The sequence below is a fragment of the Paraglaciecola sp. genome, assembly GCF_039964565.1.
Lineage (GTDB): Bacteria > Pseudomonadota > Gammaproteobacteria > Enterobacterales > Alteromonadaceae > Paraglaciecola.
Window position 1 is genome coordinate 1 of record NZ_JBDVXF010000019.1, and the last position, 44,420, is coordinate 44,420.

The 44,420-nt window shown below is 40.7% G+C and carries 40 protein-coding genes; 25 read left to right on the plus strand and 15 right to left on the minus strand.

Annotated elements, in window-relative coordinates:
• Positions 1-288 precede the first annotated feature (288 nt).
• Complete coding sequence (locus tag ABJK37_RS08210; protein WP_348351942.1) at positions 289-1,215, minus strand: LysR family transcriptional regulator; 927 nt, start codon at positions 1,213-1,215, stop codon at positions 289-291.
• Between the two features lie 120 nt (positions 1,216-1,335).
• On the opposite strand from ABJK37_RS08210, the gene ABJK37_RS08215 reads away from it, so the two are divergent.
• Entirely contained in the window at positions 1,336-2,034 is a 699-nt protein-coding gene (locus tag ABJK37_RS08215) for a type 1 glutamine amidotransferase domain-containing protein (protein WP_348351944.1), read from the plus strand.
• Between the two features lie 53 nt (positions 2,035-2,087).
• Complete coding sequence (locus tag ABJK37_RS08220; RefSeq protein WP_348351946.1) at positions 2,088-3,245, plus strand: iron-containing alcohol dehydrogenase; 1,158 nt, start codon at positions 2,088-2,090, stop codon at positions 3,243-3,245.
• Between the two features lie 93 nt (positions 3,246-3,338).
• Here the strand turns inward: ABJK37_RS08220 and pulA are convergent, their stop codons facing one another.
• Both pulA and ABJK37_RS08230 read right to left on the minus strand, forming a co-directional pair.
• Positions 3,339-7,403 carry a pullulanase-type alpha-1,6-glucosidase gene (pulA, locus tag ABJK37_RS08225; RefSeq protein ID WP_348351948.1) on the minus strand — a complete coding sequence of 1,355 codons (4,065 nt, stop codon included), beginning with the start codon at positions 7,401-7,403 and terminating at the stop codon, positions 3,339-3,341.
• 1 nt (position 7,404) lies between these two features.
• A complete protein-coding gene (locus ABJK37_RS08230) occupies positions 7,405-8,079 on the minus strand; it encodes a hypothetical protein (protein ID WP_348351950.1) in 675 nt (224 codons plus the stop codon).
• 399 nt (positions 8,080-8,478) lie between these two features.
• Between ABJK37_RS08230 and ABJK37_RS08235 the strand changes: the two genes are divergently transcribed.
• From ABJK37_RS08235 to ABJK37_RS08255, 5 genes are all read left to right on the plus strand, one after another.
• On the plus strand, positions 8,479-9,705 hold the full coding sequence (locus ABJK37_RS08235) for a threonine/serine exporter family protein (protein ID WP_348351952.1): 1,227 nt from the start codon (positions 8,479-8,481) through the stop codon (positions 9,703-9,705).
• A 10-nt stretch (positions 9,706-9,715) separates the two neighbouring features.
• Positions 9,716-10,147, plus strand: coding sequence for a DUF3859 domain-containing protein (locus ABJK37_RS08240; RefSeq protein ID WP_348351954.1), 432 nt, complete (start codon positions 9,716-9,718; stop codon positions 10,145-10,147).
• A 555-nt stretch (positions 10,148-10,702) separates the two neighbouring features.
• Positions 10,703-11,506 carry a MerR family transcriptional regulator gene (locus ABJK37_RS08245; protein WP_348351956.1) on the plus strand — a complete coding sequence of 268 codons (804 nt, stop codon included), beginning with the start codon at positions 10,703-10,705 and terminating at the stop codon, positions 11,504-11,506.
• A gap of 272 nt (positions 11,507-11,778) precedes the next feature.
• On the plus strand, positions 11,779-12,090 hold the full coding sequence (locus ABJK37_RS08250; RefSeq protein ID WP_348351958.1) for a DUF2956 domain-containing protein: 312 nt from the start codon (positions 11,779-11,781) through the stop codon (positions 12,088-12,090).
• Positions 12,091-12,203: 113 nt separating this feature from the next.
• Positions 12,204-12,602 (plus strand): hypothetical protein, encoded by a 399-nt coding sequence (locus ABJK37_RS08255; RefSeq protein WP_348351960.1) that lies wholly within the window; start codon positions 12,204-12,206, stop codon positions 12,600-12,602.
• Between the two features lie 61 nt (positions 12,603-12,663).
• Here ABJK37_RS08255 and ABJK37_RS08260 read toward each other — a convergent pair whose 3' ends face one another.
• A complete protein-coding gene (locus ABJK37_RS08260; protein WP_348351962.1) occupies positions 12,664-13,173 on the minus strand; it encodes a prepilin-type N-terminal cleavage/methylation domain-containing protein in 510 nt (169 codons plus the stop codon).
• A gap of 234 nt (positions 13,174-13,407) precedes the next feature.
• Here ABJK37_RS08260 and ABJK37_RS08265 point away from each other — a divergent pair, with 234 nt between their 5' ends.
• Positions 13,408-14,907, plus strand: a complete 1,500-nt coding sequence (locus tag ABJK37_RS08265) for an Hsp70 family protein (RefSeq protein ID WP_348351964.1) — start codon at positions 13,408-13,410, stop codon at positions 14,905-14,907.
• A gap of 57 nt (positions 14,908-14,964) precedes the next feature.
• Here ABJK37_RS08265 and ABJK37_RS08270 read toward each other — a convergent pair whose 3' ends face one another.
• Positions 14,965-15,759, minus strand: coding sequence for a transporter substrate-binding domain-containing protein (locus ABJK37_RS08270; RefSeq protein ID WP_348351966.1), 795 nt, complete (start codon positions 15,757-15,759; stop codon positions 14,965-14,967).
• Between the two features lie 160 nt (positions 15,760-15,919).
• On the opposite strand from ABJK37_RS08270, the gene ABJK37_RS08275 reads away from it, so the two are divergent.
• The 5 genes from ABJK37_RS08275 to ABJK37_RS08295 all read left to right on the plus strand — a co-directional run bounded on the left by ABJK37_RS08275 (position 15,920) and on the right by ABJK37_RS08295 (position 22,907).
• A complete protein-coding gene (locus ABJK37_RS08275; protein WP_348351968.1) occupies positions 15,920-16,279 on the plus strand; it encodes a DUF2750 domain-containing protein in 360 nt (119 codons plus the stop codon).
• A gap of 145 nt (positions 16,280-16,424) precedes the next feature.
• Entirely contained in the window at positions 16,425-19,124 is a 2,700-nt protein-coding gene (locus ABJK37_RS08280) for a CHASE domain-containing protein (protein ID WP_348351970.1), read from the plus strand.
• Positions 19,125-19,446: 322 nt separating this feature from the next.
• The gene (gene katG, locus ABJK37_RS08285) at positions 19,447-21,723 is read left to right on the plus strand and encodes a catalase/peroxidase HPI (RefSeq protein WP_348351972.1); all 2,277 of its coding nucleotides are present in this window, start codon (positions 19,447-19,449) and stop codon (positions 21,721-21,723) included.
• Positions 21,724-21,898: 175 nt separating this feature from the next.
• Positions 21,899-22,432, plus strand: coding sequence for a hypothetical protein (locus ABJK37_RS08290; RefSeq protein WP_348351974.1), 534 nt, complete (start codon positions 21,899-21,901; stop codon positions 22,430-22,432).
• A 64-nt stretch (positions 22,433-22,496) separates the two neighbouring features.
• Positions 22,497-22,907, plus strand: a complete 411-nt coding sequence (locus ABJK37_RS08295) for an ACT domain-containing protein (protein WP_348352017.1) — start codon at positions 22,497-22,499, stop codon at positions 22,905-22,907.
• 65 nt (positions 22,908-22,972) lie between these two features.
• Here ABJK37_RS08295 and ABJK37_RS08300 read toward each other — a convergent pair whose 3' ends face one another.
• Positions 22,973-24,460: a CotH kinase family protein gene (locus tag ABJK37_RS08300; protein ID WP_348351976.1), complete on the minus strand. Its 1,488-nt coding sequence runs from the start codon at positions 24,458-24,460 to the stop codon at positions 22,973-22,975.
• A gap of 267 nt (positions 24,461-24,727) precedes the next feature.
• Here ABJK37_RS08300 and ABJK37_RS08305 point away from each other — a divergent pair, with 267 nt between their 5' ends.
• Both ABJK37_RS08305 and ABJK37_RS08310 read left to right on the plus strand, forming a co-directional pair.
• A complete protein-coding gene (locus ABJK37_RS08305; protein WP_348351978.1) occupies positions 24,728-25,639 on the plus strand; it encodes a M14 family metallocarboxypeptidase in 912 nt (303 codons plus the stop codon).
• 70 nt (positions 25,640-25,709) lie between these two features.
• On the plus strand, positions 25,710-26,237 hold the full coding sequence (locus ABJK37_RS08310; RefSeq protein ID WP_348351980.1) for a hypothetical protein: 528 nt from the start codon (positions 25,710-25,712) through the stop codon (positions 26,235-26,237).
• A 68-nt stretch (positions 26,238-26,305) separates the two neighbouring features.
• On the opposite strand, the gene ABJK37_RS08315 is transcribed toward ABJK37_RS08310, so the two are convergent.
• Both ABJK37_RS08315 and ABJK37_RS08320 read right to left on the minus strand, forming a co-directional pair.
• Positions 26,306-28,249 carry an alpha/beta fold hydrolase gene (locus ABJK37_RS08315; RefSeq protein WP_348351982.1) on the minus strand — a complete coding sequence of 648 codons (1,944 nt, stop codon included), beginning with the start codon at positions 28,247-28,249 and terminating at the stop codon, positions 26,306-26,308.
• Between the two features lie 160 nt (positions 28,250-28,409).
• The gene (locus ABJK37_RS08320) at positions 28,410-28,937 is read right to left on the minus strand and encodes a mechanosensitive ion channel domain-containing protein (RefSeq protein WP_348351984.1); all 528 of its coding nucleotides are present in this window, start codon (positions 28,935-28,937) and stop codon (positions 28,410-28,412) included.
• Between the two features lie 213 nt (positions 28,938-29,150).
• On the opposite strand from ABJK37_RS08320, the gene ABJK37_RS08325 reads away from it, so the two are divergent.
• Positions 29,151-29,366, plus strand: a complete 216-nt coding sequence (locus tag ABJK37_RS08325; protein ID WP_348351986.1) for a hypothetical protein — start codon at positions 29,151-29,153, stop codon at positions 29,364-29,366.
• Positions 29,367-29,412: 46 nt separating this feature from the next.
• Here ABJK37_RS08325 and ABJK37_RS08330 read toward each other — a convergent pair whose 3' ends face one another.
• From ABJK37_RS08330 to ABJK37_RS08340, 3 genes are all read right to left on the minus strand, one after another.
• Positions 29,413-32,550, minus strand: coding sequence for a M56 family metallopeptidase (locus tag ABJK37_RS08330; protein ID WP_348351988.1), 3,138 nt, complete (start codon positions 32,548-32,550; stop codon positions 29,413-29,415).
• Complete coding sequence (locus tag ABJK37_RS08335) at positions 32,543-32,920, minus strand: BlaI/MecI/CopY family transcriptional regulator (protein WP_348351990.1); 378 nt, start codon at positions 32,918-32,920, stop codon at positions 32,543-32,545. The genes ABJK37_RS08330 and ABJK37_RS08335 overlap by 8 nt, the downstream gene beginning before the upstream one ends.
• A gap of 298 nt (positions 32,921-33,218) precedes the next feature.
• Positions 33,219-33,764, minus strand: coding sequence for a dienelactone hydrolase family protein (locus tag ABJK37_RS08340; RefSeq protein ID WP_348351992.1), 546 nt, complete (start codon positions 33,762-33,764; stop codon positions 33,219-33,221).
• Between the two features lie 394 nt (positions 33,765-34,158).
• On the opposite strand from ABJK37_RS08340, the gene ABJK37_RS08345 reads away from it, so the two are divergent.
• On the plus strand, positions 34,159-34,569 hold the full coding sequence (locus ABJK37_RS08345) for a disulfide bond formation protein B (protein ID WP_348351994.1): 411 nt from the start codon (positions 34,159-34,161) through the stop codon (positions 34,567-34,569).
• Positions 34,570-34,672: 103 nt separating this feature from the next.
• On the opposite strand, the gene ABJK37_RS08350 is transcribed toward ABJK37_RS08345, so the two are convergent.
• Positions 34,673-35,137, minus strand: a complete 465-nt coding sequence (locus tag ABJK37_RS08350) for a nuclear transport factor 2 family protein (protein WP_348351996.1) — start codon at positions 35,135-35,137, stop codon at positions 34,673-34,675.
• Positions 35,138-35,467: 330 nt separating this feature from the next.
• Between ABJK37_RS08350 and lepB the strand changes: the two genes are divergently transcribed.
• Entirely contained in the window at positions 35,468-36,118 is a 651-nt protein-coding gene (lepB, locus tag ABJK37_RS08355) for a signal peptidase I (RefSeq protein ID WP_348351998.1), read from the plus strand.
• Between the two features lie 44 nt (positions 36,119-36,162).
• Here lepB and ABJK37_RS08360 read toward each other — a convergent pair whose 3' ends face one another.
• Positions 36,163-36,768, minus strand: a complete 606-nt coding sequence (locus ABJK37_RS08360) for a short chain dehydrogenase (RefSeq protein WP_348352000.1) — start codon at positions 36,766-36,768, stop codon at positions 36,163-36,165.
• A gap of 168 nt (positions 36,769-36,936) precedes the next feature.
• Here ABJK37_RS08360 and ABJK37_RS08365 point away from each other — a divergent pair, with 168 nt between their 5' ends.
• Entirely contained in the window at positions 36,937-37,827 is an 891-nt protein-coding gene (locus ABJK37_RS08365) for a LysR family transcriptional regulator (RefSeq protein WP_348352002.1), read from the plus strand.
• A 54-nt stretch (positions 37,828-37,881) separates the two neighbouring features.
• Here the strand turns inward: ABJK37_RS08365 and ABJK37_RS08370 are convergent, their stop codons facing one another.
• Positions 37,882-38,301, minus strand: a complete 420-nt coding sequence (locus ABJK37_RS08370; RefSeq protein WP_348352004.1) for a PACE efflux transporter — start codon at positions 38,299-38,301, stop codon at positions 37,882-37,884.
• A gap of 86 nt (positions 38,302-38,387) precedes the next feature.
• Here ABJK37_RS08370 and ABJK37_RS08375 point away from each other — a divergent pair, with 86 nt between their 5' ends.
• Complete coding sequence (locus ABJK37_RS08375) at positions 38,388-39,263, plus strand: LysR family transcriptional regulator (protein WP_348352006.1); 876 nt, start codon at positions 38,388-38,390, stop codon at positions 39,261-39,263.
• A gap of 159 nt (positions 39,264-39,422) precedes the next feature.
• Positions 39,423-40,397: an SDR family oxidoreductase gene (locus tag ABJK37_RS08380; RefSeq protein ID WP_348352008.1), complete on the plus strand. Its 975-nt coding sequence runs from the start codon at positions 39,423-39,425 to the stop codon at positions 40,395-40,397.
• A gap of 77 nt (positions 40,398-40,474) precedes the next feature.
• Here ABJK37_RS08380 and ABJK37_RS08385 read toward each other — a convergent pair whose 3' ends face one another.
• Positions 40,475-41,314, minus strand: coding sequence for a DUF2797 domain-containing protein (locus tag ABJK37_RS08385; RefSeq protein ID WP_348352010.1), 840 nt, complete (start codon positions 41,312-41,314; stop codon positions 40,475-40,477).
• 184 nt (positions 41,315-41,498) lie between these two features.
• Between ABJK37_RS08385 and raiA the strand changes: the two genes are divergently transcribed.
• From raiA to ABJK37_RS08405, 4 genes are all read left to right on the plus strand, one after another.
• Positions 41,499-41,855, plus strand: a complete 357-nt coding sequence (gene raiA, locus ABJK37_RS08390) for a ribosome-associated translation inhibitor RaiA (protein WP_215929772.1) — start codon at positions 41,499-41,501, stop codon at positions 41,853-41,855.
• A 252-nt stretch (positions 41,856-42,107) separates the two neighbouring features.
• Positions 42,108-42,422, plus strand: a complete 315-nt coding sequence (locus ABJK37_RS08395; RefSeq protein ID WP_348352013.1) for an EF-hand domain-containing protein — start codon at positions 42,108-42,110, stop codon at positions 42,420-42,422.
• A gap of 348 nt (positions 42,423-42,770) precedes the next feature.
• A complete protein-coding gene (locus ABJK37_RS08400; RefSeq protein ID WP_348352019.1) occupies positions 42,771-43,517 on the plus strand; it encodes a phosphotransferase in 747 nt (248 codons plus the stop codon).
• Positions 43,518-43,564: 47 nt separating this feature from the next.
• Positions 43,565-44,245, plus strand: coding sequence for a hypothetical protein (locus tag ABJK37_RS08405; RefSeq protein WP_348352015.1), 681 nt, complete (start codon positions 43,565-43,567; stop codon positions 44,243-44,245).
• The last annotated feature ends 175 nt before the right edge of the window (positions 44,246-44,420 follow it).

Here is a 44,420-nt window from a genome sequence, read left to right on the forward strand (position 1 = left end):
AGTCGAGAAATTAATCCTAAAGGGCAATTTGTTTTCACTTTAAAAAAAGAGGCTTAGTTAACCTGAACTCGGGATAAGCCGTACCGTCCAGCACCGCTTTTATTGTGCCTATCTTCGTTGAACTTGCTCTCAATAGCTGGCTATTGCTTCACAAGCTCGCCTTGATAAACACAATAATATCAGCACTGGATGCATTAAATTGGCGGCTAGATAAATAGTAAGATTATAACCTATTGTTTTTATTAGATTTACTTCATAGGACGCGGCACGTCTTAACCCGAGCTCAGGTTAGTTATTAGTTACTGTATGTTTTGTTTGCCCCTGAATCTTGATGAAATAATCTTTTAGATAATCGAGTAATAGCCGGAGCTTTTTTGAAGCGGTACTGCCTGGTGGAAAAACGCCATAGATATTGATGTCTTTGAGCTGAAAGTCGTCTAACACTGTTTCTAACCTACCGGCTTGAATCTTTGGCCAAGCGTCGTATATCGGTACTCTACCTATGCCGTGCCCACCTTCAAGAAAGGCAGTGCGCGCGGCGGCGTTGTTGGTGCTGATCCCACCTTGTACCGCAACGCTGTACGAAAGGCTACCCTTAGTTAATTCTATCGCTCCTGAAGTCATTTTGTAGACTACCCATTGGTGTTGCTGCAAATCAGAAGGGGTCTTTGGTCTGCCTCGCTTTTGGAAATAACTCGGTGCGCCGCATAAGCAAGTTGATAGGGTCGACAATTTACTGGCTTGTAATCCCGAGTCAGGTAATGGCGCTCCGCGAATAGCTAGGTCTATACCTTCTTGTATGATATTCACTACTTCGTCGGTCAGCATGACATCGAGGTCAATTTTGGGATAGAGATCACGAAATTTATTCAGTGCGGGTACTATCATCTGCAAGCCCACATTCACTGGACAAGTTATCTTTAATAGCCCTTCGGGTTCGTTCTTAAGGTTTTCTATTTGCTGATTAGCAGTGGTAGCACGCTCTGCAATGATACGGCAAGATTGGTAATATTCGCTGCCAGCTTCGGTCAAAGAAATTGAACGGGTAGTGCGATTGAGTAGCTTCACTCCAAGCTGGGATTCCAACTTTTTTATATGATAACTGACCACTGCTCGCGACAAACCCACATGTTTAGCTGCTGCCGTGAGATTACCTTGCTCAATTACTTGAGCAAAGACCACCATGCTTTTTAGTTGTTCAAAATATAAGTTCATAACCCATGCTACCAATATTGTATCAATTATTCTAACAATGTTATCAACTTTGTGTGTATTGTCATAAATTAGGTAAGTTATTAAACTGGTCTCACATTCAAGACAAATGAGAGAAAGTTAATGAATACTCAACACACAACTAAACACATATTAATGGTGTTAACGTCTCATTCAGAGCTCGGTAATACGGGAGAAAAGACCGGTTTTTGGATCGAGGAATTTGCAGCGCCTTACTACACTTTTGTTGATGCAGGTATAAAAGTGACTATTGCTTCTGTAGCAGGCGGACAGCCGCCTATTGATCCTAAGAGTGAATCTAAAGATTTTCAGACCCCAGCGACTGAGCGATATGATGTTGATAATAAAGTACAGTCATTAATGGAAAATACCGTAAAATTAGCAGATGTTAATGGGTCTGATTACGACGCGGTTTTTTATCCTGGGGGTCATGGTCCTCTATGGGATCTTACTGACAATTCAGATTCTATTACTTTGATCGAAAGTTTCTTGGCAGCCAATAAGCCCGTTGCGGCGGTGTGCCATGCAAGTGCAGCGTTCTTAAATGTTAGAAATGCAACCGGTGAGTTCCTCGTTAAAGACAAAGCGGTAACGGGTTTTACTAACAGTGAAGAGGAGGCAGTACAATTAACTGATATAGTGCCTTTCTTGCTAGAAGATGAATTGATTAAGCGTGGTGGAAACTATCAAAAGGTCGCGGACTGGAATGCATTTGCCATCCAAGATGGCTTATTAGTTACTGGTCAGAATCCAGCAAGTTCGGCGTTAGCCGCGGAAAAATTGTTGGCAAATTTAGCTTAATTGAGCGTAACAGTTGTCACAACAAATTATCAAAGTGATGAGGAAAAATATTCATGTTAAATTTTAGTTTTCAAAATACTACTCAGATTCTTTTTGGTGAAGGCCAAATCGCCTCATTAAGTAGAAAGATCCCTACTGACGCCAAAATATTAGTGACTTATGGCGGAGGCTCTATCAAAAATAATGGGGTTTACGATCAAGTCGCTACAGCCTTGGCGAATCACTCTTGGTTTGAATTTTCGGGTATTGAACCGAATCCCGCCTACGAAACCCTAATGAAGGCCCAAAACATTATTAAAGAAAATAACATCGACTTTATACTCGCTGTTGGTGGAGGATCTGTGGTTGATGGTTCTAAGTTCATTGCTGCTGCCGCTCTTTTTGACGGTGATGAACCATGGGATATTGTGAGTAAACAAACTCGCATTAAAAAAGCGCTGCCTTTAGCGTGCGTACTTACTCTACCAGCAACCGGTTCCGAATCAAACACAGGCGCAGTGGTGACCCGTGATGGAAATAAATTGCCTTTCAACAGTCCTTTAGTGCGTCCGATATTTGCAGTCTTAGATCCTGCGGTGACTCTGTCATTATCTAGCCGTCAAGTAGGGAATGGAGTGGTGGATGCCTTTGTTCACACTATGGAGCAGTATCTAACTTATAGCGTCAACGGAAAAGTACAAGACCGATTTGCCGAAGGGTTGTTGCTTACATTAATTGAAGAAGGCCCAAAAGCTTTGGCACCAGAAACAGCCAATGACTTAGATGTTCGAGGCAATATTATGTGGGCAGCCACTATGGCGTTAAATGGTTTGATTGGTGCTGGTGTGCCGCAAGATTGGGCAACCCATATGATAGGTCACGAATTAACCGGTACTCACGGTATAGATCACGCTCGCACGCTATCAATCGTTTTACCTGCGGTAATGAAAGTCTGCAAAGAAGCGAAACGCGAAAAGCTTTTACAATATGCCCAGCGTATTTGGAACGTAACTGAGGGTGATGAAGATGCACGAATTAACCGAGCAATTGAATTAACCGAGCAGTTTTTTGAAAAGATGCAGGTGCCTACACGTTTGTCTCAGGTTGACTTAGGTGAAGCTGATCTCGATTTATTAATAGAAAAATTAACACAACACGGTATGTTGAAGTTGGGTGAACACGGCGCTGTTACTCCAGAGGTTAGCCGTGAAATATTAGTAACTGCACTTTAAGTTGAGTGATTCAAAAATTTAAAAAGGGGCCAAGTGCCCCTTTTGATTTGATGACTGAGTTTATTTGGTTGATGACTCAGTTTATTTGTTTGATTACTCTGGCTGTTCCGTCACTGTCAGGCTCGGGTTGGCTAGATTATTAGCATCTAACTCAAAGACTAAATCAGCAGTGTTTTGAAGATTGATATACAGATTATCGTTTGAGCCCGGATACAAGGTCACAGCTGTATCTAGTTCAACTGTAGTATTGGCGCCTAAATTTGGGCCGCCACTGTCACCCCAACCTTGATCGGCGATTTTGAAATTATAGCTGCCGGCCGAAATGTTAAATACTCCGCGATATATGCCATTGCCCTCATAGCTTAGCGGGGAATTGGTGTCCCAACTGTTCATGTCTCCGCGCAATAAAGGCACATGGTTGCCATAAGGTGGGGGAATGGCATTAGGATCATCAGGAATGATAGTTAAGCTAGGATTGTTGGTATCGGTCGCGTCTAAAACAAACTTGTAGCTGCCTTGTGCAATCAAACTCAAACTTAAGTTGTTGCCACCATTGGTTAAGGTGGCTGGAGAGCCTACTGGCATGGCAAACCCTCCACCTAAGTTGACATCAGAAAAGTCTTGGTTTGCAATTTTAAACTGATAATCATCTTGTAAAAGGGCTGTGTTTAACTCGTAGGTGTCGTTACCTTGATAACTAAAAGGTAAAGACGTATCCCAGCCATTAAAATCCCCTCGCAAATAGATGTTTTGTTCACCATAAGGAGGTAGCGCAGACAAACCGTAACCTTGGGCACCATTTTGTGGCTTAATAAACACAGCTGTCGTTAACCCTGGTACATTGAAGGTACCAGCGCTAAACGTAGCAGATTGCACTGTGGCGTCGGCGGATTGCTGTTGCTCTTGATGTAACTCAAAACCAGTTGCGTGAGTCACGCTAATCGATTGAGAAGAGGCATTGCCGTTAATCAAAACAACGATTGCGTCATTGTTACTGTCTAAATCAGGCAAACCCAAACCGTCGTCAATGCTCATTACAATCAAGCCTTGAATCTGCTGACTACCGGTATTGTGGAATTTAACCCTTTGAGCAATGTCTTGGGCGCTATTTAAGCGGAATAACTTACTGGCGCTGCGAATGTGTAAAAACTCTTTAAACAAAGTCGCTGATAGCTGAATATCAGAAGCTGTTGCTTCAGTATTAATGTTGGCGCTAATTGGGCTGATGTTGCTCCAATTATTTTGATTGTCTTGCGCCAGGGGTAATCCAATATTCCAGTTGTTGCTTACTTGCGTAAAATCAACACGGTTAAACCAGTCGCCTGCATCATAGGTATTTCTGTCCATAGACTTAGAGCGGATTAAATCGGACCCCATGTGTAAAAAGGGTATGCCTTGGCTTAAAAGAGGAATGGACAGCGCCACGTTTTGAATACGCACTCGGTCTTGAATCGCTAAATCGGCTGGCAAAGCGTATTGCAATTTGTCCCACAAGGTTTCGTTGTCATGCTTGGATATGTAGTTAACCGTGTCCGCAGGATCGACACTGTAGCCTGCTGGTTGTCCATTCCATTGGTAGTCATAAGTGGATAAATAGCTATCACTGGCGGCTACAAATTGATAACTGCCCACATTCCCTACTAGTCCAATACGGATCACATCTTGTTCGCTTATGCTGCCGCCAGTAAATAGTGCGCCATCACGCACTGCATCACGCTGGCGATCCGAATAAGTACCAATCTCTGTACCCGCCATATTTAATTGTGAAGCTTGTTCAAATCTCCGATTATTCGCCACTTCCCCGAAGTTCCAGCCCTCGCCATAAAAGTATGTATCCGCATCTACAGCACGCACCGCGTCGCGGGCATCAATAATGGCCTGTCTTGGAATATGCCCCATTAAGTCGAAACGAAATCCATCAAAACCAAAATGCTCGGCAAAACTCACCAATGAGTCATTCATTAGTTTCGCCATCATTTTGTGTTCTGTGGCGGTGTTCTCACAACAGGTCGAGTTTTCAATTTGACCACTGATTTCGTTTAAGCGCTGGTAATAACCAGGTACTACTTTATCTAGTACGGAATTGTCGTAGAGACCAGATGACGCCGTGTGGTTATAGACCACATCCAATACAACCCTTAGTCCAATTTCATGTAAAGATTGGTTCATAGCGCGCATTTCCAAAATACGCTTTACACCATCTGCATCGGTAGCGTAGCTTCCTTCAGGCGCCGCAAAATGTTGTGGATCGTAACCCCAGTTGAATCCATCTAAACCACGCATCGAATCAATCAGTGCTTGAGCATTGGTACTGGAGGGGTCGTAATTTTCCAATACTTGTAAAATAGTTGCTTGGTTATCTTCCACTCCACATACAGGGGCGGCGTTATTCAATTGGCAAAGTTTGCCAACCGTATCCGTGACATCCACTCGAAGATTACTATCTTCTTGAATAGACGCAATATCATTGGCCGGTAGAACATGAAAGTGGGTTAAACCTGCTTGTTGTAAACCTTGCAAATGCTGCATTGGAGCAGAATTGAGTTCGGTAAAGGCCATGTATTTTCCGCGATGCGCGGCACTGGTGCTGGTATCGAGAATACTGAAGTCGCGAATATGCCCTTCGTAGATCACTGCATCTTCAGGGTCGATAATAGTAGGGACACTGTGGTCATCCCAGTTGGTGGGTTTTAAGTCTGCATCTTCAAGGTGAACGAATTGGCTGTAACGGCCATTGGTTGCCAAACTAACAGAATAAGGATCGGTGGTGGTGAGCTGTTCTATTTGTTCGGTTAATGGATGATATGCAGTGATTTGGTAACGATAAAATCGGCGATCTAACGCTAATTTTGAGCCGGTGTAAGACCATACTCCACTCGTTCCATCTAAGGCCATTGGGTGGTTAGAAAGGACTTGTTTGCTGCTGTCATAGATTTCAATATTGACGGCTTGGGCAGTAGGTGCCCATAGTGCTGCTGTAATATTGTCATTGCTGTATGTGACACCCAGATGTGCCTCATCGGCATCGTTAGCAGCAGAGGTATATAAATTATCTAGCAATCTGGGAAGTTGCACACGAGTTGCTTCAATTAACTCACCTTGTGCGTCGAAAGCAACCGCTAATAATTGTTGTCTAGCCCATTGTTTCGCCTGCTCTGTACTGAGGTTCAAAGTAAAGCCACTAAAACCGTTAAGTTGTGGATCTTGGGTATACACGGCTGAGTCTACATTGGCCATGGTCAATGGGGTAAAGCTGGCATTGCTTAATGTTTCATCATTGACGTTGGACAAACTGGCGTCGGCAGAACTGTATAAACGATATTCGACTGCATCGCCTGATGTTAGCCACACCAGCGTATTGGTATTAATCCAATGTGCCTTTGCACCATCTACAGTGAAAGGGCGAGAGGCAAGAGGTTCATACCATAATTCTGGGTAGCCATGAAAGCTGAAGGCTTCTTGACCATTAACGGGTTCAAACCGACTGTTGTTGTTACCTAACGCTTTGTTATCACCGTTATGTAAAATGAAGTTGTAACAAGATGCCCCTGGGGAAATGGTCAAAATATAATAAGCACCATAAACAGGGTGTTCACCATCAGCTGGGTATGGATCGCCCCAGTTGCCAAAATGGCTACTGTCACTGGTTGGCGCGCTATAGTCACCACAACCTTCGCCGTTCCATAAATGTAAGCCCCAACCTTGATAAATTCCATCGTCCCGTTGATAGAATATGGCAATTTGATTGTCTCCTAGTTGCAAACCCGTGCTAGGCACTGAATCTACTTCTATATCTGCTTGAAGACGCATTTCCATAGATAACGCCGCGCGAGTTAAGCCGAGCTTTACTACGAACTTGTGGGTGGCTCCCTCTGCTAACTCATTGATATCTAATGCAATAAAAGGTAAGTCGTTGTCAGTGCCATTGGCGTTCATAATTTGATGGCTGCTGGCATCAAATATCACCCGTAACGGCGCGCTGATCTCACTTCCGGTATTGGCGAGGGTTACTATTGCACTATACTGACGATTAACTCGATCATAAACGGGACGCGCGGAGTAACTAAATTCTACGCTATCAGCATCTTGCCAAGCTGCATCGGCCGAAGGAGCCAATAGCAGCAGTAGCAGCATATTTATTTGGGTAAATAATTTCATATCAATGAGTCCTGATAGATTGCGAGCGCCTGGTAAACAGGGCGGCGGTGCCAAGCAGTAGCAAGGCTGTCAAGGGAGGAGTGGGGACGTCTGTGGGAATGGCGGTAAGTGTTATATTATCGATTAACAAAGTTGAGGAAAACGAATCACCAGTCACCCCTCCTTCTAAATTAAAATCTAAAAACCAGCCTGCTTGATTATTTATACTGCTATCGAGCATCATCGAAAAGGTCCCAGCACCATAAGCACTAGTAGGGTCAATCAAAAAACCTAGTTCACCGTCAGCACCGACCATTTCCCCCAAGTCATTGATAAAGTTTACGAAGAACCAATCGGCATCGCCCGACTCATTATCAAAACCGGAAAAGTCCCAATCAAAACTCAACCAGAGTTGGCTATTGGTAGCGGCAGTTAAATCCAAGTCGGTTGATAGGGTATTGGCGGTAAACGCAGTGGCACCATCAGTAAAATCGATATTAATTTCAGCCTGGCACTCGCCTGCGTTATTGATGATATTAAAATCGCCGTTTCGCACAGTATTCACGCCACCGTCAGTGTAAGTATCCCAATCACTAAAGTTACAGGTTTGAAATCCACCATTTGCAATCAGATTAGCCTGTGCGCTTGTTGCTATCAGTAAGCACATTGTTGTTAGTATTTTTGCTGCAGTTTTCACGATTAAGCCTTGTTTGTTAGATAGAAAATACACTTGAACAACAGGTTGTTGACAAATTGTTTACATAAAACTTTAAAGTAAAAAAAATATTTCAACCATTGAATTTGCCGTCAAATGATATGAATACGTATGCAGTTAATAGTTGAAAAGAAGATACAATAACAAGGAGATTGGTTAGTTCATTTTACCCTTGGGCGTAGCGTGAAAGTGCCAATATCAAGACTGTAGTTTGTATAATAAAGCATTAGTTTTTCTAATCTTGGTAGTTTAAAAAATGTACGTTGAACATTGTGGTTTCTAACACTAAAATCCGCGCCCTATTTATTACAGTCGAATTTGCATGTGGTTTTTGGTTTGGGCTCCGTGTATTACGTTAATTATTGAAGTTGTTGCAGAAAAATGGACAAATTAGAGTTTATTCAAATACGCCGTTTTATCCTAAAATTGGGTAAAATGTTACACAAGTACGGCTCTCCTTCTTTTCGGTTAGAAGCCTACCTAACGGAAATTGCTACTCACTTTGGGTTGCATGCTTCATTTAACTCTACACCTACCACTTTAACTATTGTGTTGTGGAGTGACCAACACGAAGATGAGTACAATCACTCAGCGCGGATGCAACCCGGTGAATTAGATATGAACTCTTTATCTCGAACCGACGAATTGGCCCATGAGTTATTGTCGGGTCAGATATCTTTGACTGAAGCCAATAAGCAATTGACCGAAATTGAAGCTATGCCGAGTCCTTATGGTAAGGGATTGACTGGCGTAGCTTTTAGTATGTCCACGAGTGCGTTTTCTATGTTGATGGGAGCGGGATGGGCAGAGATTATTTGTTCTGGTTTATTGGGTGGCATGGTTTATTTTTGGACACTTTGGGCTTTGCGTTCCAAACGGGTTAACTTGATGTTGGAGCCGGTGGCATCTTTTACAGTCGGGTTTGCGGCTTGTGCTATCAATCATTATTCAGCCTCAGGACTTAATATTTGGCTGGTTATTCTGTCCTCTCTGATTATATTGGTGCCGGGGTTGTCGTTAACCATGGGACTGGCAGAATTATCCTCTCGGAATATGGTATCTGGAACGGTTAGAGTTATGGACGCCACTATGCAGTTATTCAAACTGTATTTCGGAGCATTTTTAGGTGTCAGTCTAGGCTATCAGCTATTTGGGCAGCAAGAGTTAGCTTTGGCTGCCACATTACCTTTTTGGGTGAATTGGTTGGGTGTGCTTATGCTGAGCATTGGTCTAGTTGCTATATTTAGAACCCGTTTAAAACATGTGTTATGGGCGGTTGCGTCAACTTTTATTGCCTATGGAGCATCAACTTGGAGCTCGGGTTTTCTAGAAAACGGGTTGGGTGCCTTTGTAGGTGCATTTGCACTAGGGGTGTTTGCCAATTTGTTTTCGCGGATAGCCAATGCCCCTTCAACTATTGTTGCTATGCATGGTTTAATTGTATTGGTACCCGGTTCAAAAACGTACATTGGATTGAATTCTTTTATTTCTGGCCAAGATATTATCAAAGTCGATCATATTGGACAGGAAACGTTTTTGATATTGATGTCGCTGGTGGCGGGGTTAATTTTTGCAAATGTAGTAATGCCAACTAGAAAAGCGTTGTAGTGAGTGTGTCATGTCGAAGTTACGTACATTTTTTGAAATCAGCAGTTACGGTATTTATGAACATTGGGACGAAAAAAGCAAAGTTCTTCCCAAGATCAAAACCTTTACGACTAATGTTCCAGCTGAACTCGAAATAGAATTTGGTTTTATTCTTAAGGCCAAAAAATCAAAAGGAAAACGTTTAGACTGGACGATTTTTCACCCTGATGTGCCTGATGAAAATGGAGAAGTCATGCCACCATTCGAAGGCGTAGTGTACGTTAGAAACAACGATTGGGAGTTTTATTTAGGCGATTCCGTTTGGGCACCGATACACAACAAAGTGGGAGATTGGCGTATGGTGATTCAGTGTGACGGAAAAATCATCGCGCAGAAAACCTTTAGTGTTCTTACTGAACACGGTGATGGTGAAATCCAGTTTTGGAAAAAAAGAGGCTTTTGATCGCGCGCTAAACCCCAGTGTTAAGCGAAAGAATTATTTTTTCCAATTTATTGGGAAAGGGAAAGGGAAAGGGAAAGGGAAAAGGAAAAGGAAAAGGAAAAGGAAAGGGAAGACTGAAGATTACTAGATTCATTGCGACGTTTCTCTATTCTCTAGCCGGTCCAGAAACTAGGTGCATAGGCAATCTATTTCATGAAGTGCGCCTAGGACCATTTTTTCTGTACAAGAAACTGCAAAAATAGACTTAATAATTGTGCCTAGACCCTAGACCCTAGACCCTAGACCCTAGAGCTGCTGCAGGCTGTGGAGTTAGATGTATGATGTTTGCCCGTTTAAGCAACGCCAAGGAGTGCTTTTAAGAGGCTCGATGCTGAATATAGGAAAAGGTCATCAGGTTTGCTCAAATAACCCAATGAGAAAATTTAAACCGTTAGATAGTTAATCTGGACAGTGCTTTGCATCAATGTAATTTATTTTCCTTGACCCTCACGTTGCGTTATAGCCCATCCTATGGACTAAGCTGCAAATTTGCGGTGATAACGAAGGAGTTTTGAAATGTCAGCCAAAGACAATACGTTTAGCGTGAGTGAGTTAAGTAAGGCCTCTGGTGTGAGTGTCAGAACGTTGCACTATTACGATGAGATCGGATTACTGGTACCTAAACGAAGTAAGGTAAACGACTACCGTATTTACACAAATCATCATGGCGTATTGCTGCAGCAAATAATTGTCTATCGCAACATGGGAATGACCCTTGAAAAAATCAAATCCATGGTACTTGCTAAAGATTTTAATTTGCGCCAAGCACTGGCTGACCAGCACAAGCTCCTTGTCACAAAACAGGCTGAAACAGCTAAGTCAATTCAACAAATAGAGGTGAACATGAGCGTTCTTGATGGCGAGAAAAATTTGAATATTATTTTTGATGGCCTACCTAAAGAGAAGGTTGAACATTTAATCGATACCATGAAGCAAGAAGAATTTAGTGATGAGGTTTTCCAAGTTTATGGAAAAATATCCACAGAAGATATGCGTCAAGAAAAAATACTTCTGGATAAGTGGACCGCTGAATACATGCAACATACAAATTTACCCGTAGCGGATAAACGTGTACAAAAGCTCATAAAAGACGCCTATATCATTATGAACCGCATGTTTTATAGAACTGTCGAAGAATTTTCAGGATTAAAATATACCTCGCTTATCAAAATTATTGAAGAAGGAAGGGTGGATAAAGTGACGGTAGAAATTTATGAAACCTATCAAAAAGGCTTGGCCAAACACTACTTTGACGGATTGATGCATTTTGCTGAACATGAGTTGCTTGGCAACGAGGCGAGTTATGTTCACTTGCGTTAAGGCGGTAAAGTAAAACTATATGTGTTGTTCTGCTAGCAGTGGGGCAATACATATGTTTATCAGACTATGCTCTTAGCTGCATCAAATCTAAGGTTTCGCTACAAAGATAATCAATCGTCCCAAATCCCCACCCGAAGCAGAAACGTATTTAGTAGCGCGCCTATTTTACCTCTTTTGATCCCTATCAACATGCTAAAGCGAGACGTTTAAACCCAATGTCATCAGTAAACTGATAACATTCCAATTAACTTTTAACTGGTTTAATTTTAAAAATGAAAAACAAAGTATCACCAGAAGTGACAGAACAGGCATTGAAAATTGCCAAAGGCACCCAAAAAGTAGGGCAAACTAAAGCCCAAACTAAATTGATCGCTCAAGGTATCGAAAAGGGGATCGCGGAGTATAAGAAGCAACAAGCGAAAAAGTTACGAGAGATAGATAAACAGCGTAAACAAAAAGCTAAACAGCCACCTCAGGAAAGTAGCAAACTTAAAGAAGAGAGCACCGAAACTCGGTTAAATTCTCTACCTTGGGTTTTATTGAGTTTAAGCTGGTTAGGATTTGTAGTGTATCTTTTGGTGTAAAATATAGAATCGACAACGCTAATACAGATATTGACCAAACGACAACAAACGCCTAACGTTTGTATTAACCTTATTTCCCATAATTGAAACGGTCGTTTAGAGGTAGCAATAAGTTGTCACAATCAATACCTACTCAATTTTTCGATATGTTACCGCTTCCTATTGTCGTCGTAAAACAAGTGGAAGGGACACTAAACCACCCATTCGTATTTCTAAATTCTAGTTTTAGTCAAATCATTGGATGGAATTTACAAGAAATTCCAGATAAAGAGCATTGGTGGAAGACTGCTTATCCCGATTTGCAATATCAAAAAGTGGTTGAAAGACTTTGGGAAATGGGCGTTGAATCCAGCGGTGTTGAAGATGATAATTTTGTTTCGATGACCGTTAACATTACGACTAAGCACAATGGCATTAAACGTTTTAAAGTGTACACTGAAATTTCAAGCGCTCTTTTGGAAGGCTATTATGTTGTTGCTTTCCAAGAAAGCAATGAGTCACTATATGAATAAGCTATTTACACATTTTTAAATGTAATTGAATCTATAGTGTGTTGCTCACTGATACTCGTTATCAACAGTCAACTGTAACCACTTCAACTGTGCAATTTGGAAAGCCAAAAGAATCATAAATAACATAACAACCTTGATTGGTTGGTGTGCCTGAAGTCGGTACTTTGTAACCAATTAAAGTGTATTGATTGTCAACGCGAATTTCAAAATCATCGGAGATATCCAAAAAATCCAGCATATCCAATTGGTCGCCTCCCTCACCTTCACTTTCGGGGCATAGGTTACGCCAATCTATCTCAACACTTCCAAAACCAAAATCGACAACGTAATCGGTTTGGATCCCACCGGGGTTTTCAGCCGAGGTTCTTAGTCCTTTCAAGCGCGCTTTCATTTGCACTAGGTTGGTCGTTGACTCGAACTGCGCCCCTAGAGAGTTCATTACTGCAATTTTTGCATCAGAGGAGATATCGACAAATTTTGGGGCGGCTACTACAGCTAAAATACCCAAAATGACAATAACAATGATAAGTTCTATTAACGTGAAGCCGTTATTCTTATTATATTTTTTCACAGTTCTACCGTTTTAATATGCACTCTATATAAATACAACAACGTCTAGCTATATAAAGTGATTGCTTTTGTTTGCAATATGTTACTAATTCTTGATTTTATAAATTTTATCGCAATAAATCAAAGGTTTATATTCAGCAATATACAGAGTCTACTCTATTCAAAACAACTAATGAACCGAGTGCGATTTTACTTTACAATCCTTGCCCTTATTTTTAGGTAATGAACGGCGGATATGGCAGCAATAGGTATAGATTACGGGACTTCAAACTCCGAAGTGGTATATTTTGATGGACAGCAACATCAGTTTATTAAACTCGATCCTAGTTTAGAAGCAGCAAATAAAATTCGTTCGTCGGTTTTTATTTATTATAAAGACGAACTTCCTAGACCTCCAATCCCCATGATTGAAGCAAAAATCGCTCAATTAAAACGCGCCATTTCTGACAAAATTGAAAAAGCCAAAGAAGGCTACTACCAAGCATCTGATCCCAAAGAGCAGCGAATTCATAGCGCCAGAATAGACGAACTACGCGCTGAATTTCACAATTTACCTGGACTACAAGAACGTGCAATTGAATTGTTATTAGAAGACATGACGGTACAGGACTTACCTTTACATCAATTGGTTGCAACAGGAGAGTTTGCCTTTGGTGAAGAGGGATTCAAACGTTATTTAAAAATGCCAGAAAAAGGTCGCCTGATATATTCACCAAAGAACTTTTTGGGCGCCAATTTGGTAGCGGGCCAACAAGATGCCTTTGTTGGTTTGATTGCCAAACAATTAGCGTTTTTTCGTGAAAGTGCCGAGCAACAAATTGGAGAAATCGTAGACTCTGCAGTAATAGGTCGTCCTGTGCGATTTCATGGCACTAGAGGGAAAGAAGGGAATGCCCAAGCCATAGAAATAATGACGCAAGCTGCAAAAATGGCCGGTTTTAAAAAGGTCGAGTTTCTTGAGGAGCCAATCGCGGCAGCCTATAAAATTGAGCGTACCCTGGATAGGCATACTAACGTGTTGGTGGTGGATATTGGTGGCGGTACAACTGACATCTGTTGCATTAAGTTATCACCAGAAAAGTTAGCGAATATAGATAGACAGCTAGACGTCATGTCGGTTACCGGTACTCGGTTAGGTGGTATGGAATGCGACAAAAACCTCATAACTAAGTCTATTGCGGTCACTATGGGTCAAGGGATGTTAATGCGTAATGGTTTACCCGTCCCCCCTGCTTATTATTCTGATATGTGTGCAGTTGATGATATCCCCAAACTCAATAGGTTTTTCTCGGAAGAATACTGGTTAGATATTGCTAATACCAAGTCATTGGTTAAAGAACCCAAGCTGTTGGAACGATTACAAGTTGTTCAAGAAGAAAAACTTTCGGCAAGATTAGTCAACTCGTCACGATTGGCGAAAGAATTGCTATCTTCAAAAGAGGAAATCATTTTGCCTTTGCATTATATCGAAGCTGACTATGACGTGAAGTTGAATGTTGATGAACTGAAGCGTTCCATGCAGTCTTGGTTGGCCAGAGTAAAAAGTTTAGTCACTGAATGTTTAAAAAACAGCGCCGAAGCCCCAGAAATGTTGTTCATAACCGGTGGCATGAGTTTGTCTCCAATAGTCAAAAAAGAGTTATTAGAATTGTTACCAGGGTTACCTGTAATGGAAGGTGATGCATTCAACTCTGTTTGCGAAGGCTTAGGTATTCAAGCTGCAAAATTAAGTTAGGCAAACTAGCCATTGTGAATTAATTGAGCTTGTTTTTAGTTGATGATATTTACCCGTTCACACTTCGCTACATAGACGTTTGGGAAATATTCTCGCGCCCACATGGCGTTGTACCGATTTATCTCTTTCGCCTGAATCAATAAAAATTTTAAGTCGTTCATCGATTTGTTTTTTTACTTTATGTAATTCTTTACGAATAACAAATAATACATCTACGGCACTGATTGCATTAGGTGACTGATAAAATTCGCTGTTACAAAACTTAGCCGTTGTCATTATTGCTTTTGCGTTGTGATCGCTCATTATTGCAAAGTCACAACGCTCTTTGGCCAACATAAGTGCCATAGTGGTTTGCGTCGAAGAATCAACACGCAACAACGTATTATTATCAAAAAATGGCTGCAGCACTGGATAGATGTAACTATTGCGAGTGCATATAAGTGCACCCTTGTTTTTGCTGGGATTGAATGGTTGAGAGTAGGGTTTTGTAGCATACATAAAACTTCTGTGGGGCATTAAAGCAAGACTAAAAAAGTAATTTTCAGGTTGATTTACCCACCTCGGTGAAGATAAAAACATATCTGCAAACCCACGAAATAAAAGTTGTTCGCTTCTAGCGCGTTCGGATTCAAAATACTCTATTTTAAAGTGACCGTCTTCTTCTAAACGGTCAAAAAAGTCGACAATTACGCCTTGGTAATTGCCTGACACTTCGTCGTAATAAATGTAAGGTGCAGAACCCGGAGAATTGATAGCAAACCTTAATGTTTGCGGTTTTGCATTGGCTTGTGAAATCAAAATTAACAATAGGCTGAATAACCTAAAAATCCTTGTTCCCAATCTATTTGTCACTGCCAATTCCTTTTTCGACAACCGTAAATCGTAGCTGAATTATATGACAACGAGCGTCAGATAACTAATATTGTTATAGTCAGTCAGTGAAACATTAGCATTGTTCCTAATTCATATACTCCGTATGATTAGGTTACAGACAAGCTAGGTTGACGCAATCATGACAGACACACATTCTTTACCCGCCGATTTTATGGCTCAAGTACAATCTACGCAGATATTATGGGCATTGCAGGATCAATCTAGTGAAGGTTGGGTGGTGCTGGATTCAAGTAATTTTGAAAACGCAGACGTGATGCCACTGTGGTCAAGCAAAGAGTTGGCGACAAGTCACTGCGTTGATGAATGGCAACAATATACACCAGAAGCTATTTCTATTGCTGATTGGCTAGAATTTTGGGTAGAAGACTTAGCCCAAGATAATGTGTTAGTAGGTGTTGAATGGCGTGATGGGAGCGAATATTTGGAGCTTGAACTTGCCGAATTTAGCCAGTGGTTGGCTAAAGTTGAAGCGTTTTAGTGTTTAATATTCATTGCCCTAGTTACGGATAACTCAATAAAAATGACCTATTCAATCGCGCCGAAATAGAGTAAAACATTAGTATCAGGCAGGATCCTAAAAATGTGTCACCTTTAACTCAAGCAGTTGAATATTAGGGAAATTGATGCAGCAATCTAATAACGTAAACGCAGTTACGATAAATAAAAAAACCAAACTACTTGGCGTGCCGCTATGTATCTTCGTTGTAGGTTTATTCATTGCTATTTATCTAGAGCAACAACAATCATCTGAAAATCACCAATATATTCAAGCTAAACTAGAATCTAGACTCACCGAAATTGGTGATGCCGTTGTAGAAAATTTAACACTTTATCAGTACGGATTAAGAGGCTTAAGAGGTGCAATATTAGCTACAGGTATAGACCAATTTAACTATACCAAAATGCAAGCCTATAGTAACTCAAGAGATACCGACAAAGAATTTCCTGGTGCTCGGGGGTTCGGTCTAATTCGTTACGTCGCCTTAAAGCAGCAAAGTAATTTTGTTGAACGAGCACGGCAAGACCGCCCAGACAAAACGTTTGCGATACGCCAATTAAACTCCCCTCAGAACAACTTGTTAGTTATCCAGTATATTGAGCCCGAAAAACAAAATCAGCAAGCCGTCGGATTAGACATTGGTTCTGAATCAGTGCGCCGATTTGCCGCCATGGAGTCAGCTAAGCATAATGAAGTGCGGCTAACTGCTCCTATCACATTGGTTCAAGCGAGTAATAAATTACGCCACGGATTCTTGATCATGATGCCTATTTATGGTTTTGATCCAGTTGGTAAAAACACTGAACAAAGAATGGCCAATATTCAGGGGTGGAGTTATGCGCCTTTACTGATCGATGAAGTACTGGGGGCGATTAGTTTAATACGAAATGATGTGGTTTTTAGTATAAAAGATAAGGATGTGGATACTTCGACTACCTTTTATCAATATGGCGAGTTGGATCAGCAAACGTCTGATTATCAAACGAGTCAAAGCATCACGCTTTTTGGTCGTCATTGGGAGTTACAGCTAACCGCCAAACAATCCTTTATTTCATCACTGTTACTTCCAGTAAAACAACAAGTTTTCGTAATGGTGATAGTCGCGACTGTATTACTAATGCTAATTGTTTTTAGCGTTTTATTAACCCTTGCCAAAAGGGAGCAAACATCAGCTTTTAAAGCCGAATTGTCTGAAGTGACTGAAAATGCACTGAAATTGGCCAATCAGAAACTCGAAATTGAGGTACTGAAAAGAACTAAACAAATCACGCAAGTGAGTGTTTTGCAGCGCAGTATTTTAGAAAGTGCTAGTTACGCGATTGTGGCTACTGATGAAATTGGAAAAGTGACAACTTTTAACCCTGCAGCTGAAAAACTTTTGGGTTATCGTAGTGAAGAGTTGTTGGGAAATTCGATTCCTTCTGAAATTCATGTCGCTGATGAAATCATGACTAGAGCCCAAATGTTATCTAAAGAGCTTGGTTTCTATGTCGAACCCGGTTTTGAGGTAATTGTTGCCAAAGCCAGATTGAATAAATCGGACACTCATGGATGGACTTATGTTCATAAGAGTGGACGGCATATTCCAGTTCAATTAAGTGTAAGTAGTTTATTTGATGATGATGGAAAATTGTTCGGATTTTTAGGTATTGCCTATGACTTATCTAAGCAACTAGAACATGAACGAGTCTTGGCAGAAGCATTGGAACAGGCAAAACAAGCCAATCAAGCTAAGTCAGAATTTTTGGCCAATATGAGTCACGAAATCCGTACACCACTAAATGGAATTTATGGCGCATTGCAAGTAATCAAAAACGAAATCAACACTGAGCAAGGGCGGACCTTGTTGGATAAAGCATTGTACTCGACTAAAAATCTCAATGTTATCATTAATGACATTTTAGACTTTTCGAAAATAGAAGCAGGCAAACTGGAGTTAGAAAATGCAGTGTTTAATTTAGCCGAATTGTTGGAACATCTGCGCTCAGACTTATCGGTTATGGCTGTAAACAAACACATAACATTTGATCTGGTGAATCAAGTAAGCCATCTTTCATGGCTTGGAGACCCAACTAGGATCCGCCAGATACTGTTAAATATTGGTTCTAATGCCATTAAGTTCACTGAATTTGGGAAGGTAACATTTATCGTGGCTTTTGATGAGGCAAAGGGGCGACTTACTTTCACTATTAAAGACACAGGAATAGGTATCGAGCAGAAACAATTGCAACGGCTCTTCCAGCGATTTGAACAAGCAGATACTTCGACTACCCGAAAATTTGGTGGTTCTGGTTTAGGTTTATCTATCACCCATTCTTTAGTGAAGCTTATGCAAGGCGAGATTTCGGTTGAAAGTGAAGTTGGAGTAGGGACGACTATTGCCGTAACTTTACCCTTAGAAAAGGCATCTGTTACCTCCAAGGTGCTTAAAGAAGAATTGGACGCCGACGAAATTGATTTTTCAGGAAAGACTATTCTGATAGCTGAAGACAATGAAATAAACCGAATGGTAGTTGAAGCTATGTTAGAGCCAACGCAAGCTAAACTTTTATTCGCTGTTAATGGATTAGAGGCAATTGAGGCCAATAAAACGTACACACCTGACGTGATTTTAATGGATATTCAAATGCCTGTGATGGACGGTATTGAAGCATGCAGGGAAATAAAATCGAACTATTTGGCTACCTCTATCATTGCACTCACAGCCAACGCTATGAGTGAAGATATCAAAAAATACCAATGCGAAGGATTTGATGGACACCTTGCAAAGCCAGTGGAATTGCAGATGTTATTACAGTCATTGCAACAAGTATTACTCAAGTAACTGGATAGTCACTCGAGCAGATTGATTGCTATTTTATTGCGTTAGTCAAAGTCACCTCCTTGACAAATTGTTTTAGAATAAATCGTTCGCGGGTCTTACATTCGCAGCAGTTGACACGACAGCATTTTTAAATTCACTTTTTCCGATTAAGTAAATCGATTTTATCCTCACCACTTTTTACATTTTGTTAACTAAACTCCTTGCCATAGAAATCCAACCATTTGCTGCATTTGACTCACACGTGAAGGCGTAAGTTGTATAAGGCAATTAACAGAGTCGTTATCCATAAACAACTCTCCGGCATAAAGTAAGAGGCAATAAAATGAATAAAAAAACGATGTATTTTAAGACAACAATCGCAGCTTGTTTAAGCGCATTTTTTCTGTCGAGTGCAGCTATATCAAAAGAATCGAATTCTACTGAGATGACAAAACCTAAAGGTCCGGTTGGTACAGGAAAAGTCGATGAAGGCCAACCAAGGTCTAACAAGTTCTGGTGGCCCGAGCAACTGGATTTGTCGGCGTTGAGAGATCATGACGCAAAATCTAATCCCTACGGTGCTAACTTCGACTATGCAACAGCATTTAGCACTCTTGATTTGGATGCTGCAAAAGCTGACATAGATACTCTACTGACTAGCTCACAAGACTGGTGGCCTTCAGACTTTGGTAACTATGGTCCATTTTTCATTCGTATGGCTTGGCACAGTGCGGGCACATATCGCACCCTTGATGGACGCGGCGGAGCGGGTGGTGGACAGCAAAGGTTCGACCCACTCAACAGTTGGCCAGACAATGGCAACTTAGACAAAGCCCGACGACTCTTATGGCCAATCAAACAAAAATACGGAGAAGCACTTTCTTGGTCTGACTTAATTGTTTTGGCTGGTAACGTAGCGTTGGATAATATGGGGTTCCAAACCTATGGTTTTGCTGGTGGTCGTGCTGACGATTGGGAGCCAGATCTAGTCTATTGGGGCCCAGAGATTGAAATGCTGGCTAGCGATCGAGAAGATCGCGACGGTAAACTACAACGTCCTCTTGGTGCCACGCATATGGGGTTAATTTATGTAAACCCAGAAGGCCCTAAAGGCAAACCTGATCCGATTGGCTCAGCTAAAAATATTCGCTTGGCGTTTTCACGTATGGCCATGAATGACGAAGAAACCCTAGCACTTATTGCTGGAGGGCATACATTTGGGAAAATGCACGGCGCGCGAAAACCTGCTGAATGCTTATCTCCAGAGCCCGCAGCGGCAGGTATTGAAGAGCAAGGATTAGGTTGGAAAAATAATTGTGGTAAGGGCCACTCTGAAGATACCACCACTAGTGGTCTTGAAGGCGCATGGACCCAAGCACCTACTCGATGGACATCACTCTATTTGAGCAATTTATTAAACTTTGAGTGGAAACAAACTCGCAGCCCTGCAGGCGCTATTCAGTGGACACCCACAGATGAGTCTTTACACAAATCTGTACCAGACGCCCATATAAAAGGTAAATTTAATGCACCTGTCATGACAACGGCTGATCTTGCTTTAAAGTATGATCCTGAATACAAAAAAATCGCACAGCGTTTCTTAGCTGACCCGGAAGAATATCGTTTAGCCTTTGCGAAGGCATGGTACAAATTAACCCACAGAGATATGGGGCCTCCAAGTCATTTTCTTGGAAAAGACGTACCTAAAGATGTGCATATTTGGCAAGATCCTATTGACGAAGATAGCCAGTCGACTATCGATGCAGATGATGTGAAAAAACTTCAAGCTAAAATTTTAGATTCAGGTTTAACGACGGCTGAATTAATTCGTGTGGCTTGGGCTTCTGCAGCGACCTACCGAGGGACTGACATGCGCGGCGGTGCGAACGGGGCACGTATTGCTCTTGCACCACAAAAAGATTGGGCAGTGAATAACCCCAAAGAGGTCGCTAAAGTCTTGAAGGTGTTAAAAAGTATCCAAAAAGATGCGACTAGCGGATTGTTTGCCAGTGACACCGTCTCTTTGGCTGACTTAATTGTTATAGGTGGCGCAGCCGCCATTGAAAAAGCGGCAAAAGACGCAGGGTTTGAAGTCAGTGTTCCTGTTAACCCAGGTAGAGGTGACGCGACTCAAGCGCAAACTGACGTGAATTCGTTTAGTTTACTTGAGCCAAGTTCGGATGCGTTTAGAAATTACTTCAATTCTGAGGCCAGTTATAAATCGCCTACAGAAATGTTAGTTGATAAGGCAGACCAACTCAGCTTAACAGTGCCAGAAATGACAGTGCTAGTCGGTGGTTTAAGAGTTCTGAATGCTAATCACAGTCAAGCATCTCACGGGGTGTTTACAGATAGGCCTGGTAAGTTAACTAATGATTATTTTGTAAACTTACTTGATATGGCAACTGTATGGAAAAAAACGGCAACAGAAGGGGTTTATCAAGGAGTCGACCGTAAAACCGGCGAAACTAAATGGACCGCTACTTCTGTAGACTTAATCTTTGGCTCAAATTCTGAACTGCGTGCTGTGGCAGAGGTGTATGCATTTGATACCTCAAAAGAGAAGTTTGTAAAAGACTTTGTTAAGGCGTGGACTAAGGTGATGAATTTAGATAGATAACTTGGGCTATACCAATAGAGTTATGGTTAAAGGAATGAATCATAACTCTAACTATTTCAAACGCTAACTTTAGCTGTGAAATCAATGTATCATTTCTCTCAATAGTCCCTACTGAATAGATTGAACTGCTATTAGTGTCAATTTGTCCCTCAGAATTCAAAATTGAGATACAACGATGAAAATCTCCCAATTCCTACCTTTATCCCTAGTGTTTTTGTGGTCACAAGTTATCAATGCGCAAAGTGTAACGGATCAACTGATAGTCGCATTGCTGGACAAACATCTACCTCAAGTTTTGCATCAAGAGAAAGCGACGCCTTGGCAAATGGGGACTTATAATTTGACTGTACATAAAGCTTCTGGTGCAAAATTTTTCAGTAACCAGCAATATCTAAGTCTGAGTGTGCCAATTAAAGTGATGATGACGGGGCAAGTCAATAAAGAACTGTTCGGGCAAAAAATCCTACTTAATTGTTCGTCTATTTTTGTAACTGAAACTAGGCTAGATCTTGCTCCTGAAATTAACCCTCCCGAATCTACCGCCAGTGTTGAAGTATCGGTACCTGTACCAAATGTAAACTTGAACTGTGAAGGCTTAAAATTACCTATCAAGCCACTTCTAGAGCAGTTGGTGGCGACTAAAAAACAACAATGGCAGCAACAGCTTGAAAAGGATATTGTTGTGATGTTTAGGCAGCTAGGTATCTAATTATTAACGCACTGTGGTCAACTTTGGTTGACCTAGGGTGAAACTAAAACTTATGGAAAAAAATGTGTCTGGTGAAACTGATTTAAATAAATTAATTGGCTCTATGCAGCCTGTGTTAAGCGACGTTGAATACGTGTTTGCTGTTTTGAATAACGATAGTTCGGTATCGCTTTTGGAGTTGGCTCCACTGGGTACATTTCACGAACAAGAAGGCTTAACGGTGATTGTACCAAAGCTAAAGGCTGATGTTTCTGGCCTTTCTTATGAAGGTGTTTTTCAGTGTATTACGCTTAATGTGCATTCCAGCCTTGATGCTGTTGGGTTAACCGCCGCGGTTTCAACTGCACTTACTGAGCAAAATATCAGTGCTAACGTTGTAGCGGCTTATTTCCATGATCATATTTTTGTGCCTAATGATAAAGCGAACCAAGCGTTGTCTTGCTTGCAAACATTAGCCGATAATAACAACCAATAAAAACGCCAACCGTTAAGAAACAATTGGCGTTTTTGGCCTTTAAAAAAACCGCAGCAAATGCGCCATTATTGTTCGTTTAAATAATCAAATACTGCTTCTGCTCGTTGCTGTGCATGTTGATTGAGATATTCCACCCCTTGGTAAAAATCGTTGTCACTTTCTAAGAAAGAATAACCGCTTACTTCAGAGGTTGCCTCGGGTTCGATTAACGCAGAGTATTGATCATAGGTTGCTTGAATACTATTGGTTTCAAAGGCATTACTGATCACCTCTAACAACAGTTCGTTATAGCGAGCTTTGTAAACTTCGTCAGCGTAAATTTTGCCAATGAGTGGCCAACTAGTAGTATTTAAGTCTGAAAAATCGAGTTCTAATGCGCCTCCTTGATTACCGGTTTGTAAGGCTTCATTATTGTCCCAAGGGATCCAAGTTAATAGTCCTGTATCGGGATCGTTATAAAGATAGTAATTATGTGGCATGCGACCATATGTGTCCCAGTTTTGAATGATGCCATTAACAGCTAAATAAGTTAAGAAAACATCTACATCAAAAACGGCTTCAAGGTTGGTTCTCCAAGTTGCTGGGTCGTCGGTTCTGGTGTCGTCGTGAAGTGCTGTGAAAAGGGCGTTTATGTCTGACCAATCTTCATCATCTTCATTGGTTTTCTTCTCAAAATTCTCTTGATTGAAACTACCTTCAGCGAAGGTTGCGCCGTCATCTTCTGGTTTATATAAGTTTCCATCATTGTCGTTGAACTGCGTATCGATAACCGTGTCATCAACCTCTTCAACAAGTGTGTATAGACCAAAATATTCTGGACCGTCGCCATGATCGACATACAAAGAGTAGAAAGCTGTGTGGGATACCACCATACCGGCATTTTTAAAAACATCGGCTGCTATTTTCTCACGCATTAGTGATTCATCATTGTAGTTGTTCTTAAGGCTGAGTTTTTTGAATCCATAAAAACGTTGGTTATCAATTTGTGGGTAATTATCTTCGAACTCGTCGAAGTCTAATTTGAAAGACAACTTGAGTATTCCGGATTGCCAACTGGTTTGTAGCGATGAGTTGCCCTTAAATCGAATACCTACTCGATACCACTGGGTGCCATTGTAATATACATCGGCAGGTACAAAGATTGGGTCTTCGTCTGTGTCTAACAGTTGGTTATTCGTTCTTTGTCCAAATGTGCCGTAGAGATCGGTCATATTGTCGAGCATACTTTGCCAGCGAGTATCGGTGACCACAAAATCTAAACGTTTCACTTGGGTATCATCAAAGACTTCATCAAAATCCGGATCGGCATTTTTACTGTGAGTAGCCTCTGTCCAGTCAGTTGCTTCAAAATCGGTGTCGGTTATGGCTACGGTGCCATTATCTGATTCACTTACCTCATCTTCTATCGTTAGGTCATCTGTCTTTACTTCGTCACTGTCGCTACCACCGCAGGCACTGAATGTTAAAAACACGCAGACCGGGATGATAAAGGTAAATTGTTTGAATATTTCGCTAACTGTCTTTGATGTTTGAGTGTTAATTCGATAGAGCATAGAAAAAACCTTACTGTGTGGTTATTAAAAAGTACTTCTGTAAACTTCAAGTACTCGAAACTATTCGAATGATAGAAAGCAAAGGTGCAAAAAATGTGTAAGCAAAACGCAATAAATGTGCAATCAGGTGTCTTATTTGGTGATAGACGCTCAAAACGTAAATAATATGCCACTACAGAAAGATCATGGATGTGACAGTAGCAGTTGAATAACGCTTAGGTGATCGACATAATTCCGCCATAAAAAATCCATATAAAGAGCAACCTAATGACAACGAATAACGCCTATCCTATTGGTCAAGTAGGACAAAAATGGCAGCAAGCGGAAAAACAGCAGTGGTTGAATGCGCAAAAAACAAAGCGTTCCTATGCTGATGACGTATTGAGCCAGTTATCTGCCTTAGCTGATCATTTTGATATCGAGGAGTATGCAAAACTTGAATATGACTTTGGTACCTTTCCAGTGTTTGCACTTGGCAGCTTAAATTGGGATAAATCCAAACCAAATGTATTGATTACGGGAGGAGTACACGGTTACGAAACTAGTGGCGTGTTTGGGGCTTTAAGGTTTGCGGCAACCGCGGCCCAAAACTATCACCACAAGTTTAATCTTATGATTGTACCTTGTATAAGCCCTTGGGCCTACGAGACTATCAATCGATGGAATCCTTTAGCGATTGATCCTAATCGTTCATTTTATGCAAACAGCCCTGCGCAAGAATCGGCGGCGTTAATGAAATTGGTGTCGGACTTAGACTTTGTTATGCACATCGATTTACACGAAACCACAGATACAGACAACTCGGAATTTCGTCCTGCGCTTGCTGCTCGGGATGCCATCGAACATCAGGAATGGGCTATCCCTGATGGGTTTTATACCGTGGGTGATACCGAAAACCCATGTGCCGACTTCCAGAAAGCCATCATTGAATCCGTGGAAAAAGTTACCCACATTGCGCCAGCGGATGAAAGTGGGCGAATTATAGGCGCTCCAGTGGCACAAAAAGGCGTGATTAATTACGCCCTAAAAAGTTTAAGTTTATGTGCGGGTGTGACCGAAGCTAAGTTTGTGAGCACTACAGAAGTTTATCCAGATAGTCCTAAGGTTGACGCTGAAAATTGTATCCAAGCACAAGTGGCTGCAATTACAGGGGCGTTGGATTTTATCTTAAAAAATTAAGCGAACAGAGTGAACCCTTTATTAGCGTTCAGCGTAACAACAGTATTCAACTTTAGAAGCGACGAGTATAATGCGACAATTTGTTATAAGTCTTGTGATGGTATTGTTTGTGAGTGGTTGTGCTAATTACGATTACCCCAGTCAAGTCACTATTGGTGACCGCATGGTTACTGTTTCTGGCGAAAGTTTAGAAGGTCAACAAGTCGCGATACCACAAGATTTTGAAGGTCAAGAAACCCTATTACTGTTTGGTTATAAACAAGACTCGCAGTTTGATATCGACCGCTGGTTAATTGGCCTAGATATGACACAAACCCAAGTCGCCGCTTACGAAATACCTACGATTCAAGGTATGTTACCTCGAATGTTTAGTGGTTTTATCGACAGTGGCATGCGTAAAGGGATCCCTAAACAATTGTGGAAAGGGGTGGTCACTGTTTATGCAGATGGCGATAAAGTGCAGCGCTTTACTGGCAATCAAAACCCCAATAATGCCCGCGTGATGTTATTAAATAAGAGTGGCACTATCGTTTACTTTTATGATCAAGGATTTTCAGTAGAAGCGCTAAACGAAGTGCGTGAAGCGTTAGAAAATTAATGTTTTTTAAAGGTGGCACAACACTGTGTGTGACACCTTTATTAATGTATCTCCCAGTTACAGACTCTCTAATTCAACAAATTCTGTTGAAAAAATAACACCACGGCTTGCTGGTAAATATCGCGGTTTTCTTTTTTACGGTAACCATGACCTTCGTTTAAAGCGTTCATATACCACACCGCTTTATTGTTATCTCGCATCGCTTTTACGATCTGCTCAGCCTCAGTTACGGGAACCCGTGGGTCGTTTTGTCCTTGCACTACAAATAATGGCACATTGATTTTATCGACATTATTACTGGGGCTAATCTTTTGTAAATGAGCGTTCATTTCTGGAATTCTTTCGTCGCCATATTCAACCCGTCTTAAATCGCGACGATAGTCTTTGGTGTTTTTTAAAAAAGTCACAAAATTAGAAATGCCAACAATATCTACCGCAGCCTTAAGGCGTTCACTGAAATGTACCGCACTTGCCAGCACCATATAACCACCGTAACTACCACCAATGACCGCCACTCGGCTCGCATCTAGATCATCTTGGGTGGCTATCCAATCAAGCAGCGCGCCAATATCCTTTACCGAGTCTTCACGATTAAACCCATTGTCCAAACCGATATATTCTTTTCCGTAACCTGCTGAGCCACGTACATTAGGGGTGATAACCGCAGCGCCAAGTGTATTTAACCATAATTGAGTGTTACTGCTAAAGTAAGGCCTTGCTTGACCTTCGGGGCCACCATGTATGCTGATAATGACGGGATGTGGCCCACTTTTGTTAGGTTTGTAAACGAAGGCTGGAATTTGGCGCTTATCAAAAGATTCAAAACGCACCAATTCAGGCACGACAAAAAGCTCTGTATTGAGTCCGCCCACCTCGCTAAAGGTCCAACGTGTTAAATCAGCATATTGGGTGGCAGAACGTTTAAGTGTTAACACAAAACTGTCACTAGGGGTTTGCGAGGTATTGAGACTCATGGCGAGACGTTTGTCATCGGGGCTAAAGGTTAACCCACTAATTATACCAATAGGCACATCTTGCACGGCTTGATACTTGAAGTTTTTGGTATCAAGCAAATATAACTGACTAATGCCATCTTGATTAACAGTAAAAGCCGCTCTTTTTCCACTTTTGCTTAAGCTGAACTCACTGACGTTCCACTGTATATCTTTGGTGATAATAGTCAGTTTGCCTGAGGCGAAATCCCTATAGGCTAAGCGCTGATATTCGCTGTCTTGATTGGTTGTTAGAAAGTATCCTTTATCTCCTTTGGCATAACTTAAAGCAAAGTTTACGCTTGGCGAGTCATCGCTGCCATCAAGTAAGGTTTTGTTTCCTGAGTCTAAGTCTAACGAGTACACTTTTGAATTACTTGCGCTGGTGTATTGTTGTACCAATAGGTTGAGATTTTTTTGGTCCCAATCTACCGGACCCCACCAACTGCCATCGGTTGATTCAAGTACCATACGGCTCTTTTCTGGCGCTTGAGTGTCCATCATCCACAAGTCGTTAGAGCGCCCATTACGCTTGGTACTTTGATAAGCTAATTTACCACCAGTGTCGCTCCAACTAAACGCGCCGTTTCGCGACTCGCCATCGGTTAACATTTTGGCTTCACCTGTTTGGGGATCCAGAATGAAAACCTGTGAGTACTCACTACCACCAGCGTCCATAGTAAAAGCAATGGTGTCGCCATCAGGTTGACGACTTATGGAGCCAATTGGTTCATCAAAAAACGTTAATTGATGGCGAGCGCCCCCTGGTTGGTCAACTCTATGCAACTGACTGACATCGCCAAATCGCGTAGAAATATAGATACTTTTACCGTCTTGGCTGAAATCTCGAAAAGGTGCTGAGCGCACATTTTGATAGCGAGAAAGGTTGTCGACTATCTCTTTGGGAATAGCAGGAATATCCTGCATTACTAAATTACCGTTATTGGCTGTGCTGTTAGTTACAGCTGTGGCCGATAAACTTACGCTGAGTAACATTAACGCAATAATGTGTTTTGTCATGACTTATCCTTTTTGACTCGTGTGTAGTGAATCGGTCGCGGTGAAAGTTTAACAGGTGATTCACAGTGAATAGATAATTAGCAACATTAACCACTTTTGCAAATAGGTTTCTCAGTTTGTTATTTAAAATACCTGGTCGTTGGAGACAAACATCTATTCTTTATTCATGGTGATCTTCTAATTCTTCGGGAGGTTTTGTATGTTTACTTTTTAATTTAATCACTGGGGTTTGTAAAATTAGGCTGTTGGGGTAGGTAATAAGATCGCCGTCAGCATGTCTAATGAGTACATGAAAAGTAGTGATTTCTTCAATCATTCCGCTTAGGTCAAAATCTTTGTTGGCAATACGCACCGTGTCACCCACTCGATAAGGAAAATTGAAAAAGATCAAAATACCCGCTGTAATATTACTGAGAATGGACCACTGAGCAAATAGCGCGATGCCTAATACCGCAAAAGCAGACGAAAGAAATACAATAAATTTTCCGTAATCAATGCCTAACACCATTGACCCAATCATTATGAAAGAGACTAAATGTGACATTAACAATATTTGTCGCACCATTAACTTGCGCTTTAGGGTGGCATTTTTATTTTTGGTTATCCGTCTAAAAGCAGAGGCTAACCATTTTCGCGTGATCAAAAACAGTAATATCAGTAAACCAAAAAGAAGCCAGTTGTTCGTCATTAAGGATGTCCTATGCACAGAAATTGGTGGCCATTAACGAAACAAGTTGTAAACGGCGTTAAAGCAATCATCAGGTAATTATCAGTGTACGGCAAGTAAAGTGACGGAATATTTGCATGAATAAGTTACTTTCGATCCTTGACTCTTAATCAAAAATCCTCAAACTCCCCACTTTCGCAAATGGTCGTCATGTAGGAATGTTGAGCAGTAATTATGCAAACAGAAATTCGCTATCGTTTTGCTCGGGCGCAAGTGGCCAATCGTTTTTTAAACGAGCTAAAACACTGGTCAGTGGCAGAGGTTAAAGCTAAGTTATTTCAAGGTTCAGATACGGTGAAAATCACCTACGAGTTTGATGGTAAGGGATTCGATTATACCTGTTCTGAATTGGATGATTTGGCAAGCAAATATGGTGGGGAAGAAGTGTAGTGTCAGTAGTACTAATGTTCATCATTCCCACTGACACTTTTAATCACTAATAAGCAAGATGTGCAACTGTGATGTCTGCTGCTTTTTGTTGGCTTCTCAATGGGGCATCAGTAAGATCCTGTTTCCGTTCTGCCATTAGTTGAATGGAGTCAACGGATACTTCACCCTGTTGGACACGCCGCAACTCTTTGTGTAGTTGATTTTTCACTTCCCCAATCAATGCGATAACTAACATTTCCTCTTCTGTAATCTGCAAATTTTGCGCTTTTATTTGCTGCGCCAAAGTCTTAAAGGCACTGTGTTTTGGGTTCACAGTTGCATTTGATATGGCATGCCCCAATATTTTGTGAGTTTGAGGATCGATAAGCGTAATCTCGAATTGTCCTCGTAAGTATAATTTAGAGTCAAAAGCACTTGGTTTTAGCGATATTACTTTTCTTGGCGATGCTCCACCAACGTCGTCTTTTGAGGGGCTCAACCCAGTTTCTGTGGCTGTGGCGCCTCGATTATAGTTAGAACCACGATTTACTTCATAATCGGTTCGATAATTGCGAATGGCGCTTCGAGAATAAAGTTCCATCTGTTTAACGTCCATTTGTATCACTAGATTTTGGTCGTCAGTCGCAGTGGAACTGTCGGCCTGAGCTAAATTATTTGTTGCAAAAATATAGGTCTGCGATGGCTGATTGGATAAATGGTGTAGGGCCAATTTTAGTTGATGATTCCAACCATCTTGCTTCGAATTCAATTGTGCTTGGTTGGTTGTTATGGGTGAGTAGGTGGTCTGCGTAAACGCATCGAGAGAATCCGTAGCGCTGAGTATGAACTCTTCGAATTCGCTATTTTTTACACGAAAATACTGTGATGCTAGTTGCTTGTTTATGGGGTGGGCGTTAGCGGCAGGTTTTTTTGCGGCAGAAACTAAGGTGAGTGCAAGCTCTTGATTTTTGATAGCAGTTGCCACTTGGTAAACATCATATTGAAGATGGCTAAGCAATATATCCCACATGTTTTTGATGATGTCGGCATTACGTTCGGTTCGTGTTCGAGAGTTTGTAGGACTTCCTTCATGCCTTGCTAGTGTGAGTAAGTCAGGCTCAACGTTAGCGGAATCAAGCCATATTTTTTTTAATCCGTAACCCGCATATTCGTAGTTTATAGCATCAACAAAAACTATTTCTGCGATGACTTCTAGGAGAAATTTTGTCTTAGTCAGGTCAGTCTTTGAGTTAAGAGCTCCTGTCATTTTGAATTCTTGAAGAGGACTATTGATATCCGTTAGACCTGGGGTAGACGTAGATTTTTGCAACGTTTGAAAATTCCCGACCCTTCGCGAATCACGCATTTTCGTGTTCCAAGCGCGAGTTTCACCTGTCTTCTGATGTCTCCATTTAGAGTGAATATTAGTTCTGGTTCCCTTCCTAGCAAGATCGATCAGTCTTACGTCCTTAATTCTTGTTTGTGCAATAAGCGAGGAATTCATACCAGTAAAATCAGCTGTCGCTCGGGCATTATTTTTAGTCAAAGTTATTACGCGCGGCTGCTTACTTTGAACTTCAGAAAAATATTGGCTGACTACATTTCTCCATTTTCTTGCACCTTGTGAAAACTCGGTGTCGGTAGTAGAAATAGGAGCAAAAATTATCTGGTCGATGTTGTCTAACGCATTGGGTGACTCTAATGAAAAACTGCTGAATTTGTCGGTATTGGCATAAACACGGCCGGTAAGTTGTCCTTGGTGTGTTTGTATCGTTTCTTGACTCTCTTTTACCTCTGTCGTCGCAGCTTTTACATTTTTATTTGTGGATTCTAGGTAATTACGTGCAGCGCTGCTGGCATCTGAGGAACTATTTTGCGCTAACAACACCGTGGTTTCTTGCTGAGATTTTTCAGAAAAAGTCGAGGTGGATGTGATTGTATCAGGCAGTGGCTCGTTATTTTGACCAGTTGGCTCTGTGGGTTTAACAGTAACCGCTAAATTATCCGTTGAACCACTGGATGCAATAATTTCATTTGTGCCTTTGGCTTGGTTTTCAGCATCATCGGTAGGCATATCAGGCTCGATAAAAACGCTATTAGGACTAGGGGTTTCACCAGCTGTTTTTGGATATGTATCTTGCTCAGTTTCTTCATTCATAGGTTCAAGTTGCATAGGCGTTGATTCAAACGCAACTGCAACTGGCTGGTTTTTAGCATTAACGTTAAGAGTGAGACCAAGTAACCCCGCACACACTAAGGCTATTAGTCTCTCGGTAGTTGTCGATAAATTTCCGTGACTAGGGAATAAGCGTTTCACTCTATCTAATAACAGATATTTGTTTTTGCTTGCGGCCATAGCAGATTGACTTACAGGTGTAATGTTGGCGAATTGACTGAGACTATTTGCAAAGATTAAAGGGTCACCACAAGCCTTAACGGCTAGGTCATCGCAGATGTTTTCACGTTCGATGCTAATTTTTTTGCTGATAGCAAGTACAAAGGGGTTAAAGAAGAACAACACTTTAATTAAACACAGCAAAATATTAATTAAATAATCGTGACGTTTAACGTGTGCCAGTTCGTGTAGCACTATGGCTTCAATTTGCGCTTGAGGTAGCTGCGTCAAAATACCTAAAGGTAACAGGATGATCGGCTTAAAATGACCAATCACAGAGGGCACATTGATTTTAGGCGAATATTTAAAAGACACTGATTTAGTGACGCCTAGTTTTTGCGCTAAGCCTTGTAGTCGTTTATTCCAGTCCCTTGGCAAATCAGATACCGATTGGCTTTTTAAGCCATGGGTGCGGATTATGTCGTAGGCATAACGTACGCTTTGGACAAAAAAGCCAACACACCAAAGTAGCACAATTGTATCTAACCATGGGTTGATGGTTTTAAAAGTGGTGACCCACCAGTTTTGTATGTGTGGTGTTTGCAGCATGGTTTGTAGTTGCGCAAGTAATTGACTGGCTTGCACCACATCTTGGTAACAATATACAAAGGTTTTAATACTGATAATCAGGCAACAGATAAGCGCTGCCACTGATAACCAATAGCGAATTTCTGGTCTAGAACGTTGGCTTACCAGCAGACAAAGGCCGAGCAACGTAAACACTAGTAACGATTGCCAAAATGAGTGGACTATGGTCCAACCCAAGGCATATACAAACTGGCTGTCAAAAAGGGAAATTAAACTATCCATGGTTTTTATCCTCTATTTCTTTAAGAAAAGTTTTGATTTGGGCTATTTCATCTTGGCTAACATTTTTGTTATCAAGCAATTGCATCATCAAATTACTAGCGGATCCGCCAAAGGTGTTGTTGACAAATTTTGTGAGTAAGTTGCCTTTGGCTACTGATTCTTGGATAAGTGGAAAATACACATGGCTTTTGCCTTCTTTACGTCTGTCTAATAAGCCTTTTTCAAACATGACTTGCATGGTTTTTAAGGTGGTTGTGTAGCCGACTTGGCGTTGTAGATTGAGTCGGTCGTTGACGACCTGAGTGTTAGCTTCTTGAAGTTCCCATAAAATATTAAGCACTTCCAGCTCTGATGGTGTTGGATTAATCATGTATTATCCTCAACTACGATTGGTTTCGTAGTTAATATGTACGAGATTAATCGTAGTTGCAAGTTTTTTGAACAAAGTTTTGAGTGTAACTGACAGGTCGCTTTTGATATTTAGGCTTAAATTATTGATTTTAATAAGTAAAAAACAATAAAAGTAATACGGTGGAAAATCTAAAAATTTAAACCAACGAAATGACATGAGCAACTTATAGTGTTATCCATTGTGATTATTGATAATAAATTGCTGCAAATCGATAAATCTATATGTAGGGCCCTAGCTTCTGCAAGGGTTGATTAAATCACATCTTCGACAACGCTAAAATTTCACTCCAGTAACCTTCTTGATTGTAATTGACAGAGTGAGAATTCATAAACCCATGTAGAAACGAAACTTGTCTGACAGTTACATTAATTGTGTCGTTTAACTTGTTCATCAGTTCTGTTACTGAAAAATGTGTCTCTGATATTGGAAAAGTCAGGGTAATGGGGAATAGAGGTTCAATATGTAAATGGTTCCTAATTTGAGAGCCGTAATAACAACAAGCCTTCATAACGTTATTGAGAGTAGAGTGGTGAGATATATTCCAAATTGCAGACGCACCTACGCTAAAGCCAATAAGGTTTACAGGAGAGTTGGCGGATTGAATACGCTTGAGTAAGCTTTTAGTATATTGTTCTAAAGAGGTATGTTGAGTGAAAAAATCATAGGCCTGTTGTTCACTTGAAAATGCCATGTTCTTCGCATTATAGGGATCGTGAATTTCGGTACGCACAGAAAAGTTAGAAGCCAATTCATCCAGTGCTTCTGTTCTACCAAAAATGTCTGAAACGATGATGTTTTTCACAAATATAGATGCCAACTAACATGAGAATTACCGAGAGACTTAATCTAACTATTGGTTAATGAACCCTTTTAAATCCCTTAAATTACGATAAATGTTGCTGTTAAAATTTTCGGTTCCTAATCAGTACAGCGTGAAAATTATCTTTATTTTTTGTATGAGTTTCATTTATCCCAGCTACCTACTGTATTGATTTTAGTCATTACTGTTGGTTCAGAGATTTTGTTAATGTTAGCACGTAACTTGGTGCCGGTTTAGCCTTAGATTTCGGTAAAATGTAAACTGACTTGAGATTGCAAAAAGCGCTCTTCTATTTGCGTTGTACAAGCGCTTCAGCACAATGAGTTTCAAGTTACACTTAACAAAAAAGTCGTTTTCAATTAGGAATTAAACACAGATGAAAGTTTTTCAGTTAAACACATATACAACGCACACTAAGATTGTGGGAATTATCGCTATTATTATTGCAATAGTGGCGTGGACAACAGACCTTGCGGGTATGGTTTACGTTTGTCCCTACTGCAGAGCACAGCGGACAGTCATTGGTATTTTAGGGTTAATTTTAATTACCCCTGGTGCCAGCCATTGGATAGCAAAATACATTGGATTAGTGATTGGTTTTTTCGGTGCGACCGTTGCTGCTAATCAAAACTTTATGCACTGGAAAAAAATATCAGCTGGAACCTTCGAATTTAAAGAAAATATCATCATCGATCCCTTCCTTTTATCAGGTCTTGCATTGTTTGGTATTGTTGGTCTGACCTACTTGTTGGTATTTTCAGGTGCGAAAAAAACATCAGACCTTTAGCTATTTAACGAGAGAAACACCCATTCTAATTACAATAACTGAATCTATTTAACCGGCAAGATCACTATGGGTGTTTCCTGAATAATTTTCTACGAACTGGTGCTCAAGGTTTGTTACTAGCCGAGACGCTAACAAGTTTCCAAGCACCAGTTCGTTTCGACCATACTTGAGTACCACCCCCAGCACTGCTTATTAGGCTGCCGTTTTTTAGTTCCATCGACTGAGTATATTCATTCACCAGGATGGCAGTATGCTGGTCAATAACAGATATTTTAAGATTGGTGAATTTGAGCTGAGTTATTGCTTTAATTGAAGCAAAACCATTAATAATAAGCGGTGATAAATCGTCGATTGAATTCCAATTGGTTCCGTCGCTGTTTAGACCAACAAATTTTTCTGTGTCAAAGTGTTCAAAATAAGCGTCATGGTTGAGCTCTCTTGAGGCTTGAACAAGGCTTTCGAATGAAGCCATTACTTCGTTTTGCACGCTAGAAGTCATTGACTCAGCATATGTTAGCCAAGAAAACGTTAGAGTTACGACGGCTATAGCCAATGTGAGTTGAGACAAAAAGTGCTTCCTTTATTAGTATTTAATAGCAAGTGTACCTGCAGTTGAAAAAGGTCATACAAAAAGCACCAGAGAAAAGGTAGCGACACGCAGGCTATTTATTGAAAAGTGTATCAGTTTATCCATCTAGATGACGATAGTTATTTCTCTACCCTTTAGCTTAGGTATACGTTATAGCGCCAAAACATGTCTAGCACCTATTAAACTCATTCCATTAATAATGCACCTTATTTGCTTGGGATGTTGGTGACACATAGAGTTACAAACTACTGCTAAACTTCAGGTCGGTTTTAGGGTCTTATTTCAAATTACGATCACAAGGATTAAACCATGAATATCAAACTTTCAATGCACAAACTCTTAAAAGAAAACTGGGCATTTTTGCTGTTTGCATTGGTATTATTTGCTTCGCGTAGTAGTTTCGCCGATTGGTATTTGGTACCAACAGGCTCTATGTTACCTACCATAGTTGAAGGCGACCGGATTTTTGTCAACAAGATGGCGTATCGTTTAGAGGTGCCGTTTACTGATATAGAAATTATGCAAACGGGACAGCCAAAGCGTGGCGACATAGTGGTGTTTAATTCTGAGAAAGCCGGTAATCGATTGGTAAAAAGACTCATAGGAGAGCCGGGTGACAGAGTCGCGATGTTTGATAATAAACTGATTATTAATGGTGAGCCGATTCAATATGAAGACAGCGACAATGGTCTCCAGAAAACTGAGCAACTAGATAACGTAGCGCATATCGTACAATTTATGCCTGTAGCCGAAGCGCGCGATAACTTCGCGGAAGTTATTGTGCCAGAAGGGCATTATTTGGTTTTGGGCGACAACAGAAACAACAGTGCTGATTCTAGGTATTATGGTTTTGTTCCTGCCATTGAAATTCAAGGTAAGGCCAATAAAGTGTTGCTATCTCTGGACCCCAAAAACTACTATTTACCTCGTGAAGAAAGATTCAATCAACCGCTTATCTAGTTGCAGTAAAGTGGAAGCCTAGAGGCTAGGCTTCCATTTCAATATCAAGCGTCAACAACAATGACTTCACCGTTAATAAAGCCATCTACCGAACGTTCAAATGCTTTACCCACTAACCTTCCAGAAACTGGTTCAAAACCAGGCATCATTTCTCCGTACACATCCCAGGCTTCGCTTAATACCGTGGGATTAACTACGTTTATACGAATATTTCTAGGCATTTCTAACGAAACACATTTAACAAAAGTGTCAATTGCTCCACTCGTTGTAGCATCTGCAATGGCAAAGGGAATCGGTTTAACATTTAAAATGCCACTAATTAAGGTGAACGAACCGCCATCGGCAATATACTCTTGGCCTATTCGTACTAAGTTTATTTGTCCCATCATTTTACTCATCACAGTGGTCATCCACTGCGCTTCAGTCATCTCAGTAAAGTTCGCATACTCACAAAAACCAACAGTATTGACGACTGCGTCGAAGTTACCAACAGTTTCATACAACTCTCTTATAGATTGCTCATTGGTAATATCAACAATGTGATCAACTTCTCCAGAGCGTCCTGCAGTAATAACCCTTTGATTGCCCAAGCCTGTTAATGCTGCTTGCCCCATTTTGCCTAACGCACCGATTAAAATTACCGTTTTCATTTATTTCTCTCTCTTTGGTTTTGTATTAATTTAAAAATTGATTTGACGAAAAAATTGTAGAGAACTTTTCTAACAATTTTAAACAATGATATTTTGTAAGTGATACAAGAAAAAATTGTTATGTGTTAAGTTTTGTTGGGTGTAATGAAAAGAAAAAAGGCGTTATATATGAGTAAACTGGACCGGTTAGATCTAAAACAGTTGAGAGTCTTTCAGGCTTTGATACAAGAACAAAATGCCTCAAAAGCTGCCAATCATTTAGGGTTAACGCAGCAAGCTATTAGTGAACATTTGAAAAAGTTACGTGATGTTTTTGATGATAGATTGTTCCTTAGAAAAACCACGGGCTTTGTTCCCACTCCATTTGCCGAGAACTTATCAATTGGTGTCAATAAGCTCCTAAATGATTTTAACGCACTCTTATCACCGACTCATTTTGATCCGAAAACAATCTCTGGGACCTACGTTATTGCGGCTACCGATTACGCACAGCAAGTTGTTTTACCGACTTTGATTTCGACCTTAAGAAAGGAGTCTCCTAATTTAAAACTCATAGTGAGAGATTTTGAAATTGATAAGCTTCATCAATTAATGGAAAGTGGCAAAATTAATCTAGCAATTGCATTTCCAGATTATATACCCGACAACTACCCCGTAATGAAGTTGTATGAAGAACACCATGTTTGTGTGGCATCAGCCAGGTCAGCAATTTCACTTACTACAGCCACTTTGGCAGAAGTCGCAAGTTACCCTTGTATTATTGCGTCTCCATCCCGGCCCAATTTTAAAGGCTCTATTGATGATTGGTTTAGGCAATTTGGTTTAAAGCGTAATGTGGTTGTATCAGCTCCCTGTTTTTCAGTCGTGCCCATGTATCTTGAAACAACAGATACCATTTCATTTTTACCTTCAAGAGCTGTTAGCGGGCTAGATTTAGTTGAAATTCCGTTAGAACAATCACCCGATCCATTTGATGTTATTGCCGCTTGGCATCCGCGCTACAACGATGATGTATTGCAAAAATGGATCTTAGCAAAGCTCCAAGTTCAGTATGAGTAAAGGAACGAGATTCAAAAGATTGAGGTGGAATACATTTTAGTGCTAACTCCTTATTTACGATCTATTCACAAGCCTCTGATAAGGTTGATAATTGTCGTATAACCAATTAAATATGAGTGTATAGAAGAGTATAAATATTAAAAAACTGGTTTCTAAAATAATGGCAGCTAACCACGTTATGTTTAAGTACCAAGCCAACACGGGTAAGGTGATTATCACCATGCCAAGTTCAAAACAACAAGCGTGAATAATTCGTGTTGCCGCACCTCTAATTTGGCGGCTTTCACCAGCGATTTTGTCAAATAGTATGTTATAGAGATAATTCCAACACATAGCAAAAGTCGACAAAGCAATTCCAACAATAGCCATTTTTTCAGTTGCATAACCTCCAACTAATGCAGAAGTGGGTACCACTATAGCTAAGGCAACAGCTTCAAACAGAACAGCTTGAAATATTCGTTCAATGGTTTTCATGATGTATTCATATAAAGGGTGACGGTAGCGCTATATTCATCCATTATAATGATATGTGTTAGTTATTAAGTATCGGTAAAAGCGATATGTTTAGCATTGAACAACTTCAGGCTTTTGTGTCTACTGTCGAAACCGGTTCGTTTTCTGCTGCAGCACGGCATTTAGGAAAGGCACAATCTGTGGTGAGTCAACATATTATGAATCTAGAAATAGATTGTAACGTGACTCTATTTGAACGCGGCGGTCGTTATCCAACATTAACAAATGCTGGTAGCCGTTTGTTACCCCATGCACACGCTCTTCTCAATCAACATCAGCGATTAAAAAATTCTGTCCAAGCCCTTAGTGATATCACGCCAAGTGAAGTAACCATTGCTTTGGACGAAGGGATCCCATTTAAGGCTGTTTCCAGCATAATTGGCGAATTACAGCGAATTTACCCTCAAGTTACCCTAGAATTCTTAAGCGCGTCGAGTCTCGATATTATTGATTTACTAAAAAAAGAAGTGCCCTTAACTGGCGTTATTTTTAGTGAGCTTAAGATCCCCACATACTTAGACTATGAGTGTATCGGCTCTGTTTGTTTTGATTTATACGTGGCCAAATCTCATCCATTGTCTGAGCAAATCAGTCAAAGCATCGATAGTTTGCGATTGCATCGACAATTGCTGATCCGCTCTAGAAATACCCAAACCAGCAGTTTCCAACTAAAAATCAGCCCAGATATTTTGTATGCAGATAACTATTTCCTGTTACTAGAGCTGACGCTGCAAGGCCACGGCTGGAGTTTTTTGCCCGAGCATGTGGCGCATGACGCGGTCCAAGCAGGGGAGTTAGTTAAGCTTCCCATGGAATTCGAGAAAATGCATTGGCAAGCTAATGTTGACGTGTTGCAACATCAAAAAAACAGTGGCAAAGCCATTTTCAAAACGTTGCGACAATTACTGCGCAATATTCTGTAGCGACGTTAACACTCCGCAAATCGTCTAAATAGTTTTAGTAAATGTTTACCCATAGCAGATGTAAATATAGCAAGCGGTTCCTTTGCCATATACTGCTGTTGATTACGACTGTGTTAGTCGAATCATTCACTTTAAACATTAATTAAAAAAGGCATCACCATGTCAAAATTCGGAATTATCCTATTTAGCGTTAGTTTACTTATTCATTTTAATGGTTTCAGCGCTCAATCTAGCGCCCCAAATGTCGATCAGAAAGCTGTGTTGGTGACAGGCTCCAACTCAGGCCTTGGATTAAAGATGACTCAAGAGTTATCTAAAAATGGGTTTTACGTATACGCCGGCGTTTTGCATAAACATGAAATGCAAGTCATGAATGCAATGGACAATGTGACAGCGGTGCAATTTGATGTGCGTAATCAAACTGAAATTAACGCAGCAGTAGACTTTGTTAAAGCACAAGGTCGTGGTTTATATGGTTTGATTAACAATGCCGGAGTGGCAGTGTTTGGACCTATGATTGAGTTACCGGTCGAACAATTACAATATCAATTCGATGTGAACGTTATGGGGCCTTTTCGCGTGACTCAAGCTTTTGCGCCAATGATTATCGAAAGTAAAGGTCGTATTGCCACCACGGGTTCAATTGCAGGAGTTCTGGCTAGCCCAATGTTTGGTGCCTACAGCATGAGTAAACATGCTATCGAAGCCTATACTGATGCCCTATCTAAAGAAGTGAATCGCTTTGGAGTCAGTGTCCACGTGATTGAGCCAGGAAATTATGCATCCAATATCGGTAATGCCGCTAGCAAATTAATCACTGAAACTAATTATTGGACAGACGACAGTCGATATAAACAAGAGCGTGATGGCACGCTTGCCGCGTTAAGTCAGGTCGATAAGGGCAATGATCCTATCGATGTCGCAAAGGCTGCACTGCATATAATGCAAAGCGACCAGCCAAAACTTCGATACATGGTGACTGCAACATTAGGCCAAGCTGATGCTACGATTAGGCGTCAAGTTAGCAAGATGTTAGAACTCAATAATGGCCAAGTTCATCAGTTTGACCGCGCTAGGTTGATTGAAATGTTGGATGAAGAAATCGACAAGGTTTCAAAAAATAGCCAGAAATAGTCTTAGAAACTAAATCGCTCCTAACTGCGCACACACTTAATTTAGTGTGTACGCAGTTGGAATTGTTGTTGTTTCTTCTAGGGTGTTTCGATTTGCAAATGGTAACCTGAGTATTTGCGCATGTTGATCACGCGGTCGCCATCTAACATCAAATACTGACCTTTAATGCCTAACAAGGTACCTTCAAAGCCTAGGTCTTTGTCTAGGTTAATAGACTTTACTTTTTCTGGATATTGCTCAACAGGGTAGTGGATATCAATGGCTGGGGTGTCTGAAATATCAATGGCCTGAAATCCGTATTCATCAATTATTTCGTCGAGTTCACCTTCTACTTGTTCTAATAAGGATTCTTTTAGGGCGACTAAATCTACCTGGTCAGGTTGGCTTTTGAGCATAGTGCGCCAATTGGTTTTATCTGCGATATGTTCTTTGAACGCCATTTCTACCAAGCCACTGGTTAATCTGTTTTGCACCCGCATAATTGCAATGGCTTGCGTAGCACCTTGGTCAATCCAACGACTCGAGACTCCGTCTGTCACATGCCGCGTTATCCCTACCTTTATGGTGCCAGTGTTAGCTAGATACACAAAGTGACTCGACAGGCAGTTTGCCTCTCCCCATGCCGGTTCGCGGCAAGTGCCTTTTTCATAATGGCATAGTTCCGGTTTAATGATACAAGTATCACATTGTGCCAACTTCATTAAACAACGATAACAGTAGCCTTGATTAAAACTTTTTTTGGTTTTAGCTGCGCAATGTACACAATTAATCTCACCTTGGTAATTTACCTTTAAAGGTTGGCCAATTAAGGCGTTCATATTGATTGTGGCGTCGCCAATGGGCAGCGCATATTGCGCGACGTTGTCCGAATTTGTGCTGACTCGCATTTTACGAGTATTGCCTTGGTATAAGGTCATAAAAAAATTTCCGAGAATTAATGTGGCAAATTTACCATAAAACTGGGATGGTTAGCCTCTGGGTCACCGAAAATATCTTCGAGTATGATTTTTTATATCGGTTGCTCCTTGTTTTCTTGGCAACATGACCCAAGCTGTATAAGTAAGTTTGTAAAAACGTAAACCAGAGCAAAAAGGAAAATCTATGAAAATAAATGTTTCAGGTCATCATTGCGATATCTCAGAGTCAGTTAAAGAGGATATTAATTTAAAGTTTTCTAAAGTAGCCAGTCATTTCCCAACCCTTATCGCTTTAGACATCATTGTGACGAAAGAGCACGGTGAGTTTAGCGCAGAAGTTTCCACTAAATACGAAGGCACCAGTATTGCGGTTAAAGGTAAAGGAGCAGTAATGTATCCAGCTCTCGCACAAGCCAGTAAAAAATTAGATGCAGCACTTAAACATCGTAAAGGACAATTAAAAGGGGATTTGCATCAAAAACCTAGTGTTACCACCCCAGAAATCGCCCATGAAATTATTCAGGGTATGGATTTAACCTAGTACCCAAGCGTTTTATCATAATGCGCTCAAATTAACGTTGCTAGTTTGAGCGCTACTCGCAAAAACACTCATTTCCCCCTTTAGAACTTTTTAGCATGCTGTCTGTCAGCATCGACATCTGCGATTCATCAGTATTGGCTTGTGCTTCTCACTTTCATTATGTTTGCACATTTTTTGCCCGTTTCTTGCACACTGTTTAATTGAATTCTCGGTAAGCTTTATTCGAATTTAAATAAACAAACAGGTCATATTATGAAATTATTAAAAGCAGTGAAAACCAACAGTTCAGTAAAGTTATTAACACTTTGTTGCTTAATTGGAATGTCTTTAAGTTTGTCGGCTCACGCTCAAGAGCGCGGCGATCGAGATATGCCGAAACGCGAGAGGCCAGCGTTTTCAACATTAGACTTAAATAGCGACGGTGCGGTTAGTTTTGCTGAGTTTGAACAAAGCGATGTCCCAAACAACGAACATTCTACTATTTTTGGGCATATTGATGCCGATGGAGATGGAGTGTTGACTGAAGAAGAATTTACCAGTCACAAGCCTCCTCGTCGTGACAGATAGAAAGTGACAATCAAAAGGTTAAATTTATTAGCGACTCCAAGTGAGTCGCTATTTTTAAGTCTTTTTAGCTCAGACTGTTTAAGTTAATATGTTATAAACTTCAGAGTAAAGCAGCGACTCACTATCAACGTTTTAGCGCAACTACAATCCCACTTTTCAGATCCACAACTGACTCAATTACACAGAGTACAATCTCTATGGAGTGGTTATGGAGAGATCGCTCGTTATCATAGCCCTAGGCTCGATACCTCAATTATTGTTAAGCATATATCTGCACCCACTGAAACTCATCATCCTAGAGGTTGGAATACCCAAATTGGGCATCAGCGCAAGATAAAATCCTATCAAATAGAAGCGAATTTTTATCGACGCTACGGACAGTTATGCGATGAATACTGTGTGGTGCCAAAATTACTGGCTGAATTTTCAGATAATCAACAACAGGTATTGGTATTACAAGATCTCGATCAACAAGGCTTTAGGTTGCGTAAAAACCAAGCATCCATGTCTGATGTGAAGTTAGGTATTAAATGGTTGGCGTATTTTCACGCTAGATTTTTGCAGCAAGACATCACAGACCTTTGGCCTATTGGCACTTATTGGTATTTAGCGACTCGCCAAGAAGAGTTCGATGTGATGCAGCCCGGACGACTTAAAGACGCTGCTAAGGAGCTAGATGCTGCATTGAATAACGCCCACTTTCAAACACTGGTTCATGGTGATGCTAAATTGGCGAATTTCTGCTTTGCAGAGGATACAGCTGGTTTAGCTGCGGTTGATTTTCAATATGTCGGTAAAGGGGTAGGAGTTAAAGACCTTGTCTACTTTTTAGGAGGTTGTTTAAACCAAGATGAATTAGTTAATCATGAGCAAAGTCTAGTGAACGAATACTTCGCTGTGCTCAAAAAAGCAGTGGGGCATTATCAAATAGAAATTGATTTTATAGATCTGCAGCAAGAATGGCATGAATTATATGCTTTTGCTTGGGCCGACTTTTACCGGTTTTTATTAGGGTGGAGTCCTGATCACTATAAAATTAATACACATATGCAAAAGCAAACCGATATCGCACTTAGCCGTTTATCAAAGCAATGACTCAATATACGAGCGCCCAAAAAACTGCCTATAAAGGAAAATATTCTATGACACCGAAGCAATCAAACGGGACACGGCTTATTGCTAATATCAAAGCTGCTATAGGTGCCAACTTGTTACCAGGCTTGTGTTTACAATTGTTTGCTCTCACTATTGGTTTAAGTTACTTCTATTGGCCTGCCTCGCAGACAACCTTTCAGTTTTTTGCTGATTTAAAATTAGAATATGGTGCTTTATATGCGGTAATTTCAACTGCACTTTTTGGTGGTTTTTTACCTTTCGTATATATGTTTTTAAGTGGCAAAATTCGTTTTCGACCTTTTTCTCAGTTGCTTTTTTACGTGCTGATTTGGGCTTTCATAGGTGGCTTAATTAACGGCTTTTACGCTTTTCAAGTGGTGTTATTTGGTGACGGCAACGACTGGCTCACCATAGTGAAAAAAACCGCTTTTGACCAATTTGTATTTTCTACGTTTTTGACGGGACCTATGATAGCTTTGGCTTTTTTGTGGAAAGATCAGCAGTTTAATTGGCAGAAAACTAAAATGCACTTTGGTGAACTAGTCAAAGTGCAAATACCAACCACAGTGGTAACCACTTGGATTATTTGGATCCCCGCGGTGAGTGTTATTTATATGATGCCTAGCAATTTACAAATTCCGTTGTTTAATCTGGTGTTGTGCTTTTTTGTATTAATATTGGCTATTTTAAATGTGGATGAAAAATAACGATTACTTACAGAAACCGTTTTTAACAAACTACCTTGTAATACCAATCCATCCTAACAATTGATCGCTCAGCGAGATTTAAAATCACCTAATCAAGGCGCTCGAATGAAGCAATAGTTATTCTATTGTAAGTTCGAGCAACGCAGAGTAGGTGCTTTTAAACCTCGCCCAAAGG

Bases quoted from the DNA above. Each gene is read 5' to 3' on its own strand.
- ABJK37_RS08345 (WP_348351994.1), top strand. From the start codon at position 34,159: ATGAAAGTTTTTCAGTTAAACACATATACAACGCACACTAAGATTGTG.
- ABJK37_RS08210 (WP_348351942.1), bottom strand. From the start codon at position 1,215: ATGAACTTATATTTTGAACAACTAAAAAGCATGGTGGTCTTTGCTCAA.
- ABJK37_RS08330 (WP_348351988.1), bottom strand. From the start codon at position 32,550: ATGGATAGTTTAATTTCCCTTTTTGACAGCCAGTTTGTATATGCCTTG.
- ABJK37_RS08215 (WP_348351944.1), top strand. From the start codon at position 1,336: ATGAATACTCAACACACAACTAAACACATATTAATGGTGTTAACGTCT.
- ABJK37_RS08245 (WP_348351956.1), top strand. From the start codon at position 10,703: ATGTCAGCCAAAGACAATACGTTTAGCGTGAGTGAGTTAAGTAAGGCC.
- ABJK37_RS08240 (WP_348351954.1), top strand. From the start codon at position 9,716: ATGTCGAAGTTACGTACATTTTTTGAAATCAGCAGTTACGGTATTTAT.
- ABJK37_RS08290 (WP_348351974.1), top strand. From the start codon at position 21,899: ATGAAAATCTCCCAATTCCTACCTTTATCCCTAGTGTTTTTGTGGTCA.
- ABJK37_RS08365 (WP_348352002.1), top strand. From the start codon at position 36,937: ATGAGTAAACTGGACCGGTTAGATCTAAAACAGTTGAGAGTCTTTCAG.
- ABJK37_RS08395 (WP_348352013.1), top strand. From the start codon at position 42,108: ATGAAATTATTAAAAGCAGTGAAAACCAACAGTTCAGTAAAGTTATTA.
- ABJK37_RS08265 (WP_348351964.1), top strand. From the start codon at position 13,408: ATGGCAGCAATAGGTATAGATTACGGGACTTCAAACTCCGAAGTGGTA.
- ABJK37_RS08315 (WP_348351982.1), bottom strand. From the start codon at position 28,249: ATGACAAAACACATTATTGCGTTAATGTTACTCAGCGTAAGTTTATCG.
- ABJK37_RS08280 (WP_348351970.1), top strand. From the start codon at position 16,425: ATGCAGCAATCTAATAACGTAAACGCAGTTACGATAAATAAAAAAACC.
- ABJK37_RS08405 (WP_348352015.1), top strand. From the start codon at position 43,565: ATGACACCGAAGCAATCAAACGGGACACGGCTTATTGCTAATATCAAA.
- ABJK37_RS08275 (WP_348351968.1), top strand. From the start codon at position 15,920: ATGACAGACACACATTCTTTACCCGCCGATTTTATGGCTCAAGTACAA.
- ABJK37_RS08370 (WP_348352004.1), bottom strand. From the start codon at position 38,301: ATGAAAACCATTGAACGAATATTTCAAGCTGTTCTGTTTGAAGCTGTT.
- pulA (WP_348351948.1), bottom strand. From the start codon at position 7,403: ATGAAATTATTTACCCAAATAAATATGCTGCTACTGCTGCTATTGGCT.
- ABJK37_RS08235 (WP_348351952.1), top strand. From the start codon at position 8,479: ATGGACAAATTAGAGTTTATTCAAATACGCCGTTTTATCCTAAAATTG.
- ABJK37_RS08305 (WP_348351978.1), top strand. From the start codon at position 24,728: ATGACAACGAATAACGCCTATCCTATTGGTCAAGTAGGACAAAAATGG.
- raiA (WP_215929772.1), top strand. From the start codon at position 41,499: ATGAAAATAAATGTTTCAGGTCATCATTGCGATATCTCAGAGTCAGTT.
- ABJK37_RS08325 (WP_348351986.1), top strand. From the start codon at position 29,151: ATGCAAACAGAAATTCGCTATCGTTTTGCTCGGGCGCAAGTGGCCAAT.
- lepB (WP_348351998.1), top strand. From the start codon at position 35,468: ATGAATATCAAACTTTCAATGCACAAACTCTTAAAAGAAAACTGGGCA.
- ABJK37_RS08335 (WP_348351990.1), bottom strand. From the start codon at position 32,920: ATGATTAATCCAACACCATCAGAGCTGGAAGTGCTTAATATTTTATGG.
- katG (WP_348351972.1), top strand. From the start codon at position 19,447: ATGAATAAAAAAACGATGTATTTTAAGACAACAATCGCAGCTTGTTTA.
- ABJK37_RS08220 (WP_348351946.1), top strand. From the start codon at position 2,088: ATGTTAAATTTTAGTTTTCAAAATACTACTCAGATTCTTTTTGGTGAA.
- ABJK37_RS08385 (WP_348352010.1), bottom strand. From the start codon at position 41,314: ATGACCTTATACCAAGGCAATACTCGTAAAATGCGAGTCAGCACAAAT.
- ABJK37_RS08360 (WP_348352000.1), bottom strand. From the start codon at position 36,768: ATGAAAACGGTAATTTTAATCGGTGCGTTAGGCAAAATGGGGCAAGCA.
- ABJK37_RS08300 (WP_348351976.1), bottom strand. From the start codon at position 24,460: ATGCTCTATCGAATTAACACTCAAACATCAAAGACAGTTAGCGAAATA.
- ABJK37_RS08380 (WP_348352008.1), top strand. From the start codon at position 39,423: ATGTCAAAATTCGGAATTATCCTATTTAGCGTTAGTTTACTTATTCAT.
- ABJK37_RS08250 (WP_348351958.1), top strand. From the start codon at position 11,779: ATGAAAAACAAAGTATCACCAGAAGTGACAGAACAGGCATTGAAAATT.
- ABJK37_RS08375 (WP_348352006.1), top strand. From the start codon at position 38,388: ATGTTTAGCATTGAACAACTTCAGGCTTTTGTGTCTACTGTCGAAACC.
- ABJK37_RS08310 (WP_348351980.1), top strand. From the start codon at position 25,710: ATGCGACAATTTGTTATAAGTCTTGTGATGGTATTGTTTGTGAGTGGT.
- ABJK37_RS08320 (WP_348351984.1), bottom strand. From the start codon at position 28,937: ATGACGAACAACTGGCTTCTTTTTGGTTTACTGATATTACTGTTTTTG.